Consider the following 56,454-nt stretch of genomic DNA (forward strand, 5'->3'; position numbering starts at 1 on the left):
TGGCGGCTCGGGGGCCGGGGCGGGCTCGGGGGCGGGCTCCGGGGCGGGCTCGGGCTCAGGCGCCGGCGCCGGAGCGGGGTCTGCCGAAGCACTCCCGCCGGTGGGGGCGGAGAACGTCCTGGAGGCGGCGTGAGACCCACCGTTGGCCTCGGCGGTGGAGGGTGCGTCGTAGTCGCCGTTGGAGTGCTTGCCGCCGGGGATGGTGCGTGCGGACGCGGGGGAGAAGGGCGACGTCCTCTCCGGCGCGATCACACCGGGGGCATCGATGACCTTCTGGCTGCCGGTGTCGACCACAGGGACGGCGTCGTACTGCCCAGCGTGGGCCTTGACCTGCTGCGGCTGGTCCTCGAGGCCCGATCCCACGTTGGCCTGGGCGAAGGCGCCGATGCCGGCCGAGGCGATCGCCATCGCCGCGAGCGGCAGCAGGACGGCTTTGTTGTTGCGGCCGCGGCGCTCCGGCGTGGTGACCTGGTCCGTGGCCGCGCCGTTTCGGGTTGGCACCTGCGCGGCGGCGTAGGACGGCATCGCGGGGTTGGCGAATGTCACCGGCCCGGCCGGATGCAGCTGCTGGGCCGTGTAGGGGCTCGGCTGGTAGGCGTACTGAGGTGGTGCCTGCGGGGCCATCGGCAGCCGGTAGACGGGCCGAGGCGGCGGCGGGGCGGGCGGCCCCTGGCGAGCGGGCGCCGGGCCGGGAGCGGTGGTCGGCTTGGGACTGGTGAACCACGACTCGGTCGCCGGCGACGTCCCCTCCAGCGCGCGGTTCGCGATCTCGAGCGGGTCTGCCGTGCTGTCGTTCATGGTGCGCATCTGTGGGGCGGGGTGTCGAGCCGGCGTGGGTGGGACGTTCGAGAGGTCCCCCGTCGCGGGCCGACGATTCGCTTCAGTCATCTGACGCTGTCTCCTGAGCGCTTAGCGAGTGTCGGTTGTGTCGCGCAGCACGTAACGGAACCAGAATCTCGACTGTTTGTCACCTTCTTCTCAGAAAAAAGTTACCTCCGAGCTCGACGGAGCTCGGAGGTAACGGGAAAGATACGACCGGGGGTATATCTCGGGACGTGTTCAGAGCGCGGCGATGGCCTCGGCGATGCTCAGCGTGCGCCGCGCGGACTCGACGTGGAGGTTCTCCACCATCTTGCCGTTGTAGGTCACCACGCCGCCACCGCTGGCCTCCCAGGTCTCGATGAGGCCCCTGGCGTCGGCGACGGCCTGCTCGCTGGGTGCGAAGCCGGCGTTGGCGCCGTCGACCTGGCTGGGATGGATCAGGGTCTTGCCGTCGAACCCGAAGATTCGGCCCTGCTCGACCTCGGCCGCGTAGCCCTCGGCGTCCTTCACGTTGTTGTAGACGCCGTCGAGGATGACCTTGCCGCTCGCGCGTGCGGCGAGCACGGCCAGCTGGAGGCTGGTGACCAGGTTGGCGCGGGCGGGGACGTGGTCGACGTACAGCTCCTTGACCAGGTCGTTGGTGCCCATGACGAGCACCGTCAGCCGCTCGGACGCGGAGGCGATCTCCTCGGCGTGGAGGATGGCGTACGGGCTCTCGATCATGGCCCACAGCTTGGTCTGCTCGGGGACGCCGGCCTTCTCGAAGGCCGCGACGAGGTCGTGCACCTGCTGGGCGCTGTTGACCTTGGGGACCACGATGGCGTCGGGCCCTGCCTTGGCGGCGGCGGCGAGGTCGTCGGCGTGCCACTCGGTGTCGGCGCCGTTGATGCGGATGGTCAGGTATTTGTTGCCGTACTCGCCGGACGTCACGGCCGCGGCCGCGTTCTCGCGCGCCTCCGGCTTGGCGTCGGGGGCGACGGCATCCTCGAGGTCGAGGATCAGCGCGTCGGCGGTGATCGTCTTGGCCTTCTCGAGGGCACGCGTGTTGGAGCTCGGCATGTAGAGGACCGAGCGCAGGGGGCGGAATGCCTGAGTCATGATTCAGTCCTCGATCTCGATGGTGTCGTAGAGCTCCTTGAGCTTCGGGTCGATGGCGGCCAGCTCCTCGGCGAGGTCGACGAGGACGAGGCACTGCTTGAGCGAGGCGTCGTCCTCCATCTTGCCGTCGAGCATGACCGCACCGGTGCCGTCACCCATGGCGGCGACCACGCGGCGGGCGTGCTTGATGTCCTCGACGCTGGGGGAGAAGACCCGGTTGGCGATCTCGATCTGCTTGGGGTGCAGGCTCCAGGTGCCGACGCAGCCGAGCAGGAACGCGTTGCGGAACTGGTCCTCGGCCGCGACCACGTCGGTGATGTCGCCGAACGGGCCGTAGTAGGGGTAGATCCCCGCCGCGGCGCACGCGTCGACCATCTTCGCGATCGTGTAGTGCCACAGGTCCTGCTGGAAGACGGTGCGCTCGCCGTGGATGTTGCCGTCGATCGGGTCCTGGCGGACCAGGTAGCCCGGGTGGCCGCCGCCGACGCGGGTGGTCTTCATCTTGCGGTCGGCCGCGAGGTCGGCCGGGCCGAGGCTGATGCCCTGCATACGCGGGGAGGCCAGCGCGATCTCCTCGACGTTGGCCACGCCGCGCGCGGTCTCGAGGATGGCGTGGATGAGGATCGGCTTCTGTACGCCGCCCTTGGCCTCGAGCTGCGCGAGGATCCGGTCCACGTAGTGGATGTCCTCGGGGCCCTGCACCTTCGGCACCATCACGACGTCGAGCTTGTCGCCGATCTCGGTGACCAGGGTGACCAGGTCGTCGAGCACCCACGGGGAGTCGAGGCTGTTGATCCGGGTCCAGAGCTGGGTCTTCCCGAAGTCTGTGGCCTTGGCGATCTCGACCAGGCCCTCGCGCGCGGCGACCTTGTTGTCCGCCTTGACGGCGTCCTCCAGGTTGCCGAGGAGGACGTCGACGGTGCCGACCATGGCGGGCACCTTGGCTGCCATCTTCGGGTTCGACGGGTCGAAGAAGTGGATCGCGCGACTCGGCCGTGCCGGGATCTCCCGCAGCGGTGCGGGGGCGCCCACCGCCAGCGGCGCGAAGAAGTCCTTGGGGCTCTTGTGACTCATGCCGGTCACCCTAACGGCCGGGGGTTACCGGTCGGTAGGTGTCTCGGCTTGTAACGATCACGGTCGACGTCGGGCGGGGTGGTCCTTCGGTACGCGGGCGCCGTGCCGGATCCGGGCGCCGGCGTCGAGGCCGGCGAGGACGGAGCGCACCGTGGTGCGGAGCTTGCTGGGGTTCTTCCGGTAGCTGGTCATGACTCCATCGTGCTCGCGGTGGGGCCGATTCAGGGAGTGGCAGAATTGACTATGAATGATAGATTCTTGCCATGCCTGTGAAGCCGTCTGTCGCCATCCCGATCGTCGACGGGATGACCCTGTTCGAGATCGGGATGCCGCTCGAGGCGCTCGGCTACGACTGGGACCACGACGCCAGCCCGCTCTACGACGTGGTGCTGTGCGGCGACCTGCGTGGCGTACGTGTCCACGGTGGGCCGCGGCTGACCCCGCACCGGCCGATGACCGCGCTGGCCGAGGCGGGCACGGTGCTGGTGCCGGCGATCCGCCCGGGTGATCCGATCAGCCCGGCTCTGCTCCGAGAGCTTCGCCGGGCCGCCCGGGCCGGTGCTCGGATGGTCTCGTTGTGCACCGGCGCCTTCGCCTTGGCCGAAGCCGGGCTGCTCGACGGTCGCCGCGCGACGACCCACTGGCGCTGGGCGGAGCTGTTCCGGCGTACGTATCCGAGGGTCGAGCTCGACCCGCGGGCGATCTACGTCGACGACGGTGTGCTGACCAGCGCCGGCTCGGCCGCGGGGCTGGACCTGTGCCTCCACCTGATCCGCACCGACCACGGCCAGCACGCCGCCAACACCATCGCGCGCAACCTGGTCATCGCCTCGCATCGCGACGGCGACCAGGCCCAGTACGTCGCGGCCGACCCGCTCACCGAGCAGGCCCGTTGGCTCGACGAGCTGCGCACCTGGCTCCGCGCCCACCTGCACGAGGACGTCACCCTCGAGCGCCTGGCGGCGGCCGCCGCGGTCTCCCCGCGCACCCTCGCCCGGCGCTTCGAACGTGACCTCGCCACCACCCCGATGCGCTGGGTCGCCGCCGAGCGGATCGCGGTCGCCAAGACCCTCCTGGAGACCACAGACCTCCCGATCGACCGGGTCAGCCACGGGGCGGGCTACTACTCGCCGGTGACCTTCAGGGCCGGGTTCATCTCGGAGGTCGGGGTGACTCCTGGCCGCTATCGGACGCGGTTCTCGCGGCGTGAGGTCGGGTAGCGTCCGGGTGATGCGTTGAATGCCCACCGAGGTAACTCGGTCCGGTCTCGCCTGCTTCGCGGAGTTCCATGAAGACAGTGGCGGTCCACCGAGTTACCTCGGTGAACATTCACTGCCGCCGCTGCCACCAGCGACGCTTCCGAGCGTCCTCCTGGCGGCGTACGTTCTTGGCTGCCTCGACCCGGGCGGCGCGGCGCTCGCGCCACTCGTCGAGGGTGGCCTCGACGTCGCGGGGCATGGTGATGAGAGGCGGGCCCTCGGGCGCCCCGTAGCGGGCCGCGATGACGCGCTCGTTGAACTCCTCGACGATCCTGCGGGCGCCGTCCTCGGTGGTCTCCCGATCGATGAGGTCGTCGAGCTCGGCGTCGTCCTTGCGGAGCTGGACGGACCGGGGGAGCACCACGATCCGCTCCCGCTCGATGAGCTGTTTGACCCACCAGTCGGGGTCGTGATCGCGGTCGAGGTTCTTGATCGGCTTGCCGGCGCCGGGCAGGTCGTCGAACTCGCCGCGCTGGATCGACTGCTGCACCTGCAGATCGACCCACTTGGCCTGGTCCTGCATCCGGGCGGCAGCAGCGGTCTTGCTCGCAGCATCGTCGAGGGGCGGGTGCGTCTCCGGGCGTCCCTCCGGCCGGTCTTCGCTCGTGGGCATGTGGTCACCTCCAGCGCCGGAAAGTTTACCCAGCGCTGGTAGCGCGGCGGGGCAGCAGGAGCAGCAGCCCGGCCACGAGCGCGGTGACGCCGCAGACCGCCCACACCGTCAGGTAGCCCGACAGCGGCGCGTGCGCCTCGCCGGAGATCGAGCCGTCCGCGGCGAGCGCGATCGCGAAGACCGCGGAGGCGATCGCGCCGCCAACGGTCTTGGTGGCATTGGTCATGCCGGTCGCGAACGCGGTGCGGGAAGCAGGCGCCGCTGCGGCGGCCGCCGCCGGGAGCGAGGCCACCAGTGCGCCCGAGCCGAGCCCGACGACGGCCATGTTGAGGAGTCCTTGAGCGGTGGTGTCGTGGAACGGCAGCCACATCAGATAGCCCGCCGCCACCAGGAAGCAGGCGACCGCCTGCGCCCGCACCGGTCCGAGGAACCGTGCCCACAGCGGCAGGGTGAAGGCGGAGACGGCCATCGCGATGACGTACTCGGCGATCAGCAGTGACACGAACGACGCGCCCGCTCCCAGTCCGAAGCCGGCCTCTGCGGGGTCGGTGCGTGCGAAGGTCGACAGCGGGATCTGTGCCCCGAGCACCGACATCCCGAAGAGGAACGCGGTCAGCTGGATCGGCCACTGCCCACGCGAGGCCAGCAGACGTACGTCGATGAGCGGCTCGCGCTGCCCCGCGTCGTCCAGCGCGGTCTCGATGCGCCAGAACGGGACCAGTGCGAGCAGGCCCAGGGCGACGAGAGACCAGGCGATCAAGGATCCGGCCCCGAGGACGCGTACGCCGACCAGGCCCGCCATGACGAGACCGAGCACCACGGTGAGCACCGCCAGCCCGAGCCAGTCGAAGGCGCCGCCGCTGGTGCCGGCATCTGGCTCGATGCCGACGGCGATGACGACGAAGACCGCGGTCACGGCCACGGCCGGGAAGGTCAGGATCGCCCACATCGGGAGCACGCCGACGAGTGCGCCGGCGGCGACCGCGCCGATGATCACCGAGAGCTGCAGCGCACCGACCAGGACACCGGCGGCCCGCCGGGTCAGGGCGGTGTCACCCCCGGTGCGCTTGTGGACGATGGCGACCTCGAGCGGCAGCCAGATGACGTAGGCGCCCTGGATCGACCAGGCGACCAGGAACGAGCCGAAGTCGGGAGCGACCACGGTCCACCAGGTGGCGGCCGCGGTGACGCCCGTCGCCAGCAGGAGCACCTTCTTGTGGCCGATCAGGTCGCCGAGCCGGGCGAGCGGCGGCACGCACAGCGCGGAGACGATCAGCTGCCCGGCCTCGAGCCAGTTGAGGTCGGCGTCGCCGACGCCGAGATGGTCGGCGAGGTCGGAGAAGATCGGCGTGTAGTAGCCCTGCAGGATGCCGCTGGCGAACTCGACGGCCACCAGGAAGCCGACGATCACCCAGATTCCGCGAGCAGCCCTCTCGACGCCGCTGCGCTGACTTTCGGTGGTCACAGCGACTCGATCAACCTTCGGTAGAAACGGATCCCGTCGAGGTAGTCATCGACCCCGATGTTCTCGTCGGCGGCGTGGATGGTGGCCCGCTGGGCGGCGGTCATCCGGAACGGCGCGAACCGGTAGACCCGGTCGCTGATCTCGTAGAAGAAGCGTGAGTCGGTCGCGGCCATGACCGTGTAGGGAGCCGGAACCGCCTCCGGGAAGATCTCCGCGATGGTGTCGGTGACCAGCGAGAACGCCTCGTCACGAGGCGAGACCGGCGACGGCTCGCCGGCCCGGACGACCTCTATCTGGACCTGCTTGTCGCCGATCGCGGCGCGCAGCCGCTCGACGACCTCGGCGACGGTCTCGCCGACCATGATCCGCAGGTTGACCCCCGCCGTCGCGGCCGAGGCGATCACGTTGGCCGCCGGGCTGCCCTCGAGCGTCGTGATCGCGACGGTTGTGCGCACAAGTGCGGCCGGCTCGGGTCCCAGCCGGGTCAGCAGCCGGGCCAGTGCCGGGGCCAGCCGGCCGGCGTTGGCCAGCACGGGGCGCATGGGCTTGGCTGCGTACGGGGCGATCCGCTCGAACATCTCCACGGTCGGCGCCGGCAGCTGCACCGGCATCGACATCCGGTCGAGACGGGTGATCGCGCGGGCCAACCGCACGGTCGGGCCGTTGCGTCGTGGGGTGGAGGAGTGGCCGCCGTCGCCGGTCACCCGCAGACGTACGTCGGTGGTGCCCTTCTCGGCGACGCCGACGACCCCGATCGGCGCCGCGATCCCCGGGAAGGCGTCGAAGGCGACCGCACCGCCCTCGTCGAGCACGAACCACGGCGCGACCCCCTGGTTGCGGAGCTCTTCGACGGCCGCCCGCGCGGCAGCGCCGGTCGTCTCCTCGTCAGAGCCGAACGACAACCACACGTCGTACGCAGGCGTGAACCCGTCCGCGAGCAGCCCCTCGACCGCGGCGCAGATCGCGACCAGCTGGCCCTTGTCGTCCAGCGTGCCACGCCCGTGGATCACGCCGTCGACGATCTCGCCACCGAACGGGTCGTGCGTCCACTCGCCGGCGATCGGGACGACGTCCTGATGGGCCATCAGGACGACTGGCTTCTCGGTCGAGGCGCCGGGCCAGCGAAAGAGGAGACCGTGCCCGCCTACCCGGGTGAGCGCGAGGGTCGAATGGAGCAGCGGGAAGTGCTCGCGCAACGTCTCGTGGAGCTGCGCGAACGCCTCGGCCTCCGCGCCCGAACCGTCGTTGACGGTCGGGGCCCGGAGCGCGGCCTGGAGCGCGGCGACGGGATCGAGTGTCATGGCCGCAACCTAGTCGGCCATGACACCGTCGATCACCGTGGTAGCGCCTCCGTCACCAGTTTGTGGCCTTCTTTGCGTCGGGGAGCTTCATCCCGCGTGGGTGGATGACGTAGGCGATCCCGTCGGTCGAGGTCTGCCAGACCCGCTCGAAGTTCTCGCGGGTGTAGACGTTGCGGACCTGGTCGTTGGAGGGGTAGTTGGGGTCGTAGATGATCGGGTCGCCCTCGGCGGTGAAGCCGCCGATGACCAGCAGGTGGCCGTCGGTGCCGTAGCCGGACTCGGGCATCTCCTCGAGGTCCCAGTTGGCCGAGACGACCAGCGGGACGCCGGCCTTCACCAGGGTCTCCGCCTCGGCGAGCGAGCGCAGCCGGGTCACGTACCCGTCCAGGCCCCAGCGGGTGGCGTAGGCGGTGTTGAACGGCCAGTTGCCGGCGCCGTCGTAGGCGTAGTCCCAGGTGTTGATCGCGGCGTAGTCGACCTGCGGGTCGCCGTTGGGCGCCTCGATCCCCTCGAGTTCGCTCGCGGGCACCTCGCGTCCCCAGTGGTACTGCACCATCGTCGTCGAGGTCGGCGAGCACCAGACCTGTCCGCCGCCGCCGAACTCCGGATATTCGCCGCGGTGCTTGTTCTGGCTGAACGGCGGCACGTCGAGGTCGATCTCTCGGTCGAGGGTCGGTGTGCTGGTGCCGGGGTAGGCCGAGCTGGGGATGTACTCGTTCGTCAGCGTCGACAGCGACCGCAGGCTCGGGGAGACGCTCGCGCCCGCGGGCCGCAGCAGGGTGACGCTGGTCTGGAACGCCTCGGGCTCCTTGCCGGTCCGAGCGACGTACGTGTCGGTGTAGAGCGCCGCGTCGGTGTCGTTCTGCCCGTTGACCGAGGTGCGGTGGATGTCGCCGGCTGCGAAGTCGTCGCCGGCGGTCCAGCGACCCATCACGAACCACTTCGTCCAGGTGCCGTCCGCCTTGCGGCCGCGGAACCGGATCTCGGCCCAGGTGCCGGTCGGGGTGGCGACGTCCCAGGACGTGACCGACTCGTCGATCGCGTACCCGGTCTCGACCACAGGGGAGGTCCAGGTGCCGGTCTCGTAGGTCTTCGCCGTGCCGTCGCCGAAGGGATCGGTGTAGGTGGTCGTGCCGGTGGTGCCCGCGATCCGCAGGGCGCCGTGCTTCCCCGGCAGCAGGCCGCTCGAGCTGCCCTTCGCGAAGTCTCCGGCGTTGTCCCAGCGGGTGAGAGTGATATCGGTGGTGGGGGTCTCAGGCTCGGTCGCGTGGACCGGAGTCGTGGGTGCTACCAGAACGGTTGCGGCGGCGAGGGCAGCAACGTACGCAAGGCGGGACCGTGGGCTCATGCCCGGCAGGCTATTCCTCCGCGGAGGTGCCCGGTATGACAATTCGCCAAGTCGGCTCACCAGGTCGGCTCACCGAGTCGGCTCACCAGGTCGGCTCCCTCGAATGGTCGGTGCCGGGTGGCATCCTTGGTCACCGTGAACAACTTCGCTTCCGACGGCTGGTTCAAGGACGAGTTCCACAAGAGGTATGCCGAGTCTGCCAAGGAGATCGGCCGGTTCAACCTGGCGGTGTTCGGTAAGACCGGAGTCGGGAAGTCCACGCTGGTCAACGCCGTCTTCGGGGCGGAGGTGGCGAAGACCGGGATCGGGGAGCCGGTGACGAAGGAGTCGACGCTCTACCTGCACACCAGCGGGTTCTTCGGTCTGCTCGACACCCAGGGCCTCGAGATCGGCGTCGAGGGCGACCGGGTGATCAAGGACCTCGCCAAGCTCATCCAGGACCGGCGCCGCAAGCCGCAGTCGGAGCAGGTCCACGTGGCCTGGTACGCCATCCGCTTCGGCGACCGCCGCTTCGAAGAGACCGAGGCGGCGTTCATCCGCAAGCTGGCCGACCTGGGGTTGCCGGTGGTCCTGGTGATGACTCAGGTGCCGACCTCGCCGACCGGTGCCTACCACCCGGACGCGGTCGAGTTCGCCCAGCAGATCGACGCGCGCGGGCTCCCGGTGCACGGGGCTCGGGTCTATCTGACCAACGCGAAGGCCGACGACTTCTCGGGCCAGCAGGTCCACGGGCTGCAGGAACTTGTTGATGCCACCTTTCGATGCGCGCCTGCAGGCGTCGAGGATGCCCTCACCGCGGCGCAGAAGGTGGATCTCAAGCGCAAGCAGGACCAGGCGAACACCGTGATCGCGGGTGCCGCGACCGCGGCCGGGGCGGCCGGCGCCACCCCGATCCCGTTCTCGGACGCCGTCGTCCTGGTGCCGATCCAGCTAGGGATGATGGCGCGCATCTCGGCGATCTACGGCATCGAGGTCGACAAGGCGGCGATGGCCTCGATTGCGGCCACCGCGGCCGCCACCCAGGCCGGTCGCACCGTGGCCGGCAACCTGCTCAAGATGATCCCCGGGTTCGGCACCGTCGGCGGCGGGGCGATCAACGCCACCGTCGCCGCGGGCTTCACCGGCGCCATCGGCGCCGCCTGGTCGACGGTCTGCCTCAAGCTCGGCGAGGGCAAGCTCCGCGGTGTCAACGGCGCCCTGGACACCGAGAGCGTCAGGGCGCTCTTCCTCGACGAGCTGAAGAACCAGATCTCGCGGCTGAGGCTCAACGCCCGGGAGAAGTGAGACCGCTCAGACGGCCATCGCCGCCTCGTACGCCGCGGCGAGCCGCTCGCTCGCGCGCGGTGCATCCGGGTCTGGCCGAGGCGTGCCGAGGTGGAGCTCGCGCAGCTCGTCCATGAACGACTCGACCATCTCGGGACCGGCGTCGCGCAACAGCTCGGCGCGGACCCGCAGCTGCCGGGTGCCGTCACGGTGGGCGAGCCCCCAGTTGCCGAGCGCGACCATGATCGGCAGCGTCTGGATGCCTGCCTCGGTCAGCGCGTAGGCCGCCTTCTGCCCGCGGCCGGCCTCCTCCTTGGTCAGCAGGCCGCCGTCGACGAGCTTCTTCAGCCGGCTGCTGAGGATGTTGGAGGCGATGCCCTCCTCGGAGCTGGTGAGCAGCTCGCGGAAGTGGCGACGGTTCCCGAACATCACGTCGCGCAGCACGATCACCGACCAGGGGTCGCCGAAGACCTCGACGGCTGCGTTGATCGGGCACCCCGATCTGGGCTCGCTCATTCGGCCGCTCCTGTACTCGGAAATAGTGGTTGCAATCTGCAATCGGGAAGTCTACTCTCGACGTCAGTGATTGCAAAGTGCAATCACTTTCATCCGAGGGAGATCCACATGTCACGCGTACGTGCTCACACCATCGCCGTCTCGCTGGACGGCTACGCCACCGGCGAGGGCCAGAGCCTGGAGGCACCGTTCGGCCACGCCGGCATGCGGCTCATGGAATGGGCCTTTCCGACGGCGACCTTTCAGGCATTGAGCGGCCACCGAGAGCGCGTGGAGGTCGATCCGGCGTCCGCGCCCGACGATGTCTTCGCCGCACGTTCGTGGGAGAACATCGGTGCCGAGATCATGGGCGCCAACAAGTTCGGCCCTCCGGGATGGCAGGGAGACGCCGACTGGACCGGCTGGTGGGGCGAGGAGCCGCCCTTCCGCACCCCCACCTTCGTGCTGACCCATCAGCCCCGTGAGTCGATCGAGATGAAGGGCGGCACCACCTTCCACTTCCGCAACGCGTCCATCGAGGACGTGCTGGCGGAGGCCCGCGAGGCCGCCGACGGCCAGGACGTACGCCTCGGCGGCGGCCCGTCCTCGCTCCGGGACTATCTGGCGGCCGGTCTCGTCGACCACCTGCACGTCGCCGTCGTCCCGATCGTCCTGGGCCGTGGCGTACGGCTGTGGGACGGGCTCGAGGCCCTCGAGGACGGCTATGACGTCGAGTCGGCGACCACCCCGAGCGGGATCACCCACATCACCTTCGACCGGACGCGGGCCTCGTGATGAGCGAGCGTCAGCGAGCGATCAACGGATCTTTCATCGGGGCGCGTCCGTATTCTGGCGCTCGCGCTACGGAGGCGGCCCGATGAGCGGCAAGGTGCTGTGGCACTTCTCGATGTCGCTCGACGGGTTCGTCGACGGCCGCGAGCCCGGGATGGCCTGGCTGAACGGTGTCACCGGCCCTCCCGGGGTCGAGGAGGCGTACTCTTCCCGGCTCGGCGCCGTCCTGGGCGGCCGGAAAGGCCATGACGCCTACCCTGATGCGATGCCCTACGGGGACTGGCAGGGGCCGGTCTTCATCCTCACTCACCATCCCGAGGACGCCCGTCCGCAGGAGCACGTCACCTTCCTCGACTGCGACGTCGAGGAGGCGCTGCGGATCGCGGTCGAGGCCGCCGACGGTAAGGACGTCGAGGTCCACTCCGCCGATATCGGCCGGCAGCTCCTCGAACATGGCCTGATCGACCAGATCGACCTGCACATCGCACCGGTTCTCCTCGGCGACGGCATCCGCCTCTACGACAATCCGGGCGGCGCGCCGATCAAGCTGCACAACCTGATCGGCGACGATCCGCACCGGGAGGTCGACCTCCGCTACGCGCCGCAGCGTCCGTGACGCTCCAGCTCCGAGGTTCAGACTCGGCAGCCGGCCGCCCGGGCGGCTGCGTAGGGGTAGGACTTCGCCGGGCCGGTGCCGTAGTAGTACGGCGAGCACAGGTAGGCCCAGGTCTTGGGGCCGACGATGCCGTCCACTGCCACCGAGGAGTCCCAATAGCGCGACGACGTCTGACGCGCGACCACGGCCTGCCGCGTCCGGATGCACCTGACACACGTGCCGTTGCCGCCGTAGGAGTAGTTGTACGACGTGCAGGTCGCGGCCTCCGCCGGTGTCGGGGCGGCAACGCTGGTGATGGCCACCCCGTGATCGCGATGAAGGTCGCAGAGACGCGCGGCCCGTGGAGGGATGTTCATCGAGGTATGCACCGGAGCATTCGCTTCCGTAGCGGAGTTCCACGAGGGGAGTGAGGGTTCGTCTGCATACCTGGACGAACATCCACCCAGGTCACCCTGCGCGACGCATCGCCCGAAAGAGCCGCTCGATCGAATCGGCGGGGCGGTCGTAGTCGGACCAGATGAATCGGATCATCATCGACCTGGTCAGCTCACGCAGCTCGTCTTCTCGGCGCTTCTCTTCGAACACCACATCCCCAGGGTCCTGGCCTGGTTTGAGCAGCCTGCCGTACTTGACCCTCCCGTCGAACTCGCCGAGCAGCCCGAACTGGGGCCACGCCCAGTCGGTGATCCCGGCGAGCGTGCCGTCGGGACGCCGTACCTCGTACTGCAGGATGGGCCGGGGAACGCCGTAGCGTTTGAACATCGCAGTGCCTCGCGACTCGCCGATCGACCCCGACCGCCCATCGGCGAAGGGCAGCACCCTCCCCACGCGGCGCATGAAGGGCCAGTGCTCCATGATCGAGTACGCCGCGTCGAGCTGCTCCCGGTCGAACCTCTTGCTCCGCAGGCCTGAGTCGAGCAGGCACCAGGCCGCCTCGGTGTCGATGCGTGATGCGGTCTCGAGTACGCAGCGTTCCGGGCGCACCACCCGCTGACCGTTCACCTCGACGATGTCGTCGTGGCCGACGAACCCTTCATGGTGCACCACGTCACCCTCGATCCGGCCAGGACCTCCATCGAGCCGGGTGACGTGCACGCGGTCGAGCGGGACCCGCCAGAGGTCGATGTCGTGGCGTACGACTCCAGACGCATGACTCAATGCCACCCTCGGGCCGAGCGCGTGGAGCACGGCGCTGGAGCGCACCCGGTGACGGCCGACGTCGTCGAGCTCCGCCCACATGGCCGCCGGGGCGTAGGCGCCCCTTCTCACCCGATGCCACTCCTTGCGTCGAACCATCTTGGTGATCTCGCGGTCGGCGTAGCCCGCCGCTTTGGCGTGTCGTCGCGTGAAGAAGCCGTCTCGTTCGACGGCAAGATCCAGATCGTCCATGGAACGACCGTCGCCTGTTGGCACATGCGATTTCCAACCCGATGTGGGCGCGTGTGGATAACCCATGCGCGAGACATCCCTGTGGATGGTGATCGGCCAGGCGGATGTTGGTCTAGGTACGCAGCCGAACCGTCACTCCCCGCGTGGAACTCCGCGAGGGAAGTGGATGCTCGTCTGCATACCTAGACGAACATCCCCCGCCCTCACCACCGCCCGCGGTGAACGACGTCCTCGAGCGGAGTCCGTCGGCGCCGGGTGGGCGACCCCTTGGCACCGCCGGAAGCAGGGTGCCCGATGGTGACGGCGCCGATGGGGTCGAAGGTGTCGGGGATGTCGAACGAGGACCGGACCGCGGCGTCGGCCTCCGGCGGGATCCCGAAGTAGAGCGCGCCGAGGCCTTCGTCGACCACTGTCTGCAGGATCAGCATCGTCGCCATCGCGGTGTCCATGTGCCAGAACGGCATCGGCCAGTGCGCCTCGTCGCGGTCGGTCCAGCCCTTGTCCTTCTCCGCGTAGCGGTCCAGGTAGGCGGCCTTCGAGGAGCACGGGACGATGATGACGGGCGCCTGCATCATGCCGGTGAGCCACTCGTCAGGATCGTCCACATCGGCGGTCGCCTCCCAGTAGCGGCGTACGTCCTCGGGGGTGTCGAGGACGAGGAAGGCCCACCCTTGGGAGAAGCCGGCGGAGGGGGCTCGGGTGGCGTTGTGCAGGATCCTGTCGAGCACCTCAGGATCCACGGGATCGCTGGTGTAGCTGCGGACCATCTTGCGGCGGCGTACGACCTCGGAGAACTCCATAGGTGAAGTGTCTCGTCTAAGGCGCCGAGCGTCCGACCTAGGCCCGGAAGCAAGGCACCTGAGTCGGAAAGTAGGGCGGGCGACCGATCCGGGCCCCTACCTCAGCGGAGGAGTGTTCTCGATGTCAGCAGGACATCCCAGCAGGACAGAGCCAGCAGGAGATCGAGATGTACAGCACCGTAGGTTACGAAGCAGAGGTCAAGTACCGCCGCCAGCAGATCCAGAAGGAGCTGGTCAAGCGCCAGCGGGCCAACCAGGCCCGTCAGGCACGCCGCGACCGCACCCGCTGAGATGCGGTCGCAGGACCGACAACGCCGAGCAGGAGAGATCCGGCTCGGCGTTGTTTCACGTCCAGGGCCAGGCGATATCGACCCCTGGACCGACCCGGTGGTTGCGGATGGCGCGATGATGACCCTCATGGCGCAGAGTGCCGAGAGGCTCGTCGGACGTGACGCGGACCTGGAGACGTTGGCTGGGCTCATCGGCCTGAGCGGAACCGCCCCGGCGGGCACGGGCAGGCACGTGCTCCTGGCCGGCGATGCCGGTGTCGGGAAGACCCGGATCCTGCGCGAGCTCCGCGGCCGAGCCGTCGCGGACGGCCGGCAGACCTTCGTCGGGCACTGTCTCGACTTCGGCGACAGCGCCGAAGCCTACCTCCCCTTCACCGAGATCATCGACAACATCATCTCCGCCCTGCCCGCAGTGGTGGCGCAGGTGGCCGACGCACACCCGGCGCTCCTGCGGATGGCGCCGGTGGCCCGGGCGTTCGGCGGGGCTGACACCGCCGACCAGGAGGCGCTCGACCGAGGCAATCTCTTCGCCGCGATCCACGCCCTGCTGGAGCGCGCGGCCGAGAAGACCCCGGTGCTGATCGTGGTCGAGGACACCCACTGGGCCGACCAGTCGACCCGCGACCTGCTGACCTTCCTCTTCACCAGGCCGTTCGTCGGCCCAGTCACGATCGTCGCCTCCTACCGAGCCGACGATCTCCACCGCCGCCACCCGCTGCGCCGCCAGCTCGCCGAGTGGACCCGGCTGCCGTCGGTCGAGCGGTTCCACCTCGGGCGGCTCTCCGACGATGACGTACGCCTCCTGGTCGCCGAGCTGGCCGGTGATCTGGGGATCGACGTGGAGAGCGTCGTACGCCGCGCCGAGGGCAACGCCTTCTTCGTCGAGGAGCTGGTGCAGGCGGCCGGCACCGACGAGCTGCCCTGGGACCTCGCCGACCTGCTGCTGGTCAGGCTCGAGCAGCTCGACGCGACCGCCCGCGAAGTGGTCGACACCGCGAGCGCCGCCGGCCGCGACGTCAGCGACGAGCTCCTCCACGCCGTCGCCGGCCTCGACCGGGCCACGCTCGACGCCGGGCTGAGGCAGGCGATCGAGCGCGCGATCCTGGTGCCGCGCGAGGACGGCTACTACGTCTTCCGGCACGCCCTGCTCGGGGAGGCGGTCTACGACGACCTGCTCCCAGGCGAGCGGGTCCGGCTCCATCAGCGCTATGTCGAGGCGCTGCGTGGTGATCTCACCACAGGGAGCTCTGCCGGGCTCGCCCGCCACGCTCGTCTGGCAGGGGATCACGAGACAGCGCTGGCGGCCGGGATCGCCGCCGGCGACGAGGCGGCGGCGACCGGTGGTCCGGACGAGGCATCCCAGCACTATCAGCAGGCGATCGCCCAGCTCGCCCGCCGGGCCTCCTCTGAGGATGACACCCAGCGGCTCGTCGACCTGGTGGTCAAGGCCAGCGATGCGATGGTCGCCGCCGGGCACGCCGATCGGGCCGGGAAGCTGGCTCGTGAGCAGCGGGAATCGCTTCCGCCGGACGCGCCGGGCCTGTGGCGCGCGCAGCTGATGACGGTCGAGATCGAGACCAGCTTCGCCTACGTCAACGACGTCGAGGTGGAAGAGCTGGCCGAGGCGGCGATGGCCAAGCTCCCTGAGGACGCCCCGCCCCTGGTGCGGGCGCGCCTGCTCGCCGCGTACGCCCGGGTGCTGATGATCTATCGCCGTCACGACGATGCCGAGAGGGCCGGGCAGGAGGCGCTGGCGCTGGCCGAGGAGCTCGGTCGGACCGGTCTCGCCGCTGAGGTGGCGACGACGCTCGCCGGCTCGTGGGGCCGCCCGGCAGAGCCCTGGATCGAGCCCCTGCGCGCGGCCGTCGCCCGAGCGGCCGAGGTGGGGGCGCTGCACCCGGAGCTGCGTGCCCGGCTCCAGCTCGCCTACGCCCTCGACGCCGTTGACCGACTCGAGGAGGCGGCGGAGAGCTTCCGCAGCGCCTTCGAGCTCAGCGTCGAACGAGGAGTCCCCTGGGCGCCGTACGCCTTCGACGCCCGGATCGCCTGGATCGGCCGCCTCTACGCCAAGGGCAGATGGGACGAGGCGCTCGCCCTGACCGAGTCCTACGGCATCCCGGCGGCTCTGTCGCCGTGGCTGGAATCCACGCGGCTGATGATCGAACAGGATCGAGGTGCCGACCTCGGCGAGCAGGCGCGGCGGCTGCGGCCCTCGTGGAAACAGGAGGTCGCGACGGCGAGCGAGTCTGTGCCGGTCGAGATCAAGGCCGCCGGAGCTCGCGGTGACGTGGACGGCGTGATCGAGGCGTACGACGCGGCTGTCGAGGTGCTCACGCGCACCTGGGGACAGTGGTTCGGTGGCAACGCCCGGCTCTCCGCCGTCGCGGTGGGCGCGATCAGCACGGTGATCCCTGGCCTTCCGGTCGGCGAACGCCGACAGGTGATGGCACAGGTCGACCGGATCCTCGCCGAAGGGACACGGCCTGCCGACTCGCCGAAGCTCTGGGGGCTGGAGGGACAGGCGTGGACGGCGCGGCTGGTGGCCGAGGGCCTGCGTGTCCACTGGCTTGCCGGCATCGAACCGCCCGAGCAGGAGGAGCTCGTCGATGCCTGGCGAAAGACGGTGGCCGCGTTCGAGGCCTTTCCCCACGTCCACGAGCTCGCCTGGTCGCGGGCCCGGCTGGCCGAGGTGCTTCGTGCGGGCGGTGACGCTGCCGGCGCGCGGGTGCTGGTCGACCAGGCGCGGGAGTCGGCGAAGCAGCTCGGTGCCGAGCCGCTGCTCGAGCACCTGCGTACGCTCGGGACGACGCCGCAACGTTCGGCGACCGGCCCCTCCGGCAACCTCACCGCCCGGGAGAGCGAGATCCTCGCTCTCGTCGCGGCCGGGAGGAGCAACGGCGAGATCGGCAAGCAGCTGTTCATCTCGACCAAGACCGTCTCGGTCCACGTCTCCAACATCCTGGCCAAGCTCGGCGCCTCCGGCCGCACCGAGGCAGCGGCCATCGGACGGCGCCGTGGGCTCGTGGAGTGATGCGGGTCACGGCCGAATGAGGCACCCCTGACGTACGCCTAAGGCAGGCGCCTCATGTGTCGCCCTACCTCAGGAGCCGAGTCTGGATCCATGACCTACAGCAACCAGATCAGCTACGACGCCGAGCTGGCGTACCGCCGCCAGAGCATCGCCCGTGCGACCGCGGCCGACCGGCTCGCCCGCCAGTTGAAGCGCCGTCGTCCGCGCCGGATGGACTCGATACACAACTGAGTCCTTGGACCACGGTAATGCAGGGGAAACCCGGGCCCGGAGGCGCGATGATAGGGGACATGGCGCAAAGTGCTCGGTCCTTCGTAGGTCGCGACTCGGAGTTGCAGACCCTGACCGGGCTGCTCGGGGTGGTTCCGACGGCTTCGACCACCGGTGGCGCCGGCGCCCGGCGCCAGCACGTCCTCCTCGCCGGCGACGCCGGGGTCGGCAAGACCCGCCTGCTCACCGCGCTGCGCGACCGCGCGCTGACCGACGGCTGGCAGGTGCACGCGGGACACTGCGTCGACTTCGGCGAGAGCGCCGTGGCGTACATGCCGTTCTCGGAGATCCTCGACCGGATCGTCGCGGACCTGCCCGACGTGGTCGAGCGGGTGGCGGCCGACTATCCGGCGTTGGCCAGGCTCAGACCCGTACGCCGCGTGATGGGCGCCAACCAGGGCACTGCAGCCGCGGGGACCGACCGGGGTCAGCTCTTCGACGCCGTCCACACGCTCTTCGAGGCAGCCGCCGAGAAGGCGCCGCTGCTGGTCGTGGTCGAGGACACCCACTGGGCCGACCAGTCCACCCGTGACCTGCTGACCTACCTCTTCACCCGGCCCTACGACGGTCCGGTCGCGATGGTCGTCTCCTACCGCGCCGACGACATCCACCGCCGCCACCCGCTGCGTCGTCAGGTGGGCGAGTGGGGCCGACTGCCCGACGTCGAGCGGATCGTGCTCGAGCCGCTCTCCGACGACTCCGTGCGGCGTCTGGTCCACGAGCTGGCCAGCGGGAAGGTCGACGCCGAACGAGTCGTCCGCCGAGCCGAGGGCAACGCCTTCTTCGTCGAGGAGCTGGTCCAGGCCGGTTGCGACGAGGACCTCCCGGTCGACCTCGCCGACCTGCTCCTGGTGCGACTGGACCGGCTCGACGGTGCCGCCCGCAGCGTCGTCCGGACCGCGAGCATCGCCGGGCGCCGGGTCACCCACGAGCTGCTCGCCGCGGTCACCGAGATGAAGACCGACGAGCTCGACGACGCCCTCCGCACCGCGGTCGAGCAGAAGGTGCTCGAGCCGACCGGGTCGCGCTACACCTTCCGCCACGCGCTGCTCGCCGAGGCGGTCTACGACGACCTGCTCCCCGGCGAGAAGGTGCGCCTGCACGCCCGGTTCGCCGAGGTGCTGAAGGAGACCCCCGGGCTCGGTGCGGCAGCCGAGCTCGCCCTGCACGCCAAGCACGCCGGCGATCTCGCGACCGCGCTGCGCGCGCGCATCGCCGCGGCCGAGGAGGCTCGCAACGTCAGCGGCGTGGGCGAGGCGGCCCATCACTACGAGAAGGCGCTCGGTCTCGCCGCGGACCCGAAGGTCGCCGACGCGGCAGGGGTCGACCTGGACCGGGTCTACGAGCGGGCCGCCGACACCCTCATCCTCGCCGGGCTGCCCTCGCGGGCGGACGCGATCCTGGCCGAGCGGCTCGACGCGATCCCGGCCGGCCGGACCGTCGGTCGGGCGCTGCTGCTGGCGACCCGGGCCGAGGCGGCCTTCGCCATGGAGAACGGCGACCCCCTCACATACTCCCGTGCTGCGATCGACGCGCTGCCCGACGACGCCGAGCCGAAGGCACGCTGTGTCGTCCTGGCCGTGCGCACTCGGACCCTGGTGGCCTACCGTCGCAGCGAGGAGGCCGAGGCGGTCGGGCTGGAGGGCATCGAGATCGCCGAACGGCACAGCCTCTCCAAGCTCGCCTCCGACATGGCCACCAGCCTGTCGATGCTCAAGGTCCGCACGGGCCGGGCCGGCGGTGACAAGGTCGAAGGCTTCCGTCAGGTGCTGCGCGAGACGATCGACCAGGCGCGACGGGTCGGGTCGACGTACGCGGTCAGCCGGGGGCTGTTCGCGCTCGGCCGCTCCTATGACGAGGCCGGTGACTACGCGGAGGCGCTGAATTGGTTCCGTGCGGTGATCGACGATGCCGGCGGGGAGTCGCTGCAGTGGTCGCTGTACGTCGCCGCGGCCCGCGCCGACATCGTCCGGATCCAGATGGTCCTGGGGGAGTGGGAGGAGGCGCTGGCACTGGCCGGGGGCAACCTGCCCGACGCGCCGCCGGTCCCGGTCGCGCTCCTCGACATCCTCCGGATGATGATGGAGCAGGCACAGGGGGCCTCGGTCGGTGAGGCGGCCGCGGCGCTGCGTCCGTTCTGGACCCAGGAGGGCTTGATCGCCCTCTACGGCGCCACCGTCGAGATGGTCGCTGCCGGCCGGGCCGGAGACCACGCAGCCGTCTTCTCGATCTATGCCGACACCGTCGAGACGCTCTCCCAGTTCTGGACCGAGTGGTTCGGTGGCCGGGTGCGCCTGGCGGTCGTGGCCGCCTCGGCGATCGCGCAGATGCTGCCGTCGGTGCCGGCCGTGCAGTGGCCCGCCCTGGTCGAGGCCGTCGACGGTCTGCACAGCGACGGCGAGCAGGTGATCGCGCAGTATCAGCCCGGCGAATGGGGACCGGAGGGCCGGGCCTGGGCCGCGCGCCTCGAGGCCGAGGTGCTCCGCGTCCACTGGCTGGCCGGCATCGACGCCCCGCTCCAGGAGTCGCTCCTGGCGGCTTGGATGCGCGCGGAGCAGCAGGTCGAGGCCTACGGCGATGTCCCGGGCCTGGCCGCCGTGCGGACGACGTACGCGGTCATCCAGCGCGCCACGGGCGACGTCGCCGGGTCGCGGGCGACCGCCGACAAAGCCAGGGAGACCGCGAAGCGCCTCCGGTTGCAACCGCTGCTCGACGAGCTGAGGTCGCTCGGCGCGACCGCGGTCAAGCAGCACCAGACCACGCCGACGGCCCTGACGCCGCGGGAGAGCGAGATCCTGACGCTGGTCGCGGCGGGGCGCAGCAACGGCGAGATCGGCAAGCAGCTGTTCATCTCGACGAAGACGGTCTCCGTGCACGTCTCCAACATCCTCGGGAAGCTGGGCGCCGGCAGTCGTACGGAGGCGGCCGCCATCGCACGTCGCCAGGAGCTGATCAGCTGAACTGCTGGTGCTCGATGAGAACGTGTGGCTGAATTGTCACCATCATCACGCGCTGGCCGAGGAGCACATGTGAAGCAGGGTGGGCGGCATCCGATCGTGGCCGGAGTCACGGCGCTCGTCGCGGTCGCCGTGGGTGTGGGGCTGATCGTCGGGATCGGGATGTTCGTCGGCGCCAACATCCTGGGGCTCGGCGGCGGGGGCGCCGCCAGCGACCAGGCCACCGACCCGGACGCGGGCGCCTCGCTCTACGCTCCGTCGCCGAAGCCGACCAAGACCGCCACCGGTCCGGCGATCACGCTCGATGCCTCGCCCACGAGCGCCCCCGAGAAGAAGGCGGGCTCGGTGTCCACCTCCACGAGCTCGTCACCGTCCGAGTCCGCCGCGGAGAAGCCGGGGAAGAAGGAGATCACCCTCCAGACCGGCATCGTGGTGGCGAAGCCGATGGAGCGGATCGACATCACCGGGATCTATCCGGGCGGAGAAGGTGCCATCCTCCGGCTCGAGCGGGACGAGGGTGAGGGCTGGCAGGAGTTCGGCATCCCTGACGTCTCGGTCACGGGCGAGCAGTTCTCCACCGCGATCCAGACCGGCCGGGTGGGAAAGCACCGGTTCCGGATGAAGGACATCGACACCGGCACCTTCTCCAACGTGGTGAGCGTGACGATCGGCTGAGTGTCGAGGATGGAATAGGCGACCACGTACTTGGTTGTATGTGGGTATGACGGTTCCCACGATCAAGCTCAACGACGGCACTTCGATCCCGCAGTTCGGTCTCGGCGTCTGGCAGGTTCCCGAGGACGAGACCGAGCAGGTTGTCAGCCAGGCCCTCGAGGTCGGCTACCGCCACATCGACACCGCGCAGATGTACCAGAACGAGGCCGGTGTCGGCGCCGCGCTGAAGACCGCCGGACTCGCCCGGGAGGACGTCTACGTCACCACCAAGCTCAACAACTCGCAGCACGACCCGGCCAAGGCCAAGGCGTCGCTCGAGAGGTCTCTGCTGCTGCTCGGCCTGGACCACGTCGACCTGTTCCTGATCCACTGGCCGCTGCCGACGCAGTACGACGGGACGTACGCGAAGACCTGGGAGGCGCTCGTCGGCCTGCGTGAGGCGGGCCTGACCACCTCGATCGGCGTCTCCAACTTCCAGCCCGACCACCTCGACAAGATCGTCGCCGAGACCGGCGTGGCCCCGGCGGTCAACCAGATCGAGGTCCACCCCTACTTCGCCAACGAGGCCGCCCGGTCCGCCACCCTCGCCCACGGCGCGAAGGTCGAGTCGTGGTCGCCCCTCGGTCAGGGCGGCGGCGAGCTCACCGACGCGGTGGTCGCCGAGATCGCCTCCGCCCACGGCAAGTCGCCCGCCCAGGTCCTGCTCCGCTGGCAGATCGACCGCGGCGACATCGTCTTCCCCAAGTCCGTACGCCGCGAGCGGCTCGAGGAGAACCTGGCGATCTTCGACTTCGAGCTGAGCGCCGAGCAGGTCGCCGCCCTCGCAGCCCTGGACAAGGGTGAGTCCGGCCGCTCCGGCCCGAACCCCGACACCTTCGACTGGATCCCGTCCTTCTGATCCACCCCAACCCGCCGAGCCGGCTCGTCATGACGAGCCGGCTCGACGCGATTTTGGGCGGGGTTGGAATAGGGGGCGTAGGGTCTTCGTTGTGGGGAGTGAGCGAAGTTGAGTTGAATCGGCTCAACTTGTTTGCAAGACTCAGCGGCAGCCGCTGGGCGGCCCACATACACACAGCTTCAACAAGCGGAGGTAGCAAAGATGGCACGTGCCGTCGGTATCGACCTCGGGACCACCAACTCGGTCGTCTCGGTTCTGGAGGGTGGCGAGGCCACCGTCATCGCGAATGCCGAAGGCGCCCGTACGACGCCTTCCGTGGTCGCGTTCAGCAAGTCCGGTGAGGTGCTGGTCGGCGAGGTCGCCAAGCGCCAGGCCGTCACCAACGTGGACCGCACCATCCGGTCGGTCAAGCGTCACATGGGCACCGACTGGAAGGTGAACATCGACGACAAGGACTTCACGCCGCAGCAGATCAGCGCGTTCGTCCTGCAGAAGCTCAAGCGCGACGCCGAGGCCTACCTCGGTGAGCCGGTGACCGACGCGGTCATCACCGTCCCGGCCTACTTCTCCGACGCGCAGCGCCAGGCCACCAAGGAGGCCGGTGAGATCGCGGGCCTCAACGTCTCCCGCATCGTCAACGAGCCCACCGCCGCGGCTCTGGCCTACGGCCTCGACAAGGGCGACGACCAGACGATCCTCGTCTTCGACCTCGGTGGCGGCACGTTCGACGTCTCCCTGCTCGAGATCGGCGAGGGTGTCGTCGAGGTCAAGGCGACCTCCGGTGACAACCACCTCGGTGGTGACGACTGGGACAACGCTGTCGTCAAGTGGATGGTCGAGAAGTTCAAGGCCGCCAACGGTGTCGACCTGGCCGCCGACAAGATCGCCGCTCAGCGCCTCCAGGAGGCCGCCGAGAAGGCGAAGATCGAGCTCTCCTCCAGCCAGAACGCCTCGATCCACCTGCCCTACATCACCCACGGTGAGTCCGGCCCCCTCCACTTCGAGGAGACCCTCACCCGCGCGGAGTTCCAGAAGATCACCGCCGACCTGCTCGACCGCACCAAGAAGCCGTTCGAGTCGGTTCTCAAGGACGCCGGTGTCGCGCTCAAGGACATCGACCACGTCGTCCTGGTCGGCGGCTCGACCCGGATGCCGGCCGTGACCGACCTGGTCAAGAGCCTGCTCGGTGGCAAGGAGCCCAACAAGGGCGTCAACCCCGACGAGGTCGTCGCCGTCGGTGCCGCGCTGCAGGCCGGCGTGCTGAAGGGCGAGGTCAAGGACGTATTGCTCCTCGACGTCACCCCGCTGAGCCTCGGCATCGAGACCAAGGGCGGTGTCTTCACCACCCTGATCGAGCGCAACACCACCATCCCGACCAAGCGCTCCGAGATCTTCACCACGGCTGACGACAACCAGCCCAGCGTCGAGATCAAGGTCGCCCAGGGCGAGCGCCCGATGTGGTCGGAGAACCAGCCGCTGGGCAACTTCGAGCTCACCGGTCTCCCGCCGGCGCCGCGTGGCGTGCCGAAGATCGAGGTCACCTTCGACATCGACGCCAACGGCATCGTGCACGTCTCCGCCAAGGACCAGGCCTCGGGCCGCGAGCAGTCCATGACGATCTCCGGCGGCTCCGCGCTGTCGAAGGACGACATCGACCGCATGGTCAAGGAGGCGGAGCAGTACGCCGAGGAGGACGCCAAGCGTCGCGAGTCCATCGAGATCCGCAACCAGGGTGACAGCCTCGTCTACACCACCGAGAAGTTCATCACCGACTCCGGCGACAAGGTCCCGGACGACGTGAAGACCGAGGTACAGGCCGACCTGGACGAGCTCAAGAAGGTCCTCGAGAACGCTGAGGCCGACAAGGACGCCATCCAGACCGCGATCACCAAGCTCGGTGAGTCCTCGCAGAAGATGGGCGCGGCCATGTACGCCGCGGCCGAGGCCGAGCAGTCCGCTGCCGGTGGCGCCACCGGTGCGACCGGCGAGGCCGACGACGACGTCGTCGACGCCGAGATCGTCGACGAGCCTGTCGAGGGCGAAGAGGGCGACAAGAAGTGACGAAGCGCCGCCCCGGCGGGGCGGAGGAGGCCGTCGAGGAGACGACCACCGAGTCCCCGCAGCCCGAGACCGACGAGGTGGAGGAGTCGACCGAGGACACCGAGGTGGACGCCCCTGAGGGCGACGCCTCGGACTCGGACGACGTCGCTGAGGACACCGACGAGGCCGGCTCCGCCGACGAGGCGGGGGCCGAGGACGGCGACGTGGTTGCCGAGGACGACAGCGAGGTGGACCTCATGGGCGATGCCGCCGATGAGATCGACAAGCGGGTCGCCGAGCTGACCACTGACCTGCAGCGTCTCCAGGCCGAGTACGTCAACTACAAGAAGAGGGTCGACCGTGACCGCGAGCTGGTCTCGCAGAACGCGACCTACAAGGTGCTCACTCCGATCGTGGAGGTGCTCGACACCATCGACCGTGCCCGCGAGCACGGCGAGGTCGAGGGCGGCTTCAAGGCCGTTGCCGACCAGCTCGAGAAGATCGTGACCAACCTGGGTCTGAAGAAGTTCGGTGAGCCGGGCGACGTCTTCGATCCGAACCGTCACGAGGCGCTCAGCCACATGGGCACCGACCCGGAGGTCGAGGAGACCTCGGTCAAGCTGGTCGCCAAGGCCGGCTACATGATCGGCGACCGGGTGGTCAGGGCCGCGCAGGTCCTGGTCGTCGACCCGGAGTGACCCGGAGTGACAACGATGGGTGGCCGGGGCTGTCGAGAGATCGACGGCCTCGGCCACCGAGAAGAAGGGAGGAGGGGCTAGGTGGCTGAGAACGACGGGATCCGGCCGGACTGGATCAACAAGGACTACTACGCCGAGCTGGGCGTCAAGAAGGACGCCTCGAGCGACGACATCAAGAAGGCCTATCGCAAGCTCGCGCGGGCCAACCACCCCGACTCCAACCCTGGCGACGACGCCAAGCACGAGAAGTTCAAGAAGGTCGCCGAGGCCTACGACGTCATCGGCGATGCCGAGAAGCGCAAGAAATACGACGAGGTGCGCACCCTCGGTGCTTCGGGCGGTTTCCCTGGCGGCTTCGGCGGAACGGGTGCCGGCCGCGGCTACAACTTCGACGACCTCTTCGGTGGCGGCGGTGCGCAGAGCGGCGGGCTCGGCGACATGTTCGGCGACCTCTTCGGCGGTGCCGGTGGCGCCGGCGGAGGGTTCAGCGGGCGGCGTACGACTCCGCGGGCTCGGCCCATCAAGGGGGCCGACGTCGAGACGAGTGCCACGATCGGGTTCACCGACGCGCTCGACGGTGTGACCATCTCGCTGCGCCTGACCTCCGACGCCGCCTGTCCCGACTGCAACGGCACGGGCGGCAAGCCCGGCACCAAGCCGCGAGTCTGCCCCGAGTGCGAGGGCGCCGGCTATGTGGTCAACTCCGTGGGCGGTGCGTTCTCGATGAACGAGACCTGCCCGCGCTGCGGCGGCCGTCAGCTGATCTACGACGAGGCCTGCCCGACCTGCCGTGGCTCCGGCCGCGGCACCTCGGCGCGCACCATCCAGGCTCGCATCCCTGCCGGGGTCAAGGACCGGCAGCGGATCCGGCTCAAGGGCAAGGGCGCCGCCGGGGAGAACGGGGGACCCTCCGGCGACCTCTACGTCACAGTGCACGTGACGCCTCACCGCGTCTTCGGCCGCAAGGACGACAACCTCACCATCGACGTGCCCGTCGGGTTCGACGAGCTGGCGCTCGGGGCGGAGGCGAAGCTGCCGACGCTCTCCGGTTCGCCGGTGACGCTGCGGATCCCCGCCGGCACCCCCAACGGCCGCACCTTCCGGGTCCGGGGCAAGGGGTTCCGGCGTGCTGACGGCACCGTCGGCGACCTGCTCGCGACCGTCGAGGTGCAGATCCCGGCCGTGCTCGACGCCGATGCCAAGGCCGCCGTCGAGGCCTATCGGGCCGCGATGGCCGGCAAGCCGCTGCGTACGTCTCTTCTCGAGGAGTCATGATGAGCGACGGATTCGGCAGCCCGTCTCCGGATGCCGCGGTGTATGTGATCAGCGTCGCCGCGGAGCTGACCGGGCTGCACCCGCAGACGCTGCGTACCTATGAGCGGATGGGTCTGATCACCCCCGGTCGCACCGGTGGTGGCGGGCGGCGCTACTCCTTCCACGACATCGAGCGGCTGCGCTCGATCGCGGACCTGACCTCGGCCGGCATCGGCATCGAGGGAGTACGCCGCATCCTGGCCCTCGAGCAGCACGTCGACGCGCTGCGCCGGCGCAACGAGGAGCTGCAGCACGAGCTGGCCGCCACCCGCGATGCGCTCGCCCAGGCGAGGGCGGCCGCTCCGGAGCCGAAGGGCCCGGCCAGCAGGCTTCCTGCGGTTCGACAGTCGCCGCCAGGGCAGGCGATCGTGGTCTGGCGGCGCCAGCACGGCTAGCTCGACACCAACTGATCGCTTGACAGATTTGTTGGCGAGTTGTGGATTTCGGGTACAACCGATGTTGGTGCACTGCCCGCATACTGATGAATAAGCCGCGAGTGTCGGACCAACCCCCATATGGTCGGGGCACACGCGGCGGACCCGGTGGAGCCGACCCGAGACGGACCCGCCGGGTCCTTCCAGTTTTCCCGCCGGTCAGGCAGGATCGGACCTGCGCCTGACGCCGTTGGCGCTCTCTCGGAAATATGGGGTCCTTCAGCATGCTCTCTGCATGGGAGATCGACTGGTTCGCGTTCTGGTCGATACCGGTCTTCACCGCCGTGATCGGCTGGCTCATCAACTGGTCGGGGCTGTGGATGCTCTTCTCCCCGATCCGCTTCCACGGGATCACCGTCCCGGGGCTCCAGCAGATCGCCGGCTCGCTGCCGCGCAAGGTCCAGGAGATCCCCGGCATCCTGCACGGCGGGCTCGGCTGGCAGGGGATCGTGCCGGCGCGGGCCGCGAAGATGGGCTCGATAGCCGTCGACCGGGCGCTGTCTCAGATGGCGACGGCCCGCGACTTCTACGAGCAGCTCGAGCCGGACAAGATCGCGGCCCACATCGTCGACGTCTTCCGTCCCGAGATCCCGTTCCTGGTCGACGAGATCATGTGGCGCGAGCACCCGCGTTTCTGGCGGGATCTGCCGCGCCCGCTGCGCGCGACGGTGATCGAGCGGGTCCAGGCCCGGCTCCCCGACGTCGTCGGCGACGTGACGGTCGAGATCGGCAACCACATCGACCAGCTCTTCGACCCGAAGATCATGGTGATCGAGAACTTCGAGAAGGACCCGTCGATCATCGTACGGATCTTCAAGGACTTCGGTGCACGTGAGCTGCGGATGATGGTCGTCTTCGGTGCGGTCTTCGGGTTTCTCCTCGGCATCCCGGTCGCCGTCGTCGACCAGGCCTTCCACCTCTGGTGGCTGCTGCCGATCCTCGGGGTGCTGGTCGGCTGGACGACCAACCTGCTCGGCATGCTGCTCATCTTCGAGCCGGCCGAGCCCAGGCGGATCGGCCCGATCAAGATCCAGGCGCTCTTCGCCCGGCGGCAGTGGCAGGCCTCCGACGTCTACGGCAAGCACATCGCCAAGGACGTGATCACGCTCGAGCACATCGGCGAGCACCTCCTCAACGGACCCTCCGGCGACCGCACTCGCCAGATGCTGGCCGCAGCCCTCGAACCCGCGGTCAACGCAGCGGTGGGGCCGGCGCACGGCGCGGTCCGGGTCGCGGTCGGGGCCAGGCGGTTCGATGCGATCCGGTCCTCGGTCGCTGAGCACGCGGTCGAATACACACTCACCCCGCTGCGTGACGCTGCTTTCAGCCAGCAGCAGTCGTGCAACATCCGTCGACTGATCGCGGAGCGGTGTCGGGCCCTGCCGCCGAAGACCTTCGTTGACATGATGAGAGCAGCGATCAAGGAGGACGAGTGGCTGCTCTACGCCCACGGGGCGATCATGGGTCTGGCGGGCGGGTTCCTGCACGTCGCGGTCTTCGAATGGTGGAACGTGTTGTGAGCGCACTCCACATCAACACCGAGCCGGAGGCCCGCCGACCGGAGACGTACGCTGCGCCCTCGATCGAGCCGCAGGAGGAGCTCGTGCAGGGCCGCGAGGGGATGCACCGTATGCCCACACCGGCGCCGAGCGGCGGTCTCGTCGACGAGGCGATGGACGTTCTGCCGGGCCTGCTCAGGATCTCCGCGGTGACGGTGGCCCACACCGCCGGCTGGGGTCTGAGGACCTACGCCCGTGGGGTGGGCCGAGTGGCGAAGGCGGTCGTCGACCCCAACGAGGCGGTGCGACTCACCGAGGACGTGGCGACCAACGCCCGCCAGATGACCGGCTTCGCGAAGCGGGTCGCGACCGGCAACCCGATCACCGGCCTGCTGGAGCGCGTCGCGCTCCCGGCGGCCGAGAACGCGAAGGCGGCGATGGAGGGCCGGGCTGCGCGGGTCAACGCTGCGCAGGTCAGGGGTGGCGCCCCCGGCGACGGTCCCGACCGGCTGCGACGGACCGGCGAGGAGCTGCTGCGGCGCTCGCGGGACGTGTGGGACGAGAACGAGCGCCACCCTGCCTTCGTCAGCATCCTCGAGGAGCTGGCCCCCGACGAGGCCCGCATCCTGGTGCTGATGCTCAAGGACGGACCGCAGCCGGCCGTCGACGTGGTCGAGGGCGGCCTGCTCGGCCATCTGCGCGGATCTCGGATGATCGCCCGTGGCCTGACCATGATCGGAGCGCAGGCCAGCGTGCGCTACGCCTCGCTGGTCCCGCAGTACCTCAACAACCTGACCCGGCTCGGGCTGGTGTGGCAGTCCGAGGAGCCGGTCAGCGAGCTGATCCGCTATCAGGTGGTCGAGGCGCAGCCCGACGTGCTCGAGGCTCGTCATGGCAAGGGCGGCGCTCGGATCAAGCGGCGCTCGATCCACCTGACACCGTTCGGGCAGGACTTCGCTCGGGCGTGCTTCGCCGATGTCGATGATCTCGACCTGCTGCCGAGCCACGAGATCCCTCCCGGCGCGGCGACGGAAGCGTCAACCGAATAGCAGACGCTTCGGGGTGTGTGCGTTCGCCTGTGGGTAGGGTACGCATACTGACGGTCTGGAACTCTGGCGGAAGGAGCTCGGATGTCGCCGGAGTGGCAGGACTCGCTGGTCAGCTGGCTCGAGGACTGGGCTGCCCACGTCCACTGGCTCTCGCTGATCACCATCCCGATCTTCACCGGAGTGATCGGCTGGCTGATCAACTGGTCGGGTCTCTACATGCTCTTCTCCCCGCTCACCTTCAAGGGTTTCCAGGTGCCCGGGCTGCGCGAGCTGACCAGGGTGCTGCCACACAAGCTGCAGGAGGTCCCGGGCTTCGCCCAGGGCGGGCTCGGCTGGCAGGGGATCATCCCCGCCCGGGCCGCGAAGATGGGCTCGATCGCCGTCGACAAGGCGATCGCCAAGCTCGGCACCCCCAGCGACTTCTACCAGCAGCTCGGCCCCTCGGAGATCGCCACGCACATCGTGGAGACCTTCCGTCCGGAGGTGCCCGACCTCGTCGACCAGATCATGATGCGCGAGCATCCGCGGCTCTGGCGTGACCTGCCGCGGCCGGTCAAGGACGCGATCATCGTCCGGGTGCAGGCCCAGCTCCCGTCCATCGTGCACAAGGTCACCGACGACATCGGGGTGCACATCAACCAGCTGCTCGACCCGAAGCTGATGGTCATCGACCACTTCCGCAAGAACCCCGCCCTCGTGGTCAGGATCTTCCGCGACTTCGGTCAGCGCGAGCTCAACCTGATGGTCGCCTTCGGGTTCATCTTCGGGTTCCTACTCGGCATCCCGGTGGCACTGGTCGACCAGACCTTCCACGTCTGGTGGCTGCTTCCCGTGCTCGGCGTGGTCGTCGGCTGGGTGACGAACCTGCTCGGCATGTGGCTCATCTTCGAGCCCGCCGAACCGCGGCGCATCCTGGGGATCAAGGTGCAGGGTCTCTTCCCGCGCCGCCAGGAGCAGGCCGCGGAGGTCTACGCCGACATCATCGCCACCGACGTGATCACGCTCGAGCGCATCGGTGACTTCCTGCTCGACGGCCCCCGCGGCGACGCCACCCGCAAGCTGCTGATCAACGCACTGATGCCCGCTGTCGACCGGGCGGCCGGGCCCTACCGGGGCGCGGTGCGGATCGCGCTCGGGTCGGAGCGGTTCGACCGGATCAGCACCTCGGTCGCCAACGAGGCGGCGGATCGTACGCTGGTGCCGTTCCGTGATCCCGGCTTCAGCCGTCACCAGGCGGACAAGATCCGCGACCTGGTCGCGCGGCGCACCAAGGAGCTCCCGCCGGGCGACTTCGTGGACATGATGAGGTCAGCGATCAAGGAGGACGAATGGATGCTCTACGCCCACGGCGCGATCATGGGGCTCGCGGGCGGCTTCCTGCACCTTCTAATCTTTCCGACATGAGCATCCTGGGCAAGGTCGTCCCGACCGCCTCCGCCGTTGCCGGCACCGCTCCCGGTCTGGCGAGGGTGGCGGCAGGCGCTGCCTGGCACACGGCCGGATGGGGGCTGCGCACCTCCAGCCGCGCCGGTATCCGGGTCGCCCGGGCGATGGTCGACCAGGACGTACGCGACGGGTTGGTGCGGGAGACGGCCGAGGCCGTGGGGATCGTCGCCGGCACCGCCGCCAGGATCATCCGGCCCGGCGCACAGCCGGTGATGGAGCTCGCCGGGCCCGACTACGAGGCAGCCGGTCACGATGTCGTGCTCGCCCGTGCGCGGGAGACCGAGGCGTCCGAGGACTCCCTGCCGGTGCTGCGTCGCCGCGGCGCCGAGCTGCTCGACCGCTCTCGTGACGTCTGGGCCGACGAGCAGGGGCACCCTGCGTACGCTCGGATCCTCGACGAGCTCGCGCCCGACGAGGCGCGGATGCTGCTCTACCTGCTCAAGGCGGGACCACAGCCCTCGGTCGACATCCGCACCGGCGGTCCTGCCGGGCTCGTCGGCAGCACCATGATCGCCCCCGGGCTCAACATGATCGCCGGACGCAGCGGCGTGCGGTATCCGGAGCGGGTGCCGGCCTACCTGAACAACCTGTTCCGGCTCGGGCTGGTGTGGTTCTCCAAGGAGCCGCTGCCCGACCCGCTGGAATACCAGGTCCTCGAGGCGCAGCCCGACGTGCTGGAGGCGCTGCACTCGGTGAAGTTCGCCAAGATCGTACGCCGCTCGGTGCACCTGACGCCGTTCGGCGAGGCCTTCGGCCGCACCACGCTCGTGGACGAGGGCTCGGCCGAGTCGGTCTACCCGGAGCACCAGGCGCCGGTGACCGGCGGGGCCGATCTGCCCAAGGCCTGACCGATGACCGACGTCAGGTGCCTCCTCCGCCGCCGCAGGGTGTCAGCTCCTCGACGCAGCCCGTCCGGCTGCTCGTGCCAGCGTCTCGAACTCCGGAGCGACCGTCTCGGGTGAGATGTCGCTGTCGCGCTCGAGCATGATGCCGGGCAGGTCGCGTCCGGCGTAGGCGTCGACGAGGGTCTCCAGGAGCGAGAGCACCGGCGGCGGCATCGGGTGTGCGTGGGTGTCGAGGTAGAGGCCTTCGCGTTCGACGCCGCCGGCCACATGCACATAGGCCACTGCGTCGAGCGGGAAGCGTCGGAGCTCGGCCGCAGGGTCGGTGCCGCGGGCGGTCGCGGAGGCGTAGAGGTTGGCGACGTCGAGGACGATCCCGACGCCGGTGCGCTCGACGAGCTCGGTCAGGAAGTCCGGCTCCGTGTAGGTGTCCTCGGGCCAGGTGAAGAGGGCCGCGATGTTCTCGACGGCGAGCGGAACGGGAAGCGCGGACTGAGCGACGCGGACGTTCTCGCACAGCACGTCCAGCGACTCACGGGTGCGCGGAGGCGGCAGCAGATGGCCGGCTTCCAAGACATCGCCGTGGAGGTCGGACGGGGTCTCGGCGGCGCGTACGAACGCGATGTGCTCGGACACGACCGGACTCCCCAGCGCCTCGGCGAGCCCGGCGAGATGGGCCAGGCGCTCGGCAGACGGCTCGGCCGCCCCGCCGAGTCCAAGCTCGACCCCGTGCACGACCACGGGCACTCCGAGCGAGGTCAGCGCGGGCGGAAGCCGATCCACGGAGAGATTCTCGGCGACGACCTCGGTGAACCCGAGCCGGCCGGACGCGGCGTACGAGATCAGCAGGTCGGCGATGGCCGGACGCCAGGCCACCGCAGTCCCCTGAACCTGTCGCGTCATGGCTCAAGTGTGGACCGGAGGGTGATCGTCGTCTGCCGAATTCCTGCCTGGCTCAGCCCGCTTCGGTCGCCGCCTTGCAGCCGCCGCCCAGCGACAGTGGTCCGTGTGGGCCTTTCCGGTAGTCTGAAATCTGTTCTCCGATCGTTCGCAACCCTCGCCGGTCCTGGCTCGAGGCCCGGGTAGGAGCCCCCTAACTTGCCGCGCAAAGCCGTTCGTTCCCTGCCCTTTCACCGTGTCGCGATGCGGTTCGCGGCCTTCATCGGCGTCGCCGCGGTGACCGGTCTGGTCGCCTCCGGACTGGCGATCCCCTTCGTCCACCTGACCGGGGTGGCGGCCAAGTCGGGCGTCGAGGCGATGGACGAGCTGCCGCTCGACATCGACATGGGTGAGCTGTCGCAGACGACCCGCATCCTGGATGCCCAGGGCAAGGTGATCACCACCCTCTATGACCAGAACCGGTCCTACAAGTCGCTAGACGAGATCTCGCCCAACATGCCGAAGGCGTTGCTCGCGATCGAGGACACCCGCTTCTACGAGCACGGCGCGATGGACCTCAAGGGCACGCTGCGCGCGCTGCTGCGCAACTCGGCCTCGGAGTCGGGCTCGGTCCAGGGCGGCTCGTCGATCACGCAGCAACTCGTCAAGACGACCCTCGTCTATGGCGCCGACACCGACGAGGAGCGAGCCGCCGCGACCGAGAAGTCCACGGCCCGCAAGATCCGCGAGCTGCGCTACGCGATCTGGCTCGAGGAGCACCACGACAAGGACTGGATCCTCGAGCGCTACCTCAACGCGGCCTACTTCGGTGACTCCGCCTACGGGGTGCAGGCGGCCGCGAAGCACTACTTCGGCGTCGACGCCGCCGACCTGACCTGGGGACAGGCCTCGATGCTCGCCGGGATGGTGAAGAACCCGACCGGCTACGACCCGACCGACTACCCCGACGCGACGGTGGCCCGCCGCAACCTGGTGCTCGAGCGGCTGGTGCAGGTCGGGGACCTTCCGCGGGCCGAGGCCGAGGAGCTCAAGGAGAGCGACCTGGGGCTCGACGTGCAGGACAGCCGCAACGGCTGCTTCGGGTCGTCGGCGGAGTTCTTCTGTGACTACGCGCTGCAGTGGCTGCTCGCCGACGAGTCGCTCGGCGCGACTGAGGCCGAGCGCTGGCGGCTGCTGCAGACCGGTGGTCTGACGATCAAGACGACCCTGGACTCGAGCTTCCAGAAGGCGGCGCAGCGGTCGGTGACCGGCCGCGTCTCGCCCACCGACAACGCGGTCGGCGCCCTGGCGATGGTCGAGCCCGGCACCGGCGACGTCAAGGCGCTCGCCCAGTCGCGACCGATGGGGGAGAACCGTCGCAAGGGCGAGTCCTACCTCAACTACCTGGTGCCGAAGGAGTACGGCGACGCCAACGGCTTCCAGGCCGGCTCGACCTTCAAGGTCTTCGTCGGTGCCGCGGCGATCGAGAAGGGCTTCCCGCTCCGGCAGGAGATCCCGTCGCCGCCCAAGAAGACGTTCAACCAGGCGTCCTTCGCCAACTGCCCCGGCGAGGGCAACTTCAGCCCCAACCCCTACCCGGTCGGCAACTCGACCACTTCGGGCAACAAGAACCTCTACACCGGCACCCGGGAGTCGGTGAACACCTTCTACGTCCGGCTCGAGCAGTTCACCGGTGTCTGCGCCCCCTACACGCTCGCGAAGAAGATGGGCATCAGCCTGACCGACCCCGCCCACGAGCGGGTGCCGTCCTTCACCCTCGGCCCGGTCGACGTGTCGCCGTTGGAGATGGCTGAGGCGTACGCGACGTTCGGCGCCCGCGGCAAGCACTGCGACTCGCGCCCGGTGAGCGCGATCATCGGCCCCGACGGGAAGACGATGAAGGAATACGCCTCCTCCTGCGAGCAGGTGATGCGGGCGAGCACGGCCGACGCCATGAACGACATCCTCCGCGGTGTGCTGCAGCCGGGCGGGTTCGGGCAGCGGCTCGCGCTGAGCGTGCCGTCGGCCGGCAAGACCGGCACCACCAACAGCAACCGCGCGGTGTGGTTCAACGGCTACACCCCGAACCTCGCGACCGCCTCGATGATCGCCGGTGCCAACTACGAGGGCAACTGGGTCACCCTCAACGGGCAGCGCCTCCGCGGCGGCTACGTCGCCTCGGCCTCGGGCTCGACCGTCGCCGGACCGATGTGGTCCGACGCGATGCGAGCGATCGACAACAAGCTCGGCTCCGCCAACTTCGTACGCCCTGGTGCCGCTGTCGTCAACGGCAAGGGCATCAAGATTCCGAAGGTCGAGGGGCTCACGGTCGCCAAGGCCACCGCCCGGCTCAAGGCGGCTGGGTTCAAGCCGGTGGTCGGCAAGCGGGTCCGGTCGCACTGGAAGAAGGGCACGGTCGTCGGGACCGTCCCCGGAAGCCGGGCGATCAAGGGCGCGTCGGTCGAGATGCTCGTGTCGAAGTGGCGCGGGTAGGCGCGTGGTGGCCGTTCGTCTAGGTATGCAGGTCAGCTGTCACTTCCCTGGGGGAGTTCCGCGTGGGGAGTGCGGGTTCGGCTGCATACCTAGATGAACATACCCCCCGCGCGCCGCGCCCGCCGGGGCCGTACGCGCGACGAGCGGACCCGGTGAGCAGGCGGGCGGTGCGGCGGCCGTTCGTCTAGGTATGCAGGTCAGCTGTCACTTCCCTGGGGGAGTTCCACGTGGGGAGTGCAGGTTCGGCTACATACCTAGACGAACGGCCGCGCGCCGCGCCGCAGCCGCCTCGACAGCCTCGCGGAAGGCGCGGGTGACGTAGTCGGGCACCGGGAGGCCGCGGTCGCGGGCCCAGAGGAGCTCCTGCTCGACCCGGGCGACGTCCGCGGCGAGGTCGCGGCCTTCGTGGTCGACGCCGAGGGTCTCCATGACCTCGCCGAAGTCGGCGAGCTGGGTCACGTTGTTGACCCCGACGGGCGCGAAGGAGATCCGGCGCATGCGTCTGACCAGCCACTTCTGCCAGGCGGCGAGCGTGGCCCAATGGGCCCGCGCGGAAAGCTGGTAGAAGGCGTAGTGACCCGGCTCCTGACGCTTGATCGGCGCGATGACGGTCTCGGCGACGGCGTGCTCACCGGTCTCGATGACCCCGTCGTGGAGCAGGTTGTAGGCGATCACGGCGGAGCGCTCGGTCGCCATCCCGGTCAGGTAGTAGAGCATCCGGCAGACGTCCTGGAACGGCTCCAGGTGGGCCAGCAGGCCGAGCACCTTCAGCTTCAGGCCGACATGGTCGAGGTCGGTGGTCGCCGGCGGGCGACCGAGGAGCTGCTGGAGCCGGTCGAGGATCAGCCCGTGCTGGATCTCCTGCGGCTGCCACACCTCGGCGTAGAACCGCTTGTCCACCTCGGGCGGGTTGGGGAGCATCGTGGAGATCTCGAGCACGTTGCGGTCGACCTCGAGCTCGACCCGGGCCATGTAGTCGAGGACGTGACCGAAGCGGTCCCCGAAGCCAGCCGGGTCGTTCACGGTGAAGTCGACGGAGTCCATCGGGATCGGCGGGTGCTCCTCGCCGAGGCGCGCGACATGAGCGACGAGACGGTCGTTTTCGGTCTGCATGGAGGCGGCTCCTGGTGGTGGGTCAGGCAGCGCCTCCAGTGTGCCCGTCGCACCCGGGGTTGTAATGCGAATTAGGAGTGTTGGCCTCGACACGCGCCGTGAGGGAGGCTCCCGAGGCCCGACCACAGGAGAGGAATGGTCAGGGCGGGAGCGCGAGCGGGCGTGCCGAGGCCAACACGATCAGGGGCCGAGCTCAGGGGGTTCCGGTGGCGCCATCCGCTCCGGCCGGTTCGTTCGCAGCCGTGGTGGCTGATTCGGTGGCGGTCGGTGTCTCGGTGGGCGTCTCGGTCGGGGACTCGGAGGGCGTCTCTGTGGGCGTCGGGTCCACGGTGGGGGTCTCGGTGGGGGTCTCCGTCGGGGGCGGGTCGTCGGTCGGAGAGGGGGAGCCGGTCGGTTCCGGGTCGGAGGTCGGCGAGGGGACGACGGTCCCGCCACCACCGGGGGAGGGTGAGGCCGATGGTGACGGGGCCGAAGGCGTGGTGGAGCCACCACCGGGCGTACCGGTGGCACCACCGGTGGGCGAGCCGTCGGGGGAGCGCCGAGGTGGCTGGCCGCTGGGCGAACCACCGGAGAGCGGCTCGAGGTCGGAGGTGGTCGGGATCTGGGCGGCGGGCAGAACGACCCCGGTCGGCGTCTCGAAGGTGCCGAGCCGGTAGCCGTCGGCGATCTGCAGGACGGCCGAGGCGTACGCGCCGCTGCGGTTGTAGCGCAGCACCGCAGAGCGCTGCCCGGCCTCGGTGGAGAGGTCGGCCGAGCCGGAGCAGAGGTAGACCGCGGCCGCGAGCGCGGCGTCATCGACGTCCTGCGGGTCTCGGCGTCCGTCGGAGTCGGCATCGACACCGACCTCGGACCACGTGGAGGGGATGAACTGCATCGGCCCGATGGCGCGGTCGTACGTCAGGTCGCGGTCGTACGCCCCACCGTCGGTGTCCATGATCCGGGCCGTCCCGGCGGCCCCGGTGAGCGGGACACCGTAGATGCCTGGTGTCGCGACGCCGGAGGCGGAGAGCGTGTTGCCCCCGGCGCGCCCGTGGTCGGACTCGACCCGGCCGATGGCGGCCACGAGCGACCAGTCGAGCCGGCAGCTCGGATCGGCATCGGCGAGCACGGAGGCCGACCGCTGGTAGGCCGCGAGCGCGACGTCGGGGATGATGCCTGCCGCCGCGTTCGCGGCGAACCCCGCCGGCTTGGCCGCGAGGGTCGGGGTGGACTTCGGCAGCGGCTTGACCGCGGAGACGCTCACCGGCGGGCGCAGCTCGTACTCGGGCACCTCGATCGGCACCCGGCTCACGTCGACTGTGGCATCGACGCGTCGGGCATCCTGGATCGCGTGGATCGTCCAGGCAGCGGTCGCGGCGGCCACGGGCACTGCCGCGACCTTGACGAACAGACCGGCTCGTGGGGTCATCCTCGGTCACATCCTCGGGTGGGTCACAGGTCGACGACACCGATCCACCCACGAATGTGAGCCCCGCCACAACGCCTTCAGTGATCTCGGGCCAGACTTCTGCCGAAATTACTCACGTACGTGACAAGTTTTCGGTCCGCATCACGCTGACCGCCCCCACCGCGGCTGCCGTCACCAGACACAGCAGCGCACAGATCGCCGAGAGCACGACCGACCCGAGACCCAGCACCGCCAGCCCCAGACCGACCAGGGCAGGCACCGGTCCGAGCGGCCCGGCGAGCCGAGCCCCGGTAGCCACCCCGCGAGCGGTCGAGAGCAGGGCAGCGACCCGGCCGACATCGAGATCCTGCAGGCGTACGCTGCCGTCCGCGCCCACCGCCAGGTCGGCCGCGGCCTGCGCCTCGGCGTCCTCCGGGCGTGAGCTCACGAACGCCACCACGTGCCCCTGCTCCTGGAGCTCGGCGACGAGTCGGGCGCGTTTCTCGGGCGCGATCTCGGGATGAGCGCGCTCGATCCCGCACGCCTCGGCCAGGTGCTCGGTGTTGCGGGCGGTGTCGTCGGAGACCAGCACCGGGGTCACCCCGAGCGCGGCGAGCCGGGAGACCGCCGTCCGCGCCTCGTCGCGGAGCTCGTCACCGACGACGAGGTAGCCCAGCGGGCGTCCGTCCAGCTCGACCCCGACGACCACGCCGAGGTCGTTGCGCTCGGCCATGCCGACCCAGGCCGGCCGTCCGATGCGTACGGGGTGCCGGTCCACCGAGCCCAGCACGCCACAGCCCGGGACCTGCTCGAAGCCGCTCACCTTGCCCCGGGGCGAGAGCCGTGCGATCGCCCGGGCCAACCGTCCCTCGGCCTCGTGCTCCAGCGCGCCCGCGAACCAGCGCAGGTTGCGGACGTGATCGGGGTCCAGCGGGTCGACCGTGGTCACCTTCAGCCTGCCGGTCGTCACCGTGCCCCACCGATCGAGCACCACCGCATCGACCTTCGCCGCCGCCGTCCACGCGGGCCCCGGCACCGCCTCGATCCCTGACCTACGCCCGACCCAGCCTGCTACGACGCGCGGGAACCGTGCCCCCAGGACGTACGCAGCCAGGGCTCCGACCCCGAGAACGACCAGCTCCAGCACCATCGAGATCATCCCGGATCATCCGGTCTGCTGCTGATAGCGGTCGAAGTCGCTCTGGTCGCCGGCGACCCAGAGCGGCACGCTCGCCTTGAGCAGCAGGAGGAGCTGGGTGACGAACGCGGGGTCGCGCAGGGACTCACCGAAGAGCTCGTTGATCCGCTTCCAGCGGTAGCGGATGGTCTGCGGATGCACCCCGAGCACGGCCGCGATCGCCGGAGCGCTCTCCCGGGTCTCGAGCCAGACCAGCAGCGTCTCGGTCAGGATCTCGCGGGAGTTCTCCGACTCCGCCAGCAAGGGCTCGAGCAGCTCCTGGGCGAGCTGGCGGCGCATCACCGGCTCGGCGTGGAGCCAGATCTCGGTGCGGTAGGCGAGGCAGTCGATGACCGGTTTGGCCGGGATGACTCGTGCGTTGACCAGGGCCAGGGCGCGGTTGGCCCAGCGCCAGGCGGCGGGGACGTCCTCGGGCGGCATCGGCCAGCAGATCGAGACGCGGGACTTCGGCCCTGCCGCAGCCCGCACCTGCTTGGTGATCGTCGCGGTGTCGTGAGGCGGGCAGATCACCACCTGCGTGGGCTCGCGGCGGCGGGTGAGAGCGGTGGCGGACAGGGCGCCGGAGGCGATCTGGGTGCCGTCTCTCAGCTCGACCGCCATCACGGTCACCTTCTCGGGCAGCTCCCACTCGCCCAGCGCCGCCTGCACCTCCATCTCGGCGGCGGAGGCGCCCGACAGCATCCGGTCGATCAGCCGTGCCCGGGCGACGTCGTTGTCCTGGTCGCGTGCCTCGGTGCCGGCCTCGAACCCGGCCGTGACCTGCGAGGTCAGGTGGCCGACGTACGTCTTCATCATCTCGTCGAGCGCATTCAGCGCAGCCGCGGAGAGCTCGTTCTCGACCGCTCGGCGGCGCAGCTCGTCCCAGAGCTCGGTGGTGGCCATGTCGATGCCGGCGTCGACGATGGCCCGGGTCTCACCCAGGGCGGCGACGCGGAAGCCGACCTTGCGGAAGTGGTCGTCGATGGCGGTATAGGGCGCGGCCCGCCCGAGGCCGAGGTCGATGAAGTGGGACATCGCGCCGTGCACAGCGGTGAAGATGAGCTCGTCGAAGCCCTCGGTCTCAGCGGGCAGGCTCTCGCGCAGGTGCCGGGTGACCTGGCGAGCGATCGGCCGCACCTCGCTCTCCAGGCTCTTCAGCATCCACACCGCGGACCCGGGAAGACCGGGGGATCGCTGGGTCTGCGTCATCTCGTGCTCCGCTGCACGTCATGCTCCTTCGTGAAACCAGCCCGAGACGGTATCGACCACCATGGCACGGCTTCGCCGGGGCCGCCCTCGAAATTCGGTACGTCCGTGCCGCCATGCGGCCGAACGGGCCCCGAGTGCGGGGTTCGGCCGCGCTTATTTGTCATGCGCATGACAAATACGGGCACTGATTTGCCCCTTCATCGAATTACCTCTCCCGTGTGACCGGGGCCACACGTACTGTCCCGATCGTTGACGCACCCCACATCGGCAGAAACAGGGAGGTCCGCGATGGGCGGCACCGTGGAGGTCACCGGACTCACCAAGAGCTTCGGGTCCCAGAACATCTGGAGCGACGTGACCCTCACGCTGCCCCAGGGCGAGATCACCGCACTGCTCGGGCCCTCGGGCACGGGCAAGTCGGTGTTCCTGAAATCGTTGATGGGGCTGTTGCGGCCCGAGGCCGGCGTCTGTCTGGTCGACGGCGTCGACATGGTCAAGGCGCGGGAGTCGCAGCGGCAGGAGCTGCGCAAGCGGTTCGGCGTGCTCTTCCAGGACGGCGCGCTCTTCGGGTCGATGAGCGTCTTCGACAACGTCGCGTTCCCGCTGCGGGCCCACACCAAGAAGCGCGAGTCGGAGATCAGGCAGATCACCAACGACAAGCTCGACCTGGTCGGGCTGATGGGGCAGGAGCACAAGCTGCCCGGCGAGATCTCCGGCGGGATGCGCAAGCGCGCCGGCCTGGCCCGCTCGCTGGTCACCGAGCCGTCGATCATCCTGTGCGACGAGCCCGACTCGGGGCTCGACCCGGTGCGTACGGCCAACCTCGCCCAGCTCCTGGTCGACGTCAACGCCGCCACCGACGCCACGATGCTGGTGGTCACCCACAACATCGAGCTGGCCCGTACGCTCCCGGACAACCTCGGCATGCTCTACCGGCGCCGACTGGTGATGTACGGCCCGCGCGAGGAGTTCCTGCTCACCGACCACCCGGTCGTCTCGCAGTTCATGAGCGGCGACCCGATCGGGCCGATCGGGATGAGCGAGGAGACCGACCACGGGGTCAACGACGACTACGTCGAGGGCGAGGCCTACTACCCGACCGGGGGAGTGGCGACCGTACGCGCCGGCGCCCGCGCCATCGAGGTGCTGCCCCGTCAGCTCGCCCCGGCCAGCGGTTTGCCTCGGGAAGGGGCGGCGCGACATGCGGACCGGGTCGCGAGCGGTGCTGCGGCGCTCTACACCGCCGATGACGACGACGTTGACCGAGCCCCGGCAGCGGTCAGGACGAAGGACCCGGTCAGCCGAGGTCTCGACAAGGTCGGGGCGCTCTTCGCGCTGGGTCTGGACACGTTCCGGGCTGCCTTCCGGCGACCGTTCGCGGCCCGCGAGCTGCTCGACCAGTTCTGGTTCGTCACCTCCGTCTCCTGGATCCCGGCGATGCTGGTCGCGATCCCGTTCGGCGCGGTGATCGCGCTTCAGCTCGGCACCCTGACGGTGCAGATCGGCGCGCAGTCCTTCACCGGAGCCGCCTCGGTCCTCGCCGTCGTGCAGCAGGCCGCGCCGATCGTGACGTCGCTGGTCATCGCCGGGGCCGGCGGGGCCGCGATCTGCGCCGACCTGGGATCGCGGACGATCCGAGACGAGATCGATGCGATGCGAGTGATCGCAGTCGATCCGATCCAGGCGCTCGTGGTGCCACGCGTGCTCGCCTGTGTGCTCGCAGCGGTGCTGCTCAACGGCCTGGTCAGCGTCGTAGGCGTGCTGGGCGGCTACTTCTTCAACGTCATCATCCAGGGTGGGACACCCGGGGCGTACCTCTCCTCCTTCACCGCCCTCGCCCAGCTCTCCGACCTGTGGGTGGGCGAGATCAAGGCGGTGCTCTTCGGGCTCATCGCCGGCCTCGTCGCCGCGTTCTGCGGGCTCAACACCAAACCAGGGCCGAAGGGGGTGGGCGAGGCGGTCAACCAGTCGGTCGTCGTCACCTTCATGCTGCTCTTCTTCGTCAACACCGTGATCACGATGCTCTATCTCGAGCTCGTTCCTGGGAAGGGTGCCTGATGGCGACCGTAGACGTGGTGAAGAAGCGGTCGCGGATCGACCGCTCGCTCGACGGGCTGGTGCAGACCGGGAAGGACATCCGGTTCTACGGCAAGGTGCTGGTGGGCATCCCGTCGGCGATCAAGAACTACCCGCGCGAGATCCTCCGGATCCTCTCCGAGGTCTCCTTCGGCACCGGCGCGCTCGCGGTCATCGGCGGCACGATCGGGGTGATGACGGGGATGAGCATCTTCGTCGGAACGGTCGTCGGCATGCAGGGGTACGCAGCGCTCGACCAGATCGGCACCTCGACCCTCAACGGGTTCATCTCCGCCTACTTCAACACCCGCGAGATCGCCCCGCTGGTGGCGGCGCTGGCGATGTCGGCGACCGTCGGGGCCGGGTTCACCGCCCAGCTCGGCGCGATGCGGATCAACGAGGAGATCGACGCCGTCAAGGTGATGGGGCTCGGGACCATCCCCTACCTGGTCTCCACCCGGGTGGTCGCCGGCTTCGTCGCGATCATCCCGCTCTACGTGGTCGGGCTGCTGACGTCCTATATGGGCTCGCGGATCGTGACGGTCTACTTCCACGGGCAGTCGGCCGGGACGTACGACCACTACTTCCAGCTCTTCCTGCCGCCCATCGACATCCTGCTCTCGTTCGGCAAGGTGCTGATCTTCTCGATCCTGATCATCCTGATCCACTGCCGGCTGGGCTTCTACGCCAGCGGCGGGCCCTCCGGGGTCGGGATCGCGGTCGGGCGCTCGGTGCGGCGGACCATCGTCGTCGTCGCGCTGCTCGACCTGGCGCTCTCGATGGCGATGTGGGGCGCGACGACGACGGTGAGGATCGCGGGATGAGCCTCTCGAGAGTTCGTGATGCGTTCCTCGGCCTGTGCTACGTGGCCGTGGTGGCCGCGGTGGGGCTCGGCGCCTGGCTCGCCTACGACCAGACGTTCGTGGACCGTTCCGACGTCACGCTGACCACCGGCACCCTCGGCAACGCTCTCCAGGAGGGCTCCGACGTCAAGCTGCGCGGGGTGCCGGTCGGCACCGTACGCACCGTCTCGGCCCGCGAGGGCGGCGCCGAGCTGACGCTGGCGCTGGAGCCGGATGCCCTCTCCGATCTCTCGTCGGACACCACCGCGCGGCTGCTGCCGAAGACCCTCTTCGGCGAGCGCTACGTCGCCCTGCAGCCGACCGCGGGCGGACCCGACCTGGAGGCCGGCGACGTCATCGAGCAGGACCGCTCCGACGAGGCGGTCGAGCTCGAGCAGGTGCTCGACGAGCTGCTCCCGGTCCTGAAGGCGATCCAGCCGCACAAGCTCAACGCGACGCTGAGCGAGCTGGCGACGATGCTGCGCGACAACGGCGACGACATCGGCGAGGTCTTCTCGGCGTGGGCCGACTATCTGAAGAAGCTCAACCCCCTGGTGCCGCAGCTGGCCGACGACCTGGCTTCCCTGGGACGGGTCGCGGGCCACTTCGAGGAGGCCGCGCCCGACCTGCTGGACGCGCTGGACACCATGACGGTGACCGCTGCGACTCTCGTGGACCAGCAGAAGCAGCTCGCCGAGACGTTCCGGTCGGTGACCACCACGGCACGGGACAGTGACCGGTGGCTCGAGCGCAACCGGGAGACGATCGTGGTGCTCTCCGACACCTCGCGCGACGCGCTGCGTGCGGTCAGCCCGTACGCCTCGTCCTTCCCATGCCTGTTCAGCGCCCTGCGCGACTATGCGCCGGCGATGGCCAAGAACCTCGGCAAGGGGACCGACGAACCCGGGATCCACGCGCTGGTCAGCGTGACCGACATCCGGCAGCCCTATCGGCCCGGCTACGTCCCGAAGCTGCGCACCGGCGGTCCGCGCTGTCCGTACGTCACCGGCCGGACCGGTAGCCAGCCGGCGGTCACCGGAACGGCGGCGACGGCCGAGCAGATCGAGGCGCCGCCGACGGACCGGGTACGCACCTTCGGCGCGACGACGGGACTGGGCGAGCAGAACTCCAAGGGCGAGAACCAGCTGATCGCCGAGGTGATGGCACCAGCGGAAGGCATGGCACCTGATGAGTATCCGACCTGGTCGAGCCTGCTGCTCGGCCCGACCCTGCGAGGCACGGAGGTGATCGTCCGATGAGGAGCGGGAACGGCGGTTCGGTTGCGGTGACGCTCACCAAGTCGGTGGTCTTCGCGCTGGTGACCGTCCTGGCGATGACAGCGCTGGCGACGACGATCTCCAACGGGTCGAGCTCGTCGGGGCGTACGTTCACCGCGCTGTTCACCGACGTGACCAGCCTCAACAAGGGTGACGACGTGCGCATGGCGGGGGTGAAGATCGGCACCGTCCAGTCCATCGGGCTGCGGCACAACGACACCGCCGAGGTGGTCTTCACCGCGACCGAGTCGGCGCCGATGGTCGAAGGGACCCGTGCGGAGCTGCGGTTCCGCAACCTGATCGGGCAGCGGTACATCGCCCTCGAGCCTGGCGCCCCCGGCGGCGACCCGCTGCGCAAGGGCTACACGTTCTCGCTCGACGAGACCCGGCCGGCGCTGGACCTGACGATGCTCTTCAACGGCTTCCAGCCGCTGTTCAAGTTCCTCGACCCCGAGGACGTCAACAACCTCAGCGCCCAGATCATCGCGGTCTTCCAGGGCGAAGGGGCGACGGTCGAGTCGCTGCTCTCCTCGACGGCCTCGCTGACCTCGACCCTCGCCGACCGGGACCAGGTGATCGGCGATCTGATCACCAACCTCAACTCGGTCCTCGAGGTGGTCAGCGAGCGCACCGGGATGCTCGACACCACCCTGGTGACGCTGCAGCGTCTGGTCTCCGGGCTGGCCGCGGACCGCAAGACGCTCGGCTCGACCATCGAGGGGATGGGCGAGCTCTCCGAGAGCGTGACCGGGCTGCTGGAGGAGGGCCGTAAGCCGCTGCGCGACTCGATCGACTCCCTCGGCGAACTCTCGGGGAACCTCGCCGAGAACGACGAGGCGCTCACGAAGTTCCTGACCACGATGCCCCAGAAGACCGACGAGATCGGCCGGATGGCCTCCTACGGCGGCTGGCTCAACTTCTACATCTGTTCCATCGACGGGCGGATCCCGAAACCCGAGGGCTACTACGGCGACCTCGGTGTGGACTCGCCGGCAGGAAGGTGCCAATGATGGCCCGCTATCCGAAGTCGTTCGCCGAACGCAACAAGGTCGTCATCGCAGTGGTCGGGATCGTCGCCATGACCGGCGTCTTCCTCGCCACGTTCAACGCCGAGGACCTTCCCGTCGTCGGCGCCGGCGAGACCTACGAGGCCTACTTCGCCGAGGCCGCCGGGATCCGTCCCGGCGACGAGGCCCGGGTCGCCGGGGTGAAGGTCGGCGAGGTCTCCTCGCTCGAGCTCGACGGAGACAAGGTGCTGATCAGGTTCCGTGCCAAGGACGTCTCTCTCGGCTCCCAGACCACCGCCTCGATCAAGGTGAAGACGCTGCTGGGACGCAAGTTCCTCGCCCTCGACCCGGGCGGTCCGGGCCGGCTCCGGGACCCGATCCCGGTGTCCCGCACCACCACCCCCTACGACGTCAACGCCGCCTTCTCCGACCTGTCCACGACCGTCGGGGAGATCGACATGGCCCAGGTCGAGGAGTCGATGGCCGCGTTGTCGGAGGTCTTCGAGGACACCCCCGAGGACGTACGCGGCATGGTCTCCGGCCTCACCCGGCTCTCCCGCACGATCTCCTCGCGCGATCAGGAGCTCGCCGAGCTGATGAGGACCACGACCACGGTCACCGACACCCTTGCCGAGCGCAACGAGGAGATCGGGCTGCTGATCGAGGACGGTGACAAGCTGCTCGAGGAGCTGGCCGCGCGCCGCGAGGCGATCCACCAGATGCTCACCTACACCGACGATCTCGCCAAGCAGATCACCGGACTGGTAGAGGACAACCGGAAGCGGCTTCAGCCAGCGCTCGAGAAGCTCGACCAGGTCGCCGTCATCCTCCAGCGCAACCAGGACCACCTCGACAAGGCGCTCTCCCAGATCGGCGCCTACTACCGCGTCGTCGGCGCCTCGATGAGCAACGGCCCCTGGATCGACGTCTACGGCTGCGGTCTCTTCGACAAGGACAACGCGCCCGTGCTCGACAACGACGTCACCCGCGACTGCCAGCCTGGAGGGACGCGATGAGAATCCGTCGGTTCATCTCAGGGTTGCTCGTGGTCGCGGTCGTCGGCGCGATCGGGTGGGGTGCTGCGTACGGGATCCGGGAGGGGCGCAAGGGCACCACGTTCGCCGCGCTCTTCGAGGCCTCCGTGGGCCTCTATCCGGGCTCCGACGTGCAGATTCTCGGCGTGCCGGTCGGGAAGGTGACGTCGGTGACCCCGGCCGGTGAGCACGTGAAGGTCTCGATGATGCTCGACCCCGGCCAGAGCGCCGCGGCCGACACCGAGGCCGTGATCGTGGCTCCGACGCTGGTCTCGGACCGCTTCGTGCAGCTCACCGAGCCGTACGTCGACGGCCCCGAGCTCCGCGACGGCACCGTCATCGAGGAGACCGCCGTGCCGGTCGAGATCGACGACCTCTACGCCTCGCTGACCGAGACCGGCAAGCAGCTCGGTCCCGAGGGGGCCAACCAGAACGGCGCGCTGTCGCGGTTCCTGGAGGTGATCGCGGCCAACCTCGACGGGCAGGGCGCCGACATCAACCAGGTGATCCGGGAGGGCGCCGACGCCTCCGCGACGCTGGCCGACGTCGACCAGGACTTCTTCGCCACGGTCTCGAACCTGGACACGTTCAACAAGACCCTGCTCGAGCACGACGACGGGGTCGAGGATGCCAACCGCCGGTTCGCGCAGGTCACCGAGTATCTCGCCGACGACCGCGACGATCTCGCCTCCGCGGTCGGCAACCTGGGCGAGGCGCTCGCGCTGCTGGAGTCGTTCATCGAGGACAACCGTGGCGTGATGCGGACGAGCGTGGAGAACCTGCACGGCCCGACCCAGGTCCTCGTCGACCAGAACGAATCGCTCCAGGAGGCGGTCGCCACGATCCCGCAGGTGCTGCAGAAGTTCGTCAACGCCTACGACCCGGGATCCAACACCCTGGTCGGTCGCACCAACCTGAACGAGCTGAGCGTGTGGTCCGGTGACGGCCTCACCGGCCAGACCTCCGAGGATGCGCCACCGGTCCTGCTTCCCGGTGTCGGAGAGGAGCAGTGATGATCCCGATGAACCGGTGGTCGAGCGTCGTCGTTCGGTGGTCGAGCTTGTCGCGACCACTCGCCGCGGCTGCTCTCGCCACCGCCGCCGCCCTGACCGTCTCCGGCTGCGGCCTCGGCGCCGTCAGCGGAGGCGTCTACGAGGCGCCGCTGCCCGGCGGTGCCGACGTGGGGGAGGACCCGATCATGCTGAGCGCGGAGTTCGGCGACGTACTCGATCTGGTTCCTCAGTCCAGCGTCAAGGTCGACAACGTCGCCGTGGGCCGGGTCGACAAGATCCAGCTGACCGAGGACGGTCGCAGTGCGCGGGTGTCGCTGGTGGTCAGGGACGACGTCTCGCTCCCCGCCGGCACCACGGCGCGGCTGCAGCAGACCTCGCTGCTGGGAGAGAAGTACGTCGCGCTGATCCGTCCCGCTGCTCCGGTCGCGGGCGAGCCCCTGGGCGACGGGGCGGTCCTCGGGCGCGGCGACACCGATGCGGCCGCGCAGGTCGAGGAGGTGCTCGGGGCGCTGTCGATGGTCCTCAACAGCGGCGGGATCGCGCAGTTCCAGGAGATCTCCCGCGAGATGCAGAAGATCTCCGACGGGCGGCCGGAGGAGATCAAGGCGTTCCTGGCCGAGCTGAACCGGTTCGTCTCCGTCCTCGACTCGCGCTCGGCCTCGATCACGTCGGCGATCGAGTCGCTCAACCAGCTCGCGGTCACCCTGGAGCAGGACAAGGAGAAGATCTCCAGCGCGTTGGAGGGACTCTCGCCCGGGATGCAGGTGCTCGTCGACCAGCGTCCGCAGCTGATCACGATGCTGAAGGCGCTCGACAAGCTCTCCAAGGTCACCATCAGCACTCTCGACCAGGCCCAGGACGACATCGTCGCCGACCTGAAGCTGCTCGACCCGATCCTCGACCAGCTCGCCAAGGCCGGCTCCGACCTGCCCTACGCGCTCGAGATCCTCTTCACCTACCCGTTCCCCGACGAGGTGCTCAATGCGATCCGCGGCGATTACATGAACCTGTTCATGGTCACGAACTTCCGTACTCCTGCCGGCTGTCAGTCGAAGGGTTGCGACTGGTTGCAGCCGGTGGTCGAAGGCGGGTCCGGCGGCTCGGTCTCCTCCCAGTCCGGGTCGTCGGGCGCACCGCCGGGACTGCTGCCGTCGACCAGCTCACCGGTGCCGGGATCGTCCTCGCCGTCGATCCCGGGGGACTCGATCCTGCCCTCCGACGGCTCGTCGTCCTCGGACCCGACGGACCCGTCCGGGTCGCCGTCCGATCCCGGGTCCTCGTCGCCGGGCGATCCGTCCACCCCCTCCGATCCGTCCGGATCGCCCTCGGAGTCGCCGGCCGAGTCGCCGGCCGAATCCGAGGCCCCGCCGGAAGGAACCGATCCTGAGGCCGGCTCGGTGGAAGGGAGCGAATGATGCAACGGCTCACTCGAGGCGTACGCGTCAAGCTCGGGTTCTTCGTCGCCCTCGCCCTCATCGGCACGAGCTATGTCGGGGCCCGTTACGTCGGCTTCGATCTTTTCGACGAGCCCTACCGCGTCGACGTCTCGCTGCCGGAGGGCGGCGGGCTCTTCGTGAACTCGGAGGTGACCTACCGCGGGGTGCCCGTGGGTGAGGTGACCGACCTGGAGGCAGGGGCCGACGGCGTACGTGCCGTCCTGGAGATCGAGGGCGACGCCCCCGCCATCCCGGAGGACGTCACCGTGAAGGTCGCCAACCGCTCGGCCATCGGCGAGCAGTACCTCGACCTTCGCGGCGGCGCCGTGGGAACTGCCCGGCTCTCCGACGGTGACCGACTCTCCGCAGGGAAGGAGGCGCTGCCGTACGACGCCTCCCAGGTCATCGAGACCGGCCGTGACTTCGTCGCCTCGGTGCCCGAGGAGGCCCTGGTCACGACCATCGACGAGTCCTACCTGCTCTCCCAGGGAGCCGGCTCCGACCTGCGGAAGCTGGTCGACACGTCGCTGGCGTTCCAGAAGGAGGCCGACCGCAACTTCCTGGTCACGGCGAGCCTGATCCGCAACTCCGACCAGGTGCTCGCGACCCAGGAGGAGTCGGCGACCAGCATCAAGGCCTGGAGCAACGACCTCGCGCTCTTCTCCTCGACCCTTGCCGACTCCGACAAGGACCTGCGCGACCTGGTCGGGACCGCGCCCGGAACGGCCGCCGAGATCTCGCGGCTGGTCAAGGACGTCGGGCAGCCGCTCGGGATCCTGATGAGCAACCTGGTCACTCCCGCGACCCTCTTCGGCACCAACGCCGCCGCGCTCGAGTCGACCTTCGTGACCGTGCCCGAGGCGGTCAGCATCGGCTGGGCGATCAACACCTCACAAGGACCACGGCTGAGCCTGATGCCGTCGTTCTTCAACCCGCCGCCCTGCGTCTTCGGCTATGAGGGCACCGACCTGCGTGCCGGCACCGACGTGAGCAAGGGCAAGCCGTTCAACACTGCGGCGGGCTGCGAGGCCGTACCGAAAACCACGAAGACAGAGACAGCCGAGCCGGAGACCGTTAGCGTCCCCACCACGCTCGCCGGACTGATGGGGGAGCGATGAGCACCACAGTAGAGAGACGAACGGAGACACCGGTGGTCGAGCTTGTCGAGACCACGGAAGAGCCTAGGTCGACCCGTGACCGGGTACTCGCCTGGGCCCTCCCGCTGGTGGCCCTGTGCGTGCTGGCCGCCGGCCTGTTCGCCTGGTGGCGCGCGAGCGGTCACGACCAGGAGATGGTCGACGAGGCGGCTCGTCGTGACCGGGTGCTGATCGTCGCGACCAGCCACATCGAGACCCTCAACTCGCTCGACCATCGGAAGGTGGACGAGGGCCTGAAGGGCTGGGCCGCGGTCACCACCGGCACCCTGCACGACCAGCTGACCAGTGTCTCCGAGGAGGACCGCAAGGTCCTCGCCGAGCAGAAGAAGATCTCGACCGGCTCGGTGATGGACGCCGCGGTCACCGAGCTCGACGAGGACAGTGCGACCGTGATCGCGGCCGTCGAGATCACGGTCCGCGACGGCTCTGGCTCTGGTGAGGACGCCGAGCCGACGGTCAAGCGCAACAGGTTCGCGGCCGACCTGGTCAAGGTCGGCGACGACTGGCACCTGGAGAGCCTCGAGCAGGTAGCGGTGAACATGTCATGACCACTCTCACCACCTCCGTACGCCGCTGGGCTCCGTTCCTCGCCGCGTTCGCCCTGATCCTGGGCCTGGGTGCGTTCTGGCAGGCCGACCGGGAACGCAAGACCGACCACGTCGGCAACCGTGCCGTCGTCGACGCCGAGGCGACCACCGAGGTCCAGTCGGCCGTCTCCACCGGACTGCTCCAGGTCTTCTCCTACGACTTCTCCGACCCGGGCCCGACCGCCGCTGCCGCCGACGAGTTCCTCGCCGGCGACGCCCGCAAGGAGTACGACCTCCTCTTCAAGCAGCTCCAGGAGAAGGCCCCCGGTCAGAAGCTCACGCTCAGCGCCGAGGTCCAGGTCGCCGCGGTCAAGTCCCTCGACGCCGACTCCGCCGAGCTGCTGGTCTTCCTCGACCAGGCCTCCCAACGCTCCACCGACAAGGAGTCCTCCATCTCCGCCGCCCAGATCGCCGTCGAGGCCGCCAAGGTCGACGGCGAATGGAAGGTGACCGCCCTAGACCTCTTCTGACGATGCCGAGTCGGCTCGTTATGACGGGAAATTCCGCCGAGTCGGCTCGTTATGACGAGCCGACTCGGCGGGGATCTTGGTCAGGATGAGCCGACTCGACGTGGGGGTGGCTAGTCGCCGCCGCCTCCGCCGCCGCAGCTCGAGCCGCAGGAGGACGAGCTGCTGCAGGAGCTGTTGCAGGAGTGGCCGCGGTTGTCGCCGGAGTCGTAGGAGCCCGACGAGCCCGAGCTGCAGCTGCTTCCGCCGCCGTGTCGTCGTCGTTGCGGGCCTCGGCGCCGGTCGCCGCGGTCGACGCCGACGGCTGCCTTGATCAGCGTGTAGATGATCAGGCCGATGATCGCGATGATGATCAGGGATTTCACGTGCGGGTCCGTTTCGAGGTGCGGCGTCGGATGTGCCAGATCTGCGAGCCGAGACCGACGGTGAGCACCCGACGCCCGGCGATCCGGGTGAGTGCGAACCGTCGTCGGCCCTCGTAGACGTCGTGCAGGTGGAGCCAGTCGGTGCCGATGGTAGCCAGGAAGGCGCGTACGTCATCGTGGGCGCAGCCCTGCTGCGGATGCTGTGCCGCCCAGGCGTGGAAGCGGGCCCGCCAGTCCGGGAGCTGGTCGAGCTCGGGTGCGGCATTGTGCGCGGCCGAGGAGCGCTTGTGGTGCAGGACCCGCGTCGTCGCGGTCGTCCCGGCGGGATCGAACCCCGGCGGCGTACGTCCGGCCAGCAGGTCGTCGAGGACCTCGCGCTGTCGCGCGGCGAGCTGCTCGCGCACGGCGCCTCCGGAGTCCACGGGAGCAGTGTGCCCGATCGTTTGGACCGCCGCCGCAATATATAAAAGTCAAAGTTGAGTGGAACAGACTCAACTTTGGTTGTGTTGAGATAGATGCGGGTGACAGGCACTCGCGGCAGACTCAGGTGCGTCCCCAGGAGGAGAGCAGACACAAATGAGCCAGTTTTCGGCAGACAAGTTCACCACCAAGGCCCGCGAGGCGATCGAGGCCGCGCAGCTTTCCGCGACGACGACGGGCAACACCACGACCGAGCCGATCCACCTGCTCGTCGCGCTGCTGCAGCAGGACGAGGGCACCGCGACCTCGATGGTCACCAAGTCCGGTGTGGACGCCGACGAGCTGTCGCGAGCGGCGGCCGCCGACGTCGCCGGGCTCCCGCGCGCCAGCGGGTCCACCGTGCAGCAGCCCGCTGCCTCGGGTGGGTTGACCCGCGTCCTGGCCGGCGCGATCACGCTGGCCACGACGCTGAAGGACGACTACGCCGCCACCGAGCACCTGTTGATCTCGCTGGCCACGGTCGAGTCGTCGGCGCAGAAGGTGCTCAAGAAGGCCGGGCTCACCGAGAAGGGGCTGCGCGAGACGCTGAAGGCGGTCCGCGGCAACCGCCGCGTGACGAGCCAGGACGCCGAGGACTCCTACGAGGCGCTCGAGAAGTACTCCCAGGACCTCACCGAGGCCGCGGAGAAGGGCAAGCTCGACCCGGTCATCGGCCGTGACTCCGAGATCCGCCGTGTCATCCAGGTGCTTTCGCGGCGTACGAAGAACAACCCGGTCCTCATCGGCGAGCCAGGTGTCGGCAAGACGGCCGTCGTCGAAGGGCTCGCCCAGCGGATCATCGCCGGGGACGTACCCGACTCGCTGAAGGGCCGCCGCGTCCTGAGCCTCGACCTGGCGGCGATGGTCGCCGGGGCACAGTTCCGCGGTCAGTTCGAGGAGCGGCTCAAGGCCGTACTCGAGGAGATCAAGGCCGCCGAGGGGCAGGTCATCACCTTCATCGACGAGCTGCACACCGTCGTCGGCGCGGGCGCCGGAGGGGACTCCGCGATGGACGCCGGCAACATGCTCAAGCCGATGCTCGCGCGCGGTGAGCTGCACATGATCGGCGCCACGACGCTCGACGAATACCGCGAGCGGATCGAGAAGGACCCGGCCCTGGAGCGCCGTTTCCAGCAGGTCTTCGTCGGCGAGCCGTCGGTCGAGGACACCGTGCAGATCCTGCGCGGGATCCAGGAGAAGTACGAAGCGCATCACGGTGTCCGCATCACCGACGCCGCGCTGGTGGCCGCCGCGTCGCTGTCCGACCGCTACATCACCGGCCGTCAGCTGCCCGACAAGGCGATCGACCTCATCGACGAGGCCGCCTCGCGGCTGCGGATGGAGATCGAGTCGTCCCCCGAGGAGATCGACCAGCTCCGGCGCGCCGTCGACCGGCTGAAGATGGAGGAGTTCGCGCTCTCCAAGGAGTCCGACGACGCCTCGCTCGAGCGTCACGCGGCACTGCGCAAGGAGCTCGCCGACAAGGAGGAGCAGCTGCGCGGGCTGGAGGCTCGCTGGGAGCGGGAGAAGGCTTCCCTCGAGGGTGAGGGCGCCCTGCGCAAGCAGCTCGACGCCCTGCGCAGCGAGGCCGAACGGCTCCAGCGCGAGGGTTCGCTGGGGGAGGCCTCGGAGATCCTCTACGGTCGCATCCCGGAGCTGGAGCGGCAGATCGCCGACGCGGCCTCGGAGTCGGAGGAGGAGCAGGTCACCGACCGGCTCGTCGGTGAGGAGGTCGCCGCTCAGCAGATCGCCGAGGTCGTCGAGGCCTGGACCGGCATCCCGACCGGCAAGATGCTCCAGGGCGAGCAGGCCAAGCTGCTCGAGATGGAGTCCGTCGTGGGGAAGCGGCTGATCGGGCAGAAGTCCGCGGTCACCGCGGTCGCCGACGCGGTGCGGCGCTCTCGTGCCGGGATCGCCGACCCCAACCGCCCCACCGGCTCGTTCCTGTTCCTCGGCCCGACCGGCACCGGTAAGACCGAGCTCGCCAAGTCGCTGGCCGACTTCCTCTTCGACGACGAGCGCGCGATCGTACGCATCGACATGTCCGAATACTCCGAGAAGCACTCGGTCGCCCGGCTGGTCGGAGCGCCTCCGGGCTACGTCGGCTACGACGAGGGTGGTCAGCTGACCGAGGCGGTGCGCCGCCGCCCCTACTCGGTGGTGCTGCTCGACGAGGTCGAGAAGGCTCACCCCGAGGTCTTCGACATCCTGCTGCAGGTGCTCGACGACGGTCGCCTGACCGACGGTCAGGGCCGCACCGTCGACTTCCGCAACACGCTCCTCATCCTCACCTCCAACCTCGGCTCGAACTTCCTGGTCGACCCGGTGCTGGAGGAGCACGAGAAGCGCGAGTCGGTGATGGCCGTGGTCCGGGGTGCTTTCAAGCCCGAGTTCCTCAACCGCCTCGACGAGGTCGTCATGTTCGACGCCCTCTCCCTGGCCGACCTCACCAAGATCGTCGACATCCAGCTCGGACAGCTGGAGAAGCGCCTGGCCGTACGCCGCATCTCGATCTCCGTCACTCCCGAGGCTCGCGAGTGGCTGGCCGAGACCGGCTACGACCCCGCGTACGGCGCCCGCCCCCTCCGCCGCCTCATCCAGTCCGCCATCGGCGACCCGCTGGCCCGGATGCTCATCGGTGGCGAGGTCAGCGATGGTGGCCAGGTCACCGTCGACCGTGACGGCGACGGTCTCACCCTGAAAGTCTGAGCCGAGACGTCACTCGCGTCGCTCGAGGCGTCATCCACGTGCCCACTCGGCCAGCGGGAGAGACTTCTCGGCCGACGCGGGTGACGTTTCGGCCGACGCGGGTGACGTCTCGGCGAAATCTGGCCGGGCGGAATAGGGAGAGGTTGGTGGGGATGAGAAAATGGTTTCCGACATGTCTGAAACCAAGCTTCCTCGCCCCGGTCAGGCCACCCTCGCCGGGTGGCTCATCGTGCTCGGCTCCCTGCTCACGGTGGTGGGGGCCTGGGATCAGATCTCCGGGCTGCGCAGCCTGGACACCCGGGAGCGGGTGGAGAAGGTGCTGGCGGAGCCGCCGCTGGCCGGCTCGGGGATCGAGCTCGACAACATCCTCGACCTGATGCACATCATGGCGCTGGTCACCGGCGCCATGGCGGCGGCAGCGGTGATCCTCGGGTGGCACGTGCTGCAGCGCAACAAGCAGGCTCGGCTCGCGCTCACCGTCATCGCGGCGCCGCTCTTCCTCGCGGGGATGTTCGGCGGAGGGTTCTGGTCGACGCTGGCGGCGGTCGCCGTCGTACTCCTGTGGATGTCGCCCACCCGTGACTGGTTCGACGGCGTCTCGCCGGCCAAGCCGGAGGCCCGCGACAGCGGCGACCCCGATCAGACGTCGTACGTAGCGCCGCCCCGTCCCGAGGCAGCAACCGATCCGGCCGGATCGTCGGACGCGACCACCGGTGCGGTTCGGCTCTCCGAGAACCAGCCGCCGCCGTGGACCGGCGCGATCGCCCAGCCCGCCAACGCGGCGCCCAAGCGGCGTCCGGGCGCCATGACGGCGGCGGCAGTGCTCACCTGGATCGGCTCGGGCTTCACCGCGCTGATGATGCTTGCCTCGGCGGTGACCGCGACCGCCAACCCCGACCTGATCCTCGAGCAGCTGCGCGCGCAGGCCAAGGGGGACGAGGCGATGCAGGAGATGGCGAGTCTCTACACCACCGACATCGTCGTCGCATCGGCCTGGGCTGGGGCGATCCTGGTGGGACTCGTCTGCCTCGCCGCGGCCGTGTTCGCGTTCTTCGCGATCCGTCGCCACTCCTGGGCCCGGATCGCGCTGATGATCTCGGCTGCGGTCTCCGGGCTCTCGCTGCTGCTCTTCGCGCTCGCCTTCCCGCCGGCCGTGGTCCTCTTCGGCGCCGCGGTCGCGACGTTCTCGTTCCTGCTGCGGCCCGAGGTCGCCGCGTGGTTCCGTCCGAGCCGATAAAGCAGAGCCGGTGACCCTGCCGGCCGGATAGGCTCCACCCATGTCTGATCAGTACGGCTCCTTCGACAACCCCTACGGCGGCAAGCCGCCGTTCGAGGGGCAGGAGCCGCCGGTCCAGCCCAGTAGCCAGCCCAGTAGCCAGCCCAGCTACCAGCCGCCCCCGACGCCGTACGCCACCCCGCAGCCGCAGGGGTGGGGCCAGCCGCCTCCGGCGTACGGCCAGGTTCCGATGGGGCAGCAGGTCCCGGCATACCTGCGGCCGCAGTACCCGCAGCCTGACCCCGACAGCCGGCCCGGAACGGTGGTCGCGGCGTCGGTCATGACGATCGTCGGGTCGGTGATCGCGCTGCTGATCGCGGTCTTCATGGTGCCTGCGGGGATCGCGGACTACAACGACCCGGCATCCTCGGACAAGGGCATCACGCTGGTGATGGTGATCTGGTTCGCCACGTGCAGCGTGCTCAGCCTGGCCGCGATCCCGCTCGGGATCATGCTGTTGTTCCGCTCCAACCTGGCCCGGATCCTGCTCACCGTCGTCGGTTCGGTCGCCGCGCTGCTCTCGCTCTTCGTGGTGCTCTATCCGGCGCTGATCATCGCCGCCATCGTGATGCTGTACACCGGCAGAGCAGGCAACTGGTTCGCCCGTCGCAAGCCCGGCGACCCCTGGCAGCGGCCGGCGGCGACCCCGAACGGCGCACCGCCGACCCACCAGCAGTTCTAGGAACCTAGGAGACGAGCGAGTCGTCCTTGGC

At 69.4% G+C, this 56,454-nt stretch carries 51 protein-coding genes and 1 pseudogene (1 of these 52 only partly in view); 32 read left to right on the top strand and 20 right to left on the bottom strand.

The features are described 5' to 3' along the window. From IEY84_RS12575 to IEY84_RS26920, 4 genes and pseudogenes are all read right to left on the bottom strand, one after another. Positions 1 to 798 (bottom strand): annotated as a pseudogene (locus IEY84_RS12575) (hypothetical protein); the annotation flags it as partial. 261 nt (positions 799 to 1,059) lie between these two features. Then, the gene (locus tag IEY84_RS12580; protein ID WP_183547801.1) at positions 1,060 to 1,920 is read right to left on the bottom strand and encodes an HpcH/HpaI aldolase/citrate lyase family protein; all 861 of its coding nucleotides are present in this window, start codon (positions 1,918 to 1,920) and stop codon (positions 1,060 to 1,062) included. 3 nt (positions 1,921 to 1,923) lie between these two features. Further along, complete coding sequence (locus IEY84_RS12585) at positions 1,924 to 2,994, bottom strand: HpcH/HpaI aldolase/citrate lyase family protein (RefSeq protein WP_183547803.1); 1,071 nt, start codon at positions 2,992 to 2,994, stop codon at positions 1,924 to 1,926. 57 nt (positions 2,995 to 3,051) lie between these two features. Continuing rightward, a complete protein-coding gene (locus IEY84_RS26920; RefSeq protein ID WP_260173804.1) occupies positions 3,052 to 3,186 on the bottom strand; it encodes a hypothetical protein in 135 nt (44 codons plus the stop codon). A 71-nt stretch (positions 3,187 to 3,257) separates the two neighbouring features. On the opposite strand from IEY84_RS26920, the gene IEY84_RS12590 reads away from it, so the two are divergent. After that, the gene (locus IEY84_RS12590; protein WP_183547805.1) at positions 3,258 to 4,214 is read left to right on the top strand and encodes a GlxA family transcriptional regulator; all 957 of its coding nucleotides are present in this window, start codon (positions 3,258 to 3,260) and stop codon (positions 4,212 to 4,214) included. Between the two features lie 109 nt (positions 4,215 to 4,323). Here the strand turns inward: IEY84_RS12590 and IEY84_RS12595 are convergent, their stop codons facing one another. From IEY84_RS12595 to IEY84_RS12610, 4 genes are read right to left on the bottom strand one after another with little or no spacing between them, the layout of a single operon-like run. Continuing rightward, positions 4,324 to 4,866 carry a DnaJ family domain-containing protein gene (locus IEY84_RS12595; RefSeq protein WP_183547807.1) on the bottom strand — a complete coding sequence of 181 codons (543 nt, stop codon included), beginning with the start codon at positions 4,864 to 4,866 and terminating at the stop codon, positions 4,324 to 4,326. Between the two features lie 25 nt (positions 4,867 to 4,891). Next, positions 4,892 to 6,331 (bottom strand): MFS transporter, encoded by a 1,440-nt coding sequence (locus IEY84_RS12600; protein WP_183547809.1) that lies wholly within the window; start codon positions 6,329 to 6,331, stop codon positions 4,892 to 4,894. Beyond that, on the bottom strand, positions 6,328 to 7,632 hold the full coding sequence (locus IEY84_RS12605; RefSeq protein ID WP_183547811.1) for a M20/M25/M40 family metallo-hydrolase: 1,305 nt from the start codon (positions 7,630 to 7,632) through the stop codon (positions 6,328 to 6,330). The genes IEY84_RS12600 and IEY84_RS12605 overlap by 4 nt, the downstream gene beginning before the upstream one ends. Before the next feature lie 52 nt (positions 7,633 to 7,684). Beyond that, the gene (locus tag IEY84_RS12610; RefSeq protein WP_183547813.1) at positions 7,685 to 8,980 is read right to left on the bottom strand and encodes a C39 family peptidase; all 1,296 of its coding nucleotides are present in this window, start codon (positions 8,978 to 8,980) and stop codon (positions 7,685 to 7,687) included. A gap of 135 nt (positions 8,981 to 9,115) precedes the next feature. Here IEY84_RS12610 and IEY84_RS12615 point away from each other — a divergent pair, with 135 nt between their 5' ends. Further along, complete coding sequence (locus IEY84_RS12615; RefSeq protein ID WP_183547815.1) at positions 9,116 to 10,264, top strand: GTPase family protein; 1,149 nt, start codon at positions 9,116 to 9,118, stop codon at positions 10,262 to 10,264. Between the two features lie 6 nt (positions 10,265 to 10,270). Here the strand turns inward: IEY84_RS12615 and IEY84_RS12620 are convergent, their stop codons facing one another. Then, a complete protein-coding gene (locus IEY84_RS12620; protein ID WP_183547817.1) occupies positions 10,271 to 10,759 on the bottom strand; it encodes a winged helix-turn-helix transcriptional regulator in 489 nt (162 codons plus the stop codon). 108 nt (positions 10,760 to 10,867) lie between these two features. Between IEY84_RS12620 and IEY84_RS12625 the strand changes: the two genes are divergently transcribed. Both IEY84_RS12625 and IEY84_RS12630 read left to right on the top strand, forming a co-directional pair. Further along, complete coding sequence (locus IEY84_RS12625) at positions 10,868 to 11,533, top strand: dihydrofolate reductase family protein (protein ID WP_183547819.1); 666 nt, start codon at positions 10,868 to 10,870, stop codon at positions 11,531 to 11,533. A gap of 82 nt (positions 11,534 to 11,615) precedes the next feature. Beyond that, a complete protein-coding gene (locus IEY84_RS12630) occupies positions 11,616 to 12,146 on the top strand; it encodes a dihydrofolate reductase family protein (protein WP_183547821.1) in 531 nt (176 codons plus the stop codon). A gap of 17 nt (positions 12,147 to 12,163) precedes the next feature. On the opposite strand, the gene IEY84_RS12635 is transcribed toward IEY84_RS12630, so the two are convergent. The 3 genes from IEY84_RS12635 to IEY84_RS12645 all read right to left on the bottom strand — a co-directional run bounded on the left by IEY84_RS12635 (position 12,164) and on the right by IEY84_RS12645 (position 14,335). Then, positions 12,164 to 12,502, bottom strand: a complete 339-nt coding sequence (locus IEY84_RS12635) for a peptidoglycan-binding domain-containing protein (RefSeq protein WP_183547823.1) — start codon at positions 12,500 to 12,502, stop codon at positions 12,164 to 12,166. A 91-nt stretch (positions 12,503 to 12,593) separates the two neighbouring features. Beyond that, positions 12,594 to 13,535, bottom strand: a complete 942-nt coding sequence (locus tag IEY84_RS12640; RefSeq protein WP_183547825.1) for a type IV toxin-antitoxin system AbiEi family antitoxin domain-containing protein — start codon at positions 13,533 to 13,535, stop codon at positions 12,594 to 12,596. Between the two features lie 203 nt (positions 13,536 to 13,738). After that, a complete protein-coding gene (locus IEY84_RS12645) occupies positions 13,739 to 14,335 on the bottom strand; it encodes a nitroreductase family protein (RefSeq protein WP_183547827.1) in 597 nt (198 codons plus the stop codon). Between the two features lie 167 nt (positions 14,336 to 14,502). Here IEY84_RS12645 and IEY84_RS26925 point away from each other — a divergent pair, with 167 nt between their 5' ends. The 14 genes from IEY84_RS26925 to IEY84_RS12710 all read left to right on the top strand — a co-directional run bounded on the left by IEY84_RS26925 (position 14,503) and on the right by IEY84_RS12710 (position 31,784). Then, complete coding sequence (locus IEY84_RS26925; RefSeq protein WP_260173806.1) at positions 14,503 to 14,625, top strand: hypothetical protein; 123 nt, start codon at positions 14,503 to 14,505, stop codon at positions 14,623 to 14,625. A 127-nt stretch (positions 14,626 to 14,752) separates the two neighbouring features. After that, complete coding sequence (locus tag IEY84_RS27005; protein ID WP_308424453.1) at positions 14,753 to 17,656, top strand: helix-turn-helix transcriptional regulator; 2,904 nt, start codon at positions 14,753 to 14,755, stop codon at positions 17,654 to 17,656. Between the two features lie 90 nt (positions 17,657 to 17,746). After that, positions 17,747 to 17,887 (top strand): hypothetical protein, encoded by a 141-nt coding sequence (locus IEY84_RS12655; protein ID WP_183547831.1) that lies wholly within the window; start codon positions 17,747 to 17,749, stop codon positions 17,885 to 17,887. A gap of 59 nt (positions 17,888 to 17,946) precedes the next feature. Next, positions 17,947 to 20,886, top strand: coding sequence for a helix-turn-helix transcriptional regulator (locus IEY84_RS27010; protein WP_183547833.1), 2,940 nt, complete (start codon positions 17,947 to 17,949; stop codon positions 20,884 to 20,886). A 69-nt stretch (positions 20,887 to 20,955) separates the two neighbouring features. Continuing rightward, positions 20,956 to 21,558 (top strand): hypothetical protein, encoded by a 603-nt coding sequence (locus IEY84_RS12665; RefSeq protein WP_183547835.1) that lies wholly within the window; start codon positions 20,956 to 20,958, stop codon positions 21,556 to 21,558. Between the two features lie 46 nt (positions 21,559 to 21,604). Further along, the gene (locus IEY84_RS12670; RefSeq protein WP_183547837.1) at positions 21,605 to 22,456 is read left to right on the top strand and encodes an aldo/keto reductase; all 852 of its coding nucleotides are present in this window, start codon (positions 21,605 to 21,607) and stop codon (positions 22,454 to 22,456) included. A 201-nt stretch (positions 22,457 to 22,657) separates the two neighbouring features. Continuing rightward, positions 22,658 to 24,517: a molecular chaperone DnaK gene (gene dnaK / locus IEY84_RS12675; protein ID WP_183547846.1), complete on the top strand. Its 1,860-nt coding sequence runs from the start codon at positions 22,658 to 22,660 to the stop codon at positions 24,515 to 24,517. Then, positions 24,514 to 25,194, top strand: a complete 681-nt coding sequence (grpE, locus tag IEY84_RS12680) for a nucleotide exchange factor GrpE (RefSeq protein ID WP_183547848.1) — start codon at positions 24,514 to 24,516, stop codon at positions 25,192 to 25,194. The genes dnaK and grpE overlap by 4 nt, the downstream gene beginning before the upstream one ends. An 81-nt stretch (positions 25,195 to 25,275) precedes the next feature. Continuing rightward, on the top strand, positions 25,276 to 26,469 hold the full coding sequence (locus IEY84_RS12685; protein ID WP_183547858.1) for a DnaJ C-terminal domain-containing protein: 1,194 nt from the start codon (positions 25,276 to 25,278) through the stop codon (positions 26,467 to 26,469). Continuing rightward, entirely contained in the window at positions 26,469 to 26,903 is a 435-nt protein-coding gene (locus IEY84_RS12690; protein WP_183547860.1) for a heat shock protein transcriptional repressor HspR, read from the top strand. The genes IEY84_RS12685 and IEY84_RS12690 overlap by 1 nt, the downstream gene beginning before the upstream one ends. Before the next feature lie 263 nt (positions 26,904 to 27,166). Continuing rightward, the gene (locus tag IEY84_RS12695; RefSeq protein WP_189129303.1) at positions 27,167 to 28,462 is read left to right on the top strand and encodes a DUF445 domain-containing protein; all 1,296 of its coding nucleotides are present in this window, start codon (positions 27,167 to 27,169) and stop codon (positions 28,460 to 28,462) included. Further along, on the top strand, positions 28,459 to 29,490 hold the full coding sequence (locus tag IEY84_RS26705) for an Abi-alpha family protein (protein ID WP_221209010.1): 1,032 nt from the start codon (positions 28,459 to 28,461) through the stop codon (positions 29,488 to 29,490). The genes IEY84_RS12695 and IEY84_RS26705 overlap by 4 nt, the downstream gene beginning before the upstream one ends. Positions 29,491 to 29,571: 81 nt before the next feature. Then, positions 29,572 to 30,894 (top strand): DUF445 domain-containing protein, encoded by a 1,323-nt coding sequence (locus tag IEY84_RS12705; RefSeq protein ID WP_183547862.1) that lies wholly within the window; start codon positions 29,572 to 29,574, stop codon positions 30,892 to 30,894. Continuing rightward, positions 30,891 to 31,784, top strand: coding sequence for an Abi-alpha family protein (locus tag IEY84_RS12710; protein ID WP_221209011.1), 894 nt, complete (start codon positions 30,891 to 30,893; stop codon positions 31,782 to 31,784). Before IEY84_RS12705 ends, IEY84_RS12710 begins: the two co-directional genes overlap by 4 nt. Before the next feature lie 42 nt (positions 31,785 to 31,826). Here the strand turns inward: IEY84_RS12710 and IEY84_RS12715 are convergent, their stop codons facing one another. Next, positions 31,827 to 32,681 (bottom strand): MbnB/TglH/ChrH family RiPP precursor modification enzyme, encoded by an 855-nt coding sequence (locus tag IEY84_RS12715; RefSeq protein ID WP_183547864.1) that lies wholly within the window; start codon positions 32,679 to 32,681, stop codon positions 31,827 to 31,829. A gap of 240 nt (positions 32,682 to 32,921) precedes the next feature. Between IEY84_RS12715 and IEY84_RS12720 the strand changes: the two genes are divergently transcribed. After that, a complete protein-coding gene (locus IEY84_RS12720; protein ID WP_229788621.1) occupies positions 32,922 to 35,150 on the top strand; it encodes a transglycosylase domain-containing protein in 2,229 nt (742 codons plus the stop codon). A gap of 246 nt (positions 35,151 to 35,396) precedes the next feature. On the opposite strand, the gene IEY84_RS12725 is transcribed toward IEY84_RS12720, so the two are convergent. From IEY84_RS12725 to IEY84_RS12740, 4 genes are all read right to left on the bottom strand, one after another. Further along, positions 35,397 to 36,263, bottom strand: a complete 867-nt coding sequence (locus IEY84_RS12725; RefSeq protein ID WP_183547875.1) for a GTP-binding protein LepA — start codon at positions 36,261 to 36,263, stop codon at positions 35,397 to 35,399. A 193-nt stretch (positions 36,264 to 36,456) separates the two neighbouring features. After that, positions 36,457 to 37,671, bottom strand: coding sequence for a lytic transglycosylase domain-containing protein (locus tag IEY84_RS12730; protein ID WP_183547877.1), 1,215 nt, complete (start codon positions 37,669 to 37,671; stop codon positions 36,457 to 36,459). Positions 37,672 to 37,783: 112 nt separating this feature from the next. After that, entirely contained in the window at positions 37,784 to 38,809 is a 1,026-nt protein-coding gene (locus IEY84_RS12735; RefSeq protein WP_183547879.1) for an HAD family hydrolase, read from the bottom strand. A 6-nt stretch (positions 38,810 to 38,815) separates the two neighbouring features. Next, positions 38,816 to 40,036, bottom strand: coding sequence for a PucR family transcriptional regulator (locus IEY84_RS12740; RefSeq protein ID WP_183547881.1), 1,221 nt, complete (start codon positions 40,034 to 40,036; stop codon positions 38,816 to 38,818). A gap of 288 nt (positions 40,037 to 40,324) precedes the next feature. Between IEY84_RS12740 and IEY84_RS27080 the strand changes: the two genes are divergently transcribed. From IEY84_RS27080 to IEY84_RS12790, 10 genes are read left to right on the top strand one after another with little or no spacing between them, the layout of a single operon-like run. Further along, complete coding sequence (locus tag IEY84_RS27080) at positions 40,325 to 42,094, top strand: ABC transporter permease (protein ID WP_183547883.1); 1,770 nt, start codon at positions 40,325 to 40,327, stop codon at positions 42,092 to 42,094. Continuing rightward, positions 42,094 to 42,936 carry an MlaE family ABC transporter permease gene (locus tag IEY84_RS12750; RefSeq protein ID WP_183547886.1) on the top strand — a complete coding sequence of 281 codons (843 nt, stop codon included), beginning with the start codon at positions 42,094 to 42,096 and terminating at the stop codon, positions 42,934 to 42,936. The genes IEY84_RS27080 and IEY84_RS12750 overlap by 1 nt, the downstream gene beginning before the upstream one ends. Beyond that, complete coding sequence (locus IEY84_RS12755) at positions 42,933 to 44,213, top strand: MCE family protein (RefSeq protein ID WP_183547888.1); 1,281 nt, start codon at positions 42,933 to 42,935, stop codon at positions 44,211 to 44,213. Before IEY84_RS12750 ends, IEY84_RS12755 begins: the two co-directional genes overlap by 4 nt. Then, positions 44,210 to 45,241, top strand: a complete 1,032-nt coding sequence (locus tag IEY84_RS12760; protein ID WP_183547890.1) for an MCE family protein — start codon at positions 44,210 to 44,212, stop codon at positions 45,239 to 45,241. Before IEY84_RS12755 ends, IEY84_RS12760 begins: the two co-directional genes overlap by 4 nt. Continuing rightward, positions 45,241 to 46,254 (top strand): MCE family protein, encoded by a 1,014-nt coding sequence (locus IEY84_RS12765; protein WP_229788623.1) that lies wholly within the window; start codon positions 45,241 to 45,243, stop codon positions 46,252 to 46,254. Before IEY84_RS12760 ends, IEY84_RS12765 begins: the two co-directional genes overlap by 1 nt. Beyond that, positions 46,251 to 47,285: an MCE family protein gene (locus IEY84_RS12770; protein ID WP_183547893.1), complete on the top strand. Its 1,035-nt coding sequence runs from the start codon at positions 46,251 to 46,253 to the stop codon at positions 47,283 to 47,285. Before IEY84_RS12765 ends, IEY84_RS12770 begins: the two co-directional genes overlap by 4 nt. Before the next feature lie 47 nt (positions 47,286 to 47,332). Next, positions 47,333 to 48,700, top strand: a complete 1,368-nt coding sequence (locus IEY84_RS12775; protein WP_183547895.1) for an MCE family protein — start codon at positions 47,333 to 47,335, stop codon at positions 48,698 to 48,700. Then, a complete protein-coding gene (locus IEY84_RS12780; protein WP_183547897.1) occupies positions 48,700 to 49,839 on the top strand; it encodes an MlaD family protein in 1,140 nt (379 codons plus the stop codon). The genes IEY84_RS12775 and IEY84_RS12780 overlap by 1 nt, the downstream gene beginning before the upstream one ends. Then, a complete protein-coding gene (locus tag IEY84_RS12785) occupies positions 49,836 to 50,426 on the top strand; it encodes an Rv1363c family protein (RefSeq protein ID WP_183547899.1) in 591 nt (196 codons plus the stop codon). Before IEY84_RS12780 ends, IEY84_RS12785 begins: the two co-directional genes overlap by 4 nt. Then, complete coding sequence (locus tag IEY84_RS12790; protein ID WP_183547901.1) at positions 50,423 to 50,935, top strand: hypothetical protein; 513 nt, start codon at positions 50,423 to 50,425, stop codon at positions 50,933 to 50,935. The genes IEY84_RS12785 and IEY84_RS12790 overlap by 4 nt, the downstream gene beginning before the upstream one ends. A 110-nt stretch (positions 50,936 to 51,045) precedes the next feature. On the opposite strand, the gene IEY84_RS12795 is transcribed toward IEY84_RS12790, so the two are convergent. Both IEY84_RS12795 and IEY84_RS12800 read right to left on the bottom strand, forming a co-directional pair. Then, entirely contained in the window at positions 51,046 to 51,297 is a 252-nt protein-coding gene (locus tag IEY84_RS12795) for a hypothetical protein (protein ID WP_183548118.1), read from the bottom strand. Further along, positions 51,294 to 51,719: an SCO6045 C-terminal-like domain-containing protein gene (locus tag IEY84_RS12800; RefSeq protein WP_183547903.1), complete on the bottom strand. Its 426-nt coding sequence runs from the start codon at positions 51,717 to 51,719 to the stop codon at positions 51,294 to 51,296. The genes IEY84_RS12795 and IEY84_RS12800 overlap by 4 nt, the downstream gene beginning before the upstream one ends. 154 nt (positions 51,720 to 51,873) lie before the next feature. Between IEY84_RS12800 and clpB the strand changes: the two genes are divergently transcribed. From clpB to IEY84_RS12815, 3 genes are all read left to right on the top strand, one after another. Beyond that, a complete protein-coding gene (clpB, locus tag IEY84_RS12805; RefSeq protein ID WP_183547905.1) occupies positions 51,874 to 54,465 on the top strand; it encodes an ATP-dependent chaperone ClpB in 2,592 nt (863 codons plus the stop codon). Between the two features lie 172 nt (positions 54,466 to 54,637). After that, the gene (locus IEY84_RS12810; protein ID WP_183547907.1) at positions 54,638 to 55,702 is read left to right on the top strand and encodes a hypothetical protein; all 1,065 of its coding nucleotides are present in this window, start codon (positions 54,638 to 54,640) and stop codon (positions 55,700 to 55,702) included. Positions 55,703 to 55,742: 40 nt separating this feature from the next. After that, complete coding sequence (locus IEY84_RS12815) at positions 55,743 to 56,423, top strand: hypothetical protein (RefSeq protein WP_183547909.1); 681 nt, start codon at positions 55,743 to 55,745, stop codon at positions 56,421 to 56,423. 4 nt (positions 56,424 to 56,427) lie between these two features. Here IEY84_RS12815 and IEY84_RS12820 read toward each other — a convergent pair whose 3' ends face one another. Then, positions 56,428 to 56,454 carry the 3' portion of a DedA family protein gene (locus IEY84_RS12820; RefSeq protein ID WP_183547911.1) on the bottom strand. The gene runs 648 nt beyond the window's last position, so 27 of the gene's 675 nt are visible here — the last part of the coding sequence; the start codon falls outside the window, past its right edge; it ends in the stop codon at positions 56,428 to 56,430.

The sequence above is a fragment of the Nocardioides albus genome (assembly GCF_014648255.1).
GTDB classification, from domain to species: Bacteria; Actinomycetota; Actinomycetes; order Propionibacteriales; family Nocardioidaceae; genus Nocardioides; species Nocardioides albus.

Excerpts from the sequence above, each read along its gene's own strand:
- IEY84_RS12750 (WP_183547886.1), top strand. The coding sequence starts at position 42,094 with ATGGCGACCGTAGACGTGGTGAAGAAGCGGTCGCGGATCGACCGCTCG.
- IEY84_RS12705 (WP_183547862.1), top strand. The coding sequence starts at position 29,572 with ATGTCGCCGGAGTGGCAGGACTCGCTGGTCAGCTGGCTCGAGGACTGG.
- IEY84_RS12635 (WP_183547823.1), bottom strand. The coding sequence starts at position 12,502 with ATGAACATCCCTCCACGGGCCGCGCGTCTCTGCGACCTTCATCGCGAT.
- IEY84_RS12785 (WP_183547899.1), top strand. The coding sequence starts at position 49,836 with ATGAGCACCACAGTAGAGAGACGAACGGAGACACCGGTGGTCGAGCTT.
- IEY84_RS12815 (WP_183547909.1), top strand. The coding sequence starts at position 55,743 with ATGTCTGATCAGTACGGCTCCTTCGACAACCCCTACGGCGGCAAGCCG.
- dnaK (WP_183547846.1), top strand. The coding sequence starts at position 22,658 with ATGGCACGTGCCGTCGGTATCGACCTCGGGACCACCAACTCGGTCGTC.
- IEY84_RS27005 (WP_308424453.1), top strand. The coding sequence starts at position 14,753 with ATGGCGCAGAGTGCCGAGAGGCTCGTCGGACGTGACGCGGACCTGGAG.
- IEY84_RS12760 (WP_183547890.1), top strand. The coding sequence starts at position 44,210 with ATGAGGAGCGGGAACGGCGGTTCGGTTGCGGTGACGCTCACCAAGTCG.
- IEY84_RS12765 (WP_229788623.1), top strand. The coding sequence starts at position 45,241 with ATGGCCCGCTATCCGAAGTCGTTCGCCGAACGCAACAAGGTCGTCATC.
- IEY84_RS12580 (WP_183547801.1), bottom strand. The coding sequence starts at position 1,920 with ATGACTCAGGCATTCCGCCCCCTGCGCTCGGTCCTCTACATGCCGAGC.
- IEY84_RS12770 (WP_183547893.1), top strand. The coding sequence starts at position 46,251 with ATGAGAATCCGTCGGTTCATCTCAGGGTTGCTCGTGGTCGCGGTCGTC.
- IEY84_RS12780 (WP_183547897.1), top strand. The coding sequence starts at position 48,700 with ATGCAACGGCTCACTCGAGGCGTACGCGTCAAGCTCGGGTTCTTCGTC.
- IEY84_RS12590 (WP_183547805.1), top strand. The coding sequence starts at position 3,258 with ATGCCTGTGAAGCCGTCTGTCGCCATCCCGATCGTCGACGGGATGACC.
- IEY84_RS12710 (WP_221209011.1), top strand. The coding sequence starts at position 30,891 with ATGAGCATCCTGGGCAAGGTCGTCCCGACCGCCTCCGCCGTTGCCGGC.
- IEY84_RS12695 (WP_189129303.1), top strand. The coding sequence starts at position 27,167 with ATGCTCTCTGCATGGGAGATCGACTGGTTCGCGTTCTGGTCGATACCG.
- IEY84_RS12630 (WP_183547821.1), top strand. The coding sequence starts at position 11,616 with ATGAGCGGCAAGGTGCTGTGGCACTTCTCGATGTCGCTCGACGGGTTC.
- IEY84_RS12605 (WP_183547811.1), bottom strand. The coding sequence starts at position 7,632 with ATGACACTCGATCCCGTCGCCGCGCTCCAGGCCGCGCTCCGGGCCCCG.
- IEY84_RS27080 (WP_183547883.1), top strand. The coding sequence starts at position 40,325 with ATGGGCGGCACCGTGGAGGTCACCGGACTCACCAAGAGCTTCGGGTCC.
- IEY84_RS12640 (WP_183547825.1), bottom strand. The coding sequence starts at position 13,535 with ATGGACGATCTGGATCTTGCCGTCGAACGAGACGGCTTCTTCACGCGA.
- IEY84_RS12790 (WP_183547901.1), top strand. The coding sequence starts at position 50,423 with ATGACCACTCTCACCACCTCCGTACGCCGCTGGGCTCCGTTCCTCGCC.
- IEY84_RS12735 (WP_183547879.1), bottom strand. The coding sequence starts at position 38,809 with ATGATCTCGATGGTGCTGGAGCTGGTCGTTCTCGGGGTCGGAGCCCTG.
- IEY84_RS26925 (WP_260173806.1), top strand. The coding sequence starts at position 14,503 with ATGTACAGCACCGTAGGTTACGAAGCAGAGGTCAAGTACCGCCGCCAG.
- IEY84_RS12610 (WP_183547813.1), bottom strand. The coding sequence starts at position 8,980 with ATGAGCCCACGGTCCCGCCTTGCGTACGTTGCTGCCCTCGCCGCCGCA.
- IEY84_RS12620 (WP_183547817.1), bottom strand. The coding sequence starts at position 10,759 with ATGAGCGAGCCCAGATCGGGGTGCCCGATCAACGCAGCCGTCGAGGTC.
- IEY84_RS12585 (WP_183547803.1), bottom strand. The coding sequence starts at position 2,994 with ATGAGTCACAAGAGCCCCAAGGACTTCTTCGCGCCGCTGGCGGTGGGC.
- IEY84_RS12725 (WP_183547875.1), bottom strand. The coding sequence starts at position 36,263 with ATGCAGACCGAAAACGACCGTCTCGTCGCTCATGTCGCGCGCCTCGGC.
- clpB (WP_183547905.1), top strand. The coding sequence starts at position 51,874 with ATGAGCCAGTTTTCGGCAGACAAGTTCACCACCAAGGCCCGCGAGGCG.
- IEY84_RS12595 (WP_183547807.1), bottom strand. The coding sequence starts at position 4,866 with ATGCCCACGAGCGAAGACCGGCCGGAGGGACGCCCGGAGACGCACCCG.
- IEY84_RS27010 (WP_183547833.1), top strand. The coding sequence starts at position 17,947 with ATGGCGCAAAGTGCTCGGTCCTTCGTAGGTCGCGACTCGGAGTTGCAG.
- IEY84_RS12670 (WP_183547837.1), top strand. The coding sequence starts at position 21,605 with ATGACGGTTCCCACGATCAAGCTCAACGACGGCACTTCGATCCCGCAG.
- IEY84_RS12655 (WP_183547831.1), top strand. The coding sequence starts at position 17,747 with ATGACCTACAGCAACCAGATCAGCTACGACGCCGAGCTGGCGTACCGC.
- IEY84_RS12730 (WP_183547877.1), bottom strand. The coding sequence starts at position 37,671 with ATGACCCCACGAGCCGGTCTGTTCGTCAAGGTCGCGGCAGTGCCCGTG.
- IEY84_RS12720 (WP_229788621.1), top strand. The coding sequence starts at position 32,922 with ATGCGGTTCGCGGCCTTCATCGGCGTCGCCGCGGTGACCGGTCTGGTC.
- IEY84_RS12645 (WP_183547827.1), bottom strand. The coding sequence starts at position 14,335 with ATGGAGTTCTCCGAGGTCGTACGCCGCCGCAAGATGGTCCGCAGCTAC.
- IEY84_RS12740 (WP_183547881.1), bottom strand. The coding sequence starts at position 40,036 with ATGACGCAGACCCAGCGATCCCCCGGTCTTCCCGGGTCCGCGGTGTGG.
- IEY84_RS12755 (WP_183547888.1), top strand. The coding sequence starts at position 42,933 with ATGAGCCTCTCGAGAGTTCGTGATGCGTTCCTCGGCCTGTGCTACGTG.
- IEY84_RS12690 (WP_183547860.1), top strand. The coding sequence starts at position 26,469 with ATGAGCGACGGATTCGGCAGCCCGTCTCCGGATGCCGCGGTGTATGTG.
- IEY84_RS12810 (WP_183547907.1), top strand. The coding sequence starts at position 54,638 with ATGTCTGAAACCAAGCTTCCTCGCCCCGGTCAGGCCACCCTCGCCGGG.
- IEY84_RS26920 (WP_260173804.1), bottom strand. The coding sequence starts at position 3,186 with ATGACCAGCTACCGGAAGAACCCCAGCAAGCTCCGCACCACGGTGCGC.
- IEY84_RS12625 (WP_183547819.1), top strand. The coding sequence starts at position 10,868 with ATGTCACGCGTACGTGCTCACACCATCGCCGTCTCGCTGGACGGCTAC.
- IEY84_RS12715 (WP_183547864.1), bottom strand. The coding sequence starts at position 32,681 with ATGACGCGACAGGTTCAGGGGACTGCGGTGGCCTGGCGTCCGGCCATC.